At 36.9% G+C, this 57,671-nt stretch carries 56 protein-coding genes and 1 riboswitch (2 of these 57 running past the window's edge); of the genes, 46 read left to right on the top strand and 10 right to left on the bottom strand.

What is annotated here, in order from left to right:
• From C2I06_RS18155 to C2I06_RS18110, 10 genes are all read left to right on the top strand, one after another.
• Positions 1–696, top strand: partial view of a sensor histidine kinase gene (locus C2I06_RS18155; RefSeq protein WP_123258590.1) — the final stretch only. 1,047 nt of this gene lie to the left of the window's left edge; 696 of the gene's 1,743 nt are visible here — the last part of the coding sequence; its start codon lies beyond the left edge, outside the window; it ends in the stop codon at positions 694–696.
• Positions 697–772: 76 nt separating this feature from the next.
• Positions 773–1,444, top strand: a complete 672-nt coding sequence (locus tag C2I06_RS18150) for a response regulator transcription factor (protein WP_095329333.1) — start codon at positions 773–775, stop codon at positions 1,442–1,444.
• A 17-nt stretch (positions 1,445–1,461) separates the two neighbouring features.
• A complete protein-coding gene (locus C2I06_RS18145; RefSeq protein ID WP_095329334.1) occupies positions 1,462–1,608 on the top strand; it encodes a teichoic acid D-Ala incorporation-associated protein DltX in 147 nt (48 codons plus the stop codon).
• A gap of 17 nt (positions 1,609–1,625) precedes the next feature.
• Entirely contained in the window at positions 1,626–3,128 is a 1,503-nt protein-coding gene (dltA, locus tag C2I06_RS18140) for a D-alanine--poly(phosphoribitol) ligase subunit DltA (RefSeq protein WP_123258589.1), read from the top strand.
• Complete coding sequence (gene dltB, locus C2I06_RS18135) at positions 3,125–4,282, top strand: D-alanyl-lipoteichoic acid biosynthesis protein DltB (protein WP_095329336.1); 1,158 nt, start codon at positions 3,125–3,127, stop codon at positions 4,280–4,282. Before dltA ends, dltB begins: the two co-directional genes overlap by 4 nt.
• Positions 4,283–4,297: 15 nt before the next feature.
• Positions 4,298–4,534, top strand: a complete 237-nt coding sequence (gene dltC / locus C2I06_RS18130) for a D-alanine--poly(phosphoribitol) ligase subunit DltC (RefSeq protein WP_095329337.1) — start codon at positions 4,298–4,300, stop codon at positions 4,532–4,534.
• Positions 4,534–5,694, top strand: a complete 1,161-nt coding sequence (gene dltD, locus C2I06_RS18125) for a D-alanyl-lipoteichoic acid biosynthesis protein DltD (RefSeq protein WP_123258588.1) — start codon at positions 4,534–4,536, stop codon at positions 5,692–5,694. The genes dltC and dltD overlap by 1 nt, the downstream gene beginning before the upstream one ends.
• A 204-nt stretch (positions 5,695–5,898) precedes the next feature.
• Entirely contained in the window at positions 5,899–7,347 is a 1,449-nt protein-coding gene (locus C2I06_RS18120) for a DEAD/DEAH box helicase (RefSeq protein ID WP_095329339.1), read from the top strand.
• Positions 7,348–7,660: 313 nt separating this feature from the next.
• Positions 7,661–9,166 (top strand): sodium-dependent transporter, encoded by a 1,506-nt coding sequence (locus C2I06_RS18115; protein WP_095329340.1) that lies wholly within the window; start codon positions 7,661–7,663, stop codon positions 9,164–9,166.
• Between the two features lies 1 nt (position 9,167).
• Entirely contained in the window at positions 9,168–9,275 is a 108-nt protein-coding gene (locus C2I06_RS18110; RefSeq protein ID WP_123258587.1) for a methionine/alanine import family NSS transporter small subunit, read from the top strand.
• A gap of 76 nt (positions 9,276–9,351) precedes the next feature.
• Here the strand turns inward: C2I06_RS18110 and C2I06_RS18105 are convergent, their stop codons facing one another.
• The gene (locus C2I06_RS18105) at positions 9,352–10,524 is read right to left on the bottom strand and encodes an MFS transporter (RefSeq protein WP_123258586.1); all 1,173 of its coding nucleotides are present in this window, start codon (positions 10,522–10,524) and stop codon (positions 9,352–9,354) included.
• An 83-nt stretch (positions 10,525–10,607) separates the two neighbouring features.
• Here C2I06_RS18105 and yeiL point away from each other — a divergent pair, with 83 nt between their 5' ends.
• The 15 genes from yeiL to C2I06_RS18030 all read left to right on the top strand — a co-directional run bounded on the left by yeiL (position 10,608) and on the right by C2I06_RS18030 (position 23,250).
• On the top strand, positions 10,608–11,279 hold the full coding sequence (gene yeiL / locus C2I06_RS18100) for a transcriptional regulator YeiL (protein ID WP_123258585.1): 672 nt from the start codon (positions 10,608–10,610) through the stop codon (positions 11,277–11,279).
• A gap of 133 nt (positions 11,280–11,412) precedes the next feature.
• Positions 11,413–11,594: riboswitch (Lysine riboswitch) on the top strand.
• A 107-nt stretch (positions 11,595–11,701) separates the two neighbouring features.
• On the top strand, positions 11,702–12,538 hold the full coding sequence (locus C2I06_RS18095) for a transporter substrate-binding domain-containing protein (protein ID WP_123258584.1): 837 nt from the start codon (positions 11,702–11,704) through the stop codon (positions 12,536–12,538).
• A gap of 64 nt (positions 12,539–12,602) precedes the next feature.
• Positions 12,603–13,349 (top strand): amino acid ABC transporter permease, encoded by a 747-nt coding sequence (locus C2I06_RS18090; RefSeq protein ID WP_123258583.1) that lies wholly within the window; start codon positions 12,603–12,605, stop codon positions 13,347–13,349.
• 18 nt (positions 13,350–13,367) lie between these two features.
• Entirely contained in the window at positions 13,368–14,123 is a 756-nt protein-coding gene (locus tag C2I06_RS18085) for an amino acid ABC transporter ATP-binding protein (RefSeq protein ID WP_095329345.1), read from the top strand.
• A 534-nt stretch (positions 14,124–14,657) separates the two neighbouring features.
• Positions 14,658–15,155 (top strand): LURP-one-related/scramblase family protein, encoded by a 498-nt coding sequence (locus tag C2I06_RS18080; protein ID WP_095329346.1) that lies wholly within the window; start codon positions 14,658–14,660, stop codon positions 15,153–15,155.
• Between the two features lie 84 nt (positions 15,156–15,239).
• Positions 15,240–15,581, top strand: coding sequence for a zinc ribbon domain-containing protein YjdM (locus C2I06_RS18075; protein ID WP_095329347.1), 342 nt, complete (start codon positions 15,240–15,242; stop codon positions 15,579–15,581).
• A gap of 239 nt (positions 15,582–15,820) precedes the next feature.
• Positions 15,821–16,831, top strand: a complete 1,011-nt coding sequence (locus C2I06_RS18070) for an ATP-binding cassette domain-containing protein (protein ID WP_095329348.1) — start codon at positions 15,821–15,823, stop codon at positions 16,829–16,831.
• Positions 16,828–17,643 carry an ABC transporter permease gene (locus tag C2I06_RS18065; protein WP_095329349.1) on the top strand — a complete coding sequence of 272 codons (816 nt, stop codon included), beginning with the start codon at positions 16,828–16,830 and terminating at the stop codon, positions 17,641–17,643. Before C2I06_RS18070 ends, C2I06_RS18065 begins: the two co-directional genes overlap by 4 nt.
• 98 nt (positions 17,644–17,741) lie before the next feature.
• Entirely contained in the window at positions 17,742–18,419 is a 678-nt protein-coding gene (locus C2I06_RS18060) for a response regulator transcription factor (protein WP_095329350.1), read from the top strand.
• Positions 18,419–19,516 (top strand): sensor histidine kinase, encoded by a 1,098-nt coding sequence (locus C2I06_RS18055; protein WP_095329351.1) that lies wholly within the window; start codon positions 18,419–18,421, stop codon positions 19,514–19,516. The genes C2I06_RS18060 and C2I06_RS18055 overlap by 1 nt, the downstream gene beginning before the upstream one ends.
• A gap of 56 nt (positions 19,517–19,572) precedes the next feature.
• The gene (locus C2I06_RS18050) at positions 19,573–19,875 is read left to right on the top strand and encodes a DUF3219 family protein (protein ID WP_123258582.1); all 303 of its coding nucleotides are present in this window, start codon (positions 19,573–19,575) and stop codon (positions 19,873–19,875) included.
• Between the two features lie 91 nt (positions 19,876–19,966).
• Entirely contained in the window at positions 19,967–20,962 is a 996-nt protein-coding gene (locus C2I06_RS18045; protein ID WP_095329353.1) for an LLM class flavin-dependent oxidoreductase, read from the top strand.
• A gap of 20 nt (positions 20,963–20,982) precedes the next feature.
• Positions 20,983–21,963, top strand: coding sequence for an LLM class flavin-dependent oxidoreductase (locus C2I06_RS18040; protein WP_095329354.1), 981 nt, complete (start codon positions 20,983–20,985; stop codon positions 21,961–21,963).
• Positions 21,964–22,189: 226 nt separating this feature from the next.
• The gene (locus tag C2I06_RS18035; RefSeq protein ID WP_095329355.1) at positions 22,190–22,465 is read left to right on the top strand and encodes a CD3324 family protein; all 276 of its coding nucleotides are present in this window, start codon (positions 22,190–22,192) and stop codon (positions 22,463–22,465) included.
• 128 nt (positions 22,466–22,593) lie between these two features.
• Positions 22,594–23,250 carry a FusB/FusC family EF-G-binding protein gene (locus C2I06_RS18030; protein ID WP_123258581.1) on the top strand — a complete coding sequence of 219 codons (657 nt, stop codon included), beginning with the start codon at positions 22,594–22,596 and terminating at the stop codon, positions 23,248–23,250.
• Positions 23,251–23,266: 16 nt separating this feature from the next.
• Here the strand turns inward: C2I06_RS18030 and C2I06_RS18025 are convergent, their stop codons facing one another.
• Entirely contained in the window at positions 23,267–24,721 is a 1,455-nt protein-coding gene (locus tag C2I06_RS18025; RefSeq protein ID WP_123258580.1) for an aminotransferase-like domain-containing protein, read from the bottom strand.
• Between the two features lie 125 nt (positions 24,722–24,846).
• Here C2I06_RS18025 and C2I06_RS18020 point away from each other — a divergent pair, with 125 nt between their 5' ends.
• The 11 genes from C2I06_RS18020 to C2I06_RS17970 all read left to right on the top strand — a co-directional run bounded on the left by C2I06_RS18020 (position 24,847) and on the right by C2I06_RS17970 (position 37,356).
• Positions 24,847–25,464, top strand: coding sequence for a LysE/ArgO family amino acid transporter (locus C2I06_RS18020; RefSeq protein ID WP_095329358.1), 618 nt, complete (start codon positions 24,847–24,849; stop codon positions 25,462–25,464).
• Positions 25,465–25,560: 96 nt separating this feature from the next.
• Positions 25,561–26,310 (top strand): methionine ABC transporter ATP-binding protein, encoded by a 750-nt coding sequence (locus C2I06_RS18015; protein ID WP_123258579.1) that lies wholly within the window; start codon positions 25,561–25,563, stop codon positions 26,308–26,310.
• Positions 26,303–26,965, top strand: a complete 663-nt coding sequence (locus C2I06_RS18010) for a methionine ABC transporter permease (RefSeq protein WP_095329360.1) — start codon at positions 26,303–26,305, stop codon at positions 26,963–26,965. Before C2I06_RS18015 ends, C2I06_RS18010 begins: the two co-directional genes overlap by 8 nt.
• A gap of 18 nt (positions 26,966–26,983) precedes the next feature.
• Positions 26,984–27,811: a MetQ/NlpA family ABC transporter substrate-binding protein gene (locus C2I06_RS18005; RefSeq protein ID WP_123258578.1), complete on the top strand. Its 828-nt coding sequence runs from the start codon at positions 26,984–26,986 to the stop codon at positions 27,809–27,811.
• 237 nt (positions 27,812–28,048) lie between these two features.
• Positions 28,049–29,611, top strand: coding sequence for a malate:quinone oxidoreductase (locus C2I06_RS18000; protein ID WP_095329362.1), 1,563 nt, complete (start codon positions 28,049–28,051; stop codon positions 29,609–29,611).
• Between the two features lie 367 nt (positions 29,612–29,978).
• Positions 29,979–31,583 (top strand): xylan 1,4-beta-xylosidase, encoded by a 1,605-nt coding sequence (gene xynB, locus C2I06_RS17995; RefSeq protein WP_095329363.1) that lies wholly within the window; start codon positions 29,979–29,981, stop codon positions 31,581–31,583.
• Positions 31,584–31,808: 225 nt separating this feature from the next.
• A complete protein-coding gene (locus tag C2I06_RS17990; protein WP_095329364.1) occupies positions 31,809–32,123 on the top strand; it encodes a PTS sugar transporter subunit IIB in 315 nt (104 codons plus the stop codon).
• Positions 32,124–32,178: 55 nt separating this feature from the next.
• A complete protein-coding gene (celB, locus tag C2I06_RS17985) occupies positions 32,179–33,456 on the top strand; it encodes a PTS cellobiose transporter subunit IIC (protein WP_047940956.1) in 1,278 nt (425 codons plus the stop codon).
• Positions 33,457–33,560: 104 nt separating this feature from the next.
• Positions 33,561–33,875: a PTS sugar transporter subunit IIA gene (locus C2I06_RS17980; protein WP_206427978.1), complete on the top strand. Its 315-nt coding sequence runs from the start codon at positions 33,561–33,563 to the stop codon at positions 33,873–33,875.
• Between the two features lie 18 nt (positions 33,876–33,893).
• Complete coding sequence (locus C2I06_RS17975; RefSeq protein ID WP_123258577.1) at positions 33,894–35,285, top strand: glycoside hydrolase family 1 protein; 1,392 nt, start codon at positions 33,894–33,896, stop codon at positions 35,283–35,285.
• Positions 35,286–35,421: 136 nt separating this feature from the next.
• Positions 35,422–37,356 carry a BglG family transcription antiterminator gene (locus C2I06_RS17970; RefSeq protein WP_123258576.1) on the top strand — a complete coding sequence of 645 codons (1,935 nt, stop codon included), beginning with the start codon at positions 35,422–35,424 and terminating at the stop codon, positions 37,354–37,356.
• A 63-nt stretch (positions 37,357–37,419) separates the two neighbouring features.
• On the opposite strand, the gene C2I06_RS17965 is transcribed toward C2I06_RS17970, so the two are convergent.
• Entirely contained in the window at positions 37,420–39,081 is a 1,662-nt protein-coding gene (locus C2I06_RS17965; protein WP_123258575.1) for a peptide ABC transporter substrate-binding protein, read from the bottom strand.
• A gap of 279 nt (positions 39,082–39,360) precedes the next feature.
• Between C2I06_RS17965 and C2I06_RS17960 the strand changes: the two genes are divergently transcribed.
• The 3 genes from C2I06_RS17960 (at position 39,361) to C2I06_RS17950 (ending at position 41,313) form a co-directional block, all read left to right on the top strand.
• Complete coding sequence (locus C2I06_RS17960; RefSeq protein ID WP_095329368.1) at positions 39,361–40,170, top strand: DUF368 domain-containing protein; 810 nt, start codon at positions 39,361–39,363, stop codon at positions 40,168–40,170.
• Positions 40,171–40,214: 44 nt separating this feature from the next.
• Positions 40,215–40,664 carry a GNAT family N-acetyltransferase gene (locus C2I06_RS17955; protein ID WP_095329369.1) on the top strand — a complete coding sequence of 150 codons (450 nt, stop codon included), beginning with the start codon at positions 40,215–40,217 and terminating at the stop codon, positions 40,662–40,664.
• Between the two features lie 130 nt (positions 40,665–40,794).
• Complete coding sequence (locus tag C2I06_RS17950) at positions 40,795–41,313, top strand: hypothetical protein (RefSeq protein WP_123258574.1); 519 nt, start codon at positions 40,795–40,797, stop codon at positions 41,311–41,313.
• On the opposite strand, the gene ahpF is transcribed toward C2I06_RS17950, so the two are convergent.
• Positions 41,310–42,839: an alkyl hydroperoxide reductase subunit F gene (ahpF, locus tag C2I06_RS17945; protein WP_095329374.1), complete on the bottom strand. Its 1,530-nt coding sequence runs from the start codon at positions 42,837–42,839 to the stop codon at positions 41,310–41,312. The genes C2I06_RS17950 and ahpF overlap by 4 nt on opposite strands.
• Positions 42,840–42,853: 14 nt before the next feature.
• Entirely contained in the window at positions 42,854–43,417 is a 564-nt protein-coding gene (gene ahpC / locus C2I06_RS17940) for an alkyl hydroperoxide reductase subunit C (RefSeq protein WP_095329375.1), read from the bottom strand.
• Between the two features lie 446 nt (positions 43,418–43,863).
• On the opposite strand from ahpC, the gene C2I06_RS17935 reads away from it, so the two are divergent.
• Positions 43,864–45,294, top strand: coding sequence for a phospholipase D-like domain-containing protein (locus C2I06_RS17935; RefSeq protein ID WP_123258573.1), 1,431 nt, complete (start codon positions 43,864–43,866; stop codon positions 45,292–45,294).
• Positions 45,295–45,358: 64 nt separating this feature from the next.
• Here the strand turns inward: C2I06_RS17935 and C2I06_RS17930 are convergent, their stop codons facing one another.
• The 5 genes from C2I06_RS17930 to C2I06_RS17905 form a co-directional block, all read right to left on the bottom strand.
• Complete coding sequence (locus C2I06_RS17930; protein WP_095329377.1) at positions 45,359–46,171, bottom strand: ABC transporter permease; 813 nt, start codon at positions 46,169–46,171, stop codon at positions 45,359–45,361.
• The gene (locus C2I06_RS17925) at positions 46,168–47,151 is read right to left on the bottom strand and encodes an ABC transporter ATP-binding protein (protein ID WP_249928238.1); all 984 of its coding nucleotides are present in this window, start codon (positions 47,149–47,151) and stop codon (positions 46,168–46,170) included. The genes C2I06_RS17930 and C2I06_RS17925 overlap by 4 nt, the downstream gene beginning before the upstream one ends.
• 6 nt (positions 47,152–47,157) lie before the next feature.
• Complete coding sequence (locus C2I06_RS17920) at positions 47,158–47,967, bottom strand: ABC transporter permease (RefSeq protein WP_095329379.1); 810 nt, start codon at positions 47,965–47,967, stop codon at positions 47,158–47,160.
• Positions 47,968–48,993 (bottom strand): ArsR/SmtB family transcription factor, encoded by a 1,026-nt coding sequence (locus C2I06_RS17915; protein WP_123258572.1) that lies wholly within the window; start codon positions 48,991–48,993, stop codon positions 47,968–47,970.
• Between the two features lie 931 nt (positions 48,994–49,924).
• Positions 49,925–50,752: an ADP-ribosylglycohydrolase family protein gene (locus C2I06_RS17905; protein ID WP_095329384.1), complete on the bottom strand. Its 828-nt coding sequence runs from the start codon at positions 50,750–50,752 to the stop codon at positions 49,925–49,927.
• Positions 50,753–51,197: 445 nt separating this feature from the next.
• Between C2I06_RS17905 and C2I06_RS17900 the strand changes: the two genes are divergently transcribed.
• The 6 genes from C2I06_RS17900 to bglX all read left to right on the top strand — a co-directional run.
• Positions 51,198–51,659 (top strand): hypothetical protein, encoded by a 462-nt coding sequence (locus C2I06_RS17900; RefSeq protein WP_123258570.1) that lies wholly within the window; start codon positions 51,198–51,200, stop codon positions 51,657–51,659.
• A 96-nt stretch (positions 51,660–51,755) separates the two neighbouring features.
• Entirely contained in the window at positions 51,756–52,790 is a 1,035-nt protein-coding gene (locus C2I06_RS17895; RefSeq protein ID WP_123258569.1) for a polysaccharide pyruvyl transferase family protein, read from the top strand.
• Between the two features lie 242 nt (positions 52,791–53,032).
• Positions 53,033–54,280, top strand: a complete 1,248-nt coding sequence (locus C2I06_RS17890; RefSeq protein WP_095329387.1) for a sugar ABC transporter substrate-binding protein — start codon at positions 53,033–53,035, stop codon at positions 54,278–54,280.
• Positions 54,281–54,496: 216 nt separating this feature from the next.
• Entirely contained in the window at positions 54,497–55,327 is an 831-nt protein-coding gene (locus tag C2I06_RS17885; RefSeq protein WP_369988880.1) for a carbohydrate ABC transporter permease, read from the top strand.
• Between the two features lie 12 nt (positions 55,328–55,339).
• On the top strand, positions 55,340–56,170 hold the full coding sequence (locus tag C2I06_RS17880) for a carbohydrate ABC transporter permease (protein ID WP_061797067.1): 831 nt from the start codon (positions 55,340–55,342) through the stop codon (positions 56,168–56,170).
• A gap of 11 nt (positions 56,171–56,181) precedes the next feature.
• Positions 56,182–57,671, top strand: the 5' portion of a protein-coding gene (bglX, locus tag C2I06_RS17875) for a beta-glucosidase BglX (protein ID WP_123258568.1). The gene runs 670 nt beyond the window's last position; only the first 1,490 of its 2,160 coding nucleotides appear in the window; the start codon lies at positions 56,182–56,184; its stop codon lies beyond the right edge, outside the window.

The following is a 57,671-nucleotide window of genomic DNA, read 5'->3' as shown; positions in this document are numbered from 1 at the left end:
GATATGGAAAAGCGTCTGCAAATGGAGAAGGAGCAGCGTGAATTTTTCGAACATGCTTCCCATGAACTGAAGACCCCTTTGAGTATTGTCAAAAGCTTTGCAGAAGGGCTGCAAGATGGAGTCAGTCCAGATAAACAGGATCACTATATAGAAGTAATTATTGAGGAATCAGAAAAGATGGAAGTGCTGATTAAGAATATGCTGGATTTGGCTAAGTTGGAGAACGGTGTAATCAAACTACGAAAAACATCTTTCTTACTTAGTGAAATGATTGAGGATTTGGCAAATAAACTATTTTGTATAGCTAGAGAGAAAAATGTGGAAATTGAAATCATGCCGAAGAATGAACAGCATATTTTGGCAGATTATGAGTGGATGGAACGAGTAATGAAGAATCTTCTTATTAATGCGATCCGCCACAGCGAACCTGACTCTGTCATTAGAATTTGTATCGAATTGGATCAAGATAATGGTAACAGTGTGTTTCAAATCGAGAATACAGGTCCACAGATACCAGAAGAGCAGCTGGATAAAATCTGGAAACGTTTCTATCGAGCTGAATCTTCTCGCAGCCGAATGACTGGTGGTACAGGATTAGGATTGGCCATTGTTCAGCAAATACTCAGCCTGCATGGCTTTCATTATGGAGCAGAAAACATACCAGGCGGTGTACGTTTCTATATTCACTTTCGTTAATGGTAATAATTTCTTATAGGACACATGAAAGACATATAACCTTGTTAATATCTTTAAATTGGAAGGAAGATTCACGATGGGGAAGAAAGTATTGCTTGTCGAGGATGAAGTGAGAATTCGAGAAGTCGTAGCTGATTATTTTAAAAAGGACGGCTGGGAAGTGTATGAAACGGATAATGGCAGCAGTGCAATAGATTGGTTTGATGCCATATATCCTGATTTAGTTATTCTTGATATTATGATGCCACAAATGGATGGATTTGCTGTTACCAAGCAGGTTCGCATGAGCTCTGGCGTACCCATTATTTTGCTGACAGCGAAATCCAGTGATGATGATAAAATCCATGGCTTTGAACTTGGAGCTGATGATTATGTTACCAAGCCGTTCAGTCCAAAAGTGTTAGTAGCACGTGCTAATTCCTTAATGAAACGGGCAAAAGAGCATTATCTGCCGACTGGTCATATGATAAGCTTCGGTGAGGCAATTGTTAATACTAAGTCTCATCAACTTCAGCTTGCAGGTCAACAAGTCGAATTAACGCCAAAAGAATATGAATTATTAGTTTTCTTACTTCAGCATAAAAATAATGTCCTTTCACGTGAAACAATTTTGAATCATGTATGGGGATTCGACTTCGATGGTGATAGTCGAGTTGTGGATACACATATTAAAAAGCTTAGGGCTAAATTAAGCTTTGAATCCCATCATATCCGGACTGTTATTGGAACAGGCTATAAGTTTGAATAAAAGAAAGGAGAGAGAAGATGAATAAGCTTAAACAGTTGTATAGGCATACTGGCGTCCGGTTTGCTTTACAGACTTGTTTTTATTTGGCTATCCTCATTACCTTATTCTTGCTGTATGGCTTCCATACGGCCAATACAGGCAACTATATTTATAATGATTTCTAAATGGAGAAGATAATAAAATGAAACTTTTAACTCGTATTGCGCAGCATGCGGTAAAAAAATCAGAACAGATAGCATATCGTACAGAAGACCAGATGCTGACTTATGGATTGCTCTGGGATAAATCAAGAAGGCTGGCAAGCTTATTACATGCCATTAAGCTTAAGCGGCAGACGCCAATTGTAGTGTATGGACATATGGGAATAGATATGCCGGTATCGTTTCTCGCTTGTGTTCAAGCCGGCCATCCTTATATACCGGTAGATACATCGATTCCAATCGAACGGGTGCGTCTTATTGTCGAAAAATCTGGCGCTGGGGTGGTAATTAATACGACAACTAGCAAGCTGGATTTTGAAGGTGTTATAGTTTTACAGATGCTAGAAATGAATTTGGAACAAGTAGAACATATTGGAGAAGAGTACTGGGTCCAAAGTGATGAGGTTTTTTATATCATTTATACGTCTGGCAGTACTGGAAATCCCAAAGGAGTTCAAATAACTGCAGCGAATCTACAATCCTTTACCGATTGGATGACAGGGGACTTTCCGCTAGGGGAAGGAAAGGTATTCTTGAACCAGGCTCCCTTTTCATTCGATTTGTCTGTAATGGATTTTTATCCAGCCTTACAGAGTGGGGGGACCATTCATACGCTGGAGAAAGAAGTAAGCAATAAACCGAAGCTTTTGTTTGAGAACTTAAGTCATTCGTCTATACAAATATGGACATCGACACCATCTTTTGTGCAAATGTGTTTTCCTAACCCAGATTTTAATCAAAAGATGCTTCCAGAGCTTGAACTATTCCTTTTCTGTGGGGAAGTACTGCCACTTGCTGTAGCCACGGAGCTGAAGGAGCGCTTCCCGAAAGCGAGAATTTTTAATACCTATGGACCTACAGAGGCAACAGTAGCGGTGACATCTATTGAAATTACGGAAGAATTGCTTGCAGAAGAGAAGGCTCTGCCAGTAGGCTATCCAAAATCGGATATGCGTGTTTTCGTTTTGGATGAATTAGATAATCCGCTCCCAGAAGGAGAAAAAGGTGAACTTATTCTTGCAGGGCCAAGTGTATCAAAAGGATATCTCGGTGAGCCGCAACTGGCAGAAAAGGCATTTGGCATGATAAACGGAATGAATGCATATCGTACCGGAGACGCAGGGTTCATTCAAGACGGAGTGGTGTACTGCCAAGGAAGAATGGATTATCAGATTAAGCTGCATGGCTATCGGATGGAACTGGAAGAAATTGAATTCCACCTGAATCAGTCTGAATATATTAAGACTGCCATTATTATTCCTTATGCACCAAATGAAGAAATTGAATACTTGATTGCGGCAGTTGTTCCAGAGAATCATGACTTTGATAAGGAATTCAAACTGACTGCTGCTATTCGTAAGGATCTTGCCTTGCGCTTACCAGCATATATGATTCCTCGTAAATTTACGTATCATTCTTCTATTCCAATGACGATAAATGGAAAAGTAGACCGTAAGAAGATGAAGGAAGAGGTACTAGCATGACCCCGTATAGTTCTTTCCTTTTCTTTATTATTTTAGGTATCTTGCTACTGCCGACGATAATCCTCGGTATAAAGGGCAAGAACCTGCGTTTTTACAATGTATTTGTTTCTATTGTTGTACTGGCCATTATCTTTTCTAGTGGGAATGCAGGCTTTTTCTCATTAGTAGTTTTCACTATCCTTCAAGTAATATTGGTAAAAGGCTATATTCATTATCGCCAGGAAAAGAATAGTAGTCTCATATTTTATGTAATAAGCTTTCTATCCATTCTGCCTTTAATTTTATCTAAAGTCTTGCCTATTTTGGCAGTGGATAATTGGGCGAGTTTTCTAGGTATCTCTTATCTGACATTCCGAGCTGTCCAAATTATTATTGAAACAAGAGATGGATTGATTAAAAATCAGCTTTCGATTTTTCAGCTTGTTAATTTTATGTTATTTTACCCGACCATTTCATCTGGGCCGATTGACCGTTTCCGTCGATTTGAGAAGGATGAGAATAAGCGTTGGACACCAGAGGAATATAGAGAGCTGCTTTATAAAGGGATTAACAAAATCTTCCTTGGATTTTTGTATAAATTTATAATCGGCTATTGCATTAATGCATATTTCATCATGAATTTAACTTATATTTCAGATGGTAAGCTTTCTTATCACCTGCTATACATGTACAGCTATAGCCTATACCTATTTTTCGACTTTGCCGGCTATACGGCATTTGCAGTCGGAGTCAGTTATATAATGGGTATCCGGTCACCGGAGAACTTTAATAAGCCATTTATGAGCCGTAATATAAAGGATTTCTGGAATCGATGGCATATGTCTTTGTCATTTTGGTTCCGTGATTATGTGTTTATGCGCTTTGTTTTCTTAATAAAGAAGAAAAAATGGATAAAGAACAATATGCTCGTTTCAAATTTAGGGTATATTCTCCTGTTCCTTTTGATGGGCGTATGGCATGGATTAGAGATTCAATACATCATTTATGGAGCATATCATGCCCTGATGATGAGCGGTTTTAATTTCTTCGAGACTTGGAATAAAAAACATAAACGCTGGCCAACAGGAAAAGCGATGACAGTGGTTTCTATCATTATTACTTTCCATGTTGTTTGTTTCGGTTTTTATCTGTTTTCCGGCAAACCATTTCAATAAAAAGGGGATCTATATATGAATTTTAAAGAAAAAGTACTACAAGTTATTGCAGAAGTTTGTCAAGATGATGTGGTGAAAGAAGAGCTTGATTTAGATTTATTCGATTCAGGATTGATCGATTCGTTTGGGACTGTAGAATTACTTGTTAAATTTGAGGAACAACTTGAAATCAATGTACCAATTACAGAGTTCGACCGAGATACATGGAATACACCAAATGCTATCGTTGAACGTCTGAATGAGCTGAAATAATGAAGAAGAAATATTTATTTGGACCAATCATTCTTGCATTGGTCCTGTTTGCCGGGGTTGTATTTATACCCACATCATGGCTGGCTAAGCTAGTTCCTGCTGATCGGTTAGAGGAATCTGCAATCAGTTTAGAGCCAAATATGTTCCAAGGAACATATTTGCAAAATGAGATGCTCAAGCGTTCGACCTATGTTCCGATCTATGGCTCTTCGGAGTTGTCACGCTGGGATCCATTTCATCCATCCAATTATTTCGAAGTGAATTCCGCCCCATTCACACCTTATTTAATAGGAAAAGGCGGAATGACGTCAATTATTCATGATTTAAACTTTGCAACACATGCTGCTCAATTGAAGAACAAGCAAATGGTCATTATTGTATCGCCACAATGGTTTGTAAAGCATGGTACAGATGAACAGCATTTTGCACCAAATTATTCTGCCCTGCAAGCGTACCAGCTTCCATTTAATAAGGATGTGGATGAGCAGGTGAAACGAAAATTGATGGAGCGTCTGATGACATATAGTGCGGTCAAGAACGATACGATACTCTATCAACTTTATGATGCTTATCTAAAAGACAAAAAGACAATGTTTAATATGTTATCTGTTCCTGCAAAGGGGTATATATCCATCCTTAAGAAAAAGGATTTATATTTTACGCTTTTGAAAGATAAACCAACCAATCGACATCAGTCAGCTAAAGTGAAGGATAAGACGTGGGAAGAATTACGTGCACAAGCTGATGCCTATGGCAAAAAACGGACACAGCATTCTCAATTTTACATTGATGATAAAGTATATAAGCATAAGAATGATTATATGAAGAGTATGAAAGGAAAGAACAAAGGTCATTCCTATGCTGAATCGCTGGAGTACGATGATTTTCAGCTGATGCTTGATATTCTAAAAAAGGCAGAAGCTGAACCGCTTTTTGTTATTATCCCAGTTAATGGTGCTTATTATGATTACACAGGCTTTCCTAAAAAAGGGCGGCAAGATTATTATAATCGTATAAAGAAACAGATAAGCGATAACGGCTTTACTTATGCTGATTATTCCGGTCATGAGCACGATCCCTATTTTATGAGGGATACGATTCATATTGGCTGGAAGGGCTGGGTTTATTTAAATGAGGATATGCAAAAATTCCTTGAATAGCATTAGGACGATTCACGTATGAAGTGGATCGTCTTCTTCTATTATTTCGGCAAGCGTATTTAGCAAATTTAGATGAGTGAATGAGAAAAATATTCATTTAAAATTGTCATTCTAAATATTCAAGGAGAATCAAGTGAAAAATAGCGTATAATAGGAGCTTACGGAAATAATAAAAGAATAATCCAAAATAAAAGAGGCTTTGTTATGAGTGAAAAAGGTTTTCATGCATTTAATTTAAGTAATCAAATAGTAAAAGCTCTAGATAGTTTAGAATATAAAAATCCAACAGAGGTTCAAAATAAAGTTATCCCCCTTGTGTTAGAGAAGATTGATCTCGTCGTAAAATCTCAAACCGGAAGTGGTAAGACAGCTTCCTATGGAATTCCTATTTGTGAATTAGTGGAATGGGAAGAGAATAAACCACAAGCGTTAATATTAACGCCAACAAGGGAACTTGCTGTTCAAGTCAAAGATGACTTTATTGATATAGGAAGACTGAAGAGGATTAAAGCAACAGCTGTATATGGAAAGCAGCCGTTTGCCATCCAAAAAACAGAATTAAAACAAAAAACACATGTAGTAGTTGGTACACCAGGTCGCGTATTAGATCATATCGAGAGAGGAACATTGACCTTAGAAAAAGTGAACTATCTTGTGATCGATGAAGCGGACGAGATGCTAAACATGGGATTTATTGAACAGGTAGAGGCAATAATCAAGGCTTTACCAAAAAAACGAGTAACTATGTTGTTTTCAGCAACGTTGCCGGAGGCAGTTAAAGAGCTATCGCAACGGTATATGAAAACACCTATTGACATTGAAATCAAGGCAAATGGACTGACTACCGATAAAATTGACCATACGCTTATAAAAGTAGACGAAAAAGAAAAATTCTCTCTTCTTCAAGCCGTAACGATTGTACAAAATCCTGATAGTTGTATTATCTTTTGTCGGACAAAAGATAGGGTGGACATGCTGAGTGACCAATTAACGGACTTAGGATATAACTGTGATCAAATTCATGGCGGGATGGTACAGGAAGATAGGCTAGATGTTATGAATGATTTTAAAAGAGGAGAATTCCGCTATCTAATTGCGACAGACGTAGCAGCAAGGGGCATTGACATTGATAATATCACCCATGTGATCAACTATGATATTCCTTTAGAAAAGGAAAGCTATGTTCATCGTACTGGAAGGACTGGACGGGCAGGTAAAAAAGGCAGAGCCATTACCTTCATGACTCCGTTTGAAGAGAAGTTTTTACAGGAGATAGAAGAATATATTGGCTTTAAAATTCCTATAATGGCTGTTCCTACAGAGGAGGAAATTGCCGATAAGCGGTCTGACTTTGAGGTAAAAAAGAATATCGAGCCGGCGATTAAAAAGGCAAAAAATGAAAAATTAAATAAGCATATTATGAAATTATACTTTAATGGCGGCAAAAAAAAGAAGCTTCGAGCAGTCGACTTTGTTGGAACAATTGCAAAAATAGATGGGGTATCAGCAGAGGATATTGGGATTATTACGATCATGGATACTTTTTCTTATGTAGAGATTTTGAATGATAAAGGACGAATCGTGCTCGAAAAGATGAAGAATACGCCGATAAAAGGGAAATCCTTGAAGGTATATGAAGCAAAGAAGGACTGACAAAGACTTTAGAACAGTTCGCAGTCAAGATTGTTAAAAAAAAACGGAGCAGATTGAATACACATAGATTCTTATGGGAGCTGCGAGATAGTTCGAGATTCCCTTCAAACGAGGGCTCGCCCCATGGAAGGCAAAGTTTATTCAGTCTGCGGATGATTACTATATAAAAGGGTGGGAAAAATAACCACCTAAATTTCGACAAAAACTTTAAAAAGTAGTTTGACATTCATGCAAATAACACCTATATTAATAGAATGCAAAAAACTAAACTATCTGAATCTTTTCAAAAAATAGTTTAATCGGAGGTCATCTTATGGAACAACGTCAGCAATGGGGGTCACGCTATGGCTTTATCATGGCGGCTGTAGGCTCAGCAGTTGGTTTAGGAAATATTTGGAGGTTTCCAGCAGTTGCTTATGAGAATGGGGGAGGAGCATTTTTCTTACCTTATTTATTTGCGATCTTAACAGCAGGTATCCCAATATTAATATTAGAATTCACTATCGGACAAAAATTTCGTGGTTCCGCACCACTTTCTCTATTCCGTTTAAATAAAAAGGCAGAGTGGCTTGGCTGGTGGCAGTTGTTAATTGCCTTTGTCATCTGTACTTATTATTCTGTCATTGTCGCATGGGCTATTAAGTTCACTATTTATTCATTTGGGACCCAATGGGGTTCAAATCCGGAAAGTTTCTTTTTCAATGATGTTTTAAAGAGAGCAGATACAGCTGGAACGATTGGCGGGTTAGTTCCTGGTATTGTCATTCCAGTACTTTTTGTATGGGTTGTAGCGTTATTTGTATTGTATCGTGGAGTTTCTAAAGGAATTGAAAAATTAAATAGGATATTCCTTCCTGTTCTTATTGTGATGTTTTTGATAATCGTTATTCGTGCCTTAACATTAGATGGAGCTGCCCAAGGCTTGAATGCTTTCTTTAAGCCAAACTGGGATATGATTTTGGACGGAAAAGTTTGGATTGCCGCATATGGGCAAATTTTCTTTTCTTTATCGATTGGTTTTGCCATCATGATTACTTATTCTAGCTATCTACCAAAAAAATCAGATATCAATAATAATGCGTTTATTACAGCATTTGCAAATTCTGGATTCGAATTATTAGCGGGGATCGGTGTTTTTGCAGCCCTTGGATTTATGGCTAACCAACAAGGTGTGGCGGTCCAAGATGTAGTCAGCAGTGGAATTGGACTGGCATTTGTGGTTTTCCCAAGCATCATCAATGAATTTCCTAGTATGAACGGATTATTTGGGGTATTATTTTTCCTTTCTCTTGTTTTTGCCGGTTTGACATCCATGATTTCAATCGTTGAAACCTTTATAGCAGGTGTGCAAGAGAAATTTAATGTATCAAGAACAAAAGCAGTATTAACAAGCGGAATTGCTGCAACAGTTATCTCCCTGCTTTTCGCAACAAATGGCGGTTTATATTTACTGGATGTAGTGGACTACTTTATTAATAACTTTGGAATTGTTACGGCAGGATTTGTAGAAGTAATCTTAATTGCATGGTTCTTTAGAGGATTAAACGGATTACAGTCACATACGAATGCTATTTCTGACTTGCGTATTGGTGCATGGTGGAAATTTTGTTTAAGTGTTATAACACCTATTGTTCTAGGCTATATGATGTTTGATAATATTCGCCAAAACTTAAGAGAAAATTATGGAGGATATCCAACAGAATTGATTCTGTCTGCCGGTGTGCTTGTGGTTGCGCTAAGCATCATTATTGGAGTTCTTCTATCCAGAAAAAAATGGAATGCGAAAATAGCTCTAGACAAAAATAAGGAGGTTGCTTAATATGTCAGCTAGTGCAATCACTATGATGATAGTGGGAATGATCATCCTCTGGGGTGGTTTAGCAGCCAGCATCTTTAACGTTGTAAGAGTATCTAAAAAGGCAAAATAATGACTAAAGGATTGGTCCATCATAGCGGCCAATCCTTTTTAAGTGAAGGAACAGTGAAGCTGTTTTGAAGGGTATATCAATTAGAAATCCGAACTTGTTTTCGCTGCTCTAGCCTTTGATAAATCAGTGCAACGATCATTGCGGGCAGACTGCAAGCGAGCATACCAAGAAAGGCATACCTTGGTTCTATTTCGTATAAAAAGCCTCCAAGTATGGTGAATACGGCAGTGCTCCAGCTTAGAGCCAGAGCTGAATATATCCCTTGTGCTTTGGGAATTTGTGCCTGTGAAATGTTGCTAATTAAGTATTTCATAAAGGCATAATGTCCCATTGCAAACGAAAAGGCATGTAAAGTTTGCGCCAGGCAGAAAACAATGACATTAGGAAACGCAAAAATGAATATCCATCGCAGAGAAGAACCCGCTGCTGCTACCGCCAATAACGTACCGACAGAGAACTTACTAAAGTGTTTATCTGCTATGGAAAAAAAGACGATTTCGGCAATGACGGCTATGTTAATGATTACTCCAATGAGATAAATAGGTGCGTGTATATCCTGAAGAAAAATATAGCCATAATTGTAATATGTAGCATGAGCTGCTTGAAGCAAAATGACAATAACAAGTACTAAAATGAAATGCTTGATGCGAAATAGTTGAGACAAACCTATTTTTTCTGTTGGCTTAATTTGTGGCTTTTTCGCTAAAATAGCAGGTGCATTCATAAAACTAAGACCTACGAACCCAATAATCCCTAGTAAGAGCGCCCAAAAAATGATCTCATCCCCAAACTTTCCGGTGAAAATAGTTAATATGACTCCTACTGAAACAAACCCAATAGATCCCCATTGGCGGCTTCTCCCATAGTGTTTTAATTGTTTATTCTGCACAAGGACACTTGCTGCGCTATCTAAAGCTGGCATTAAAGTTGGATAAAACAGATGTAAAATAACCGTTACGAGTAATAGACCGGAAAAAGAGTCTGTTAGCATATAACCACAAATAGAGACAAATGTGCCGACTCCCATGATATTTAATAACAATTTACTACTAAATTTCTCCGACAAATAAGGAAAGGCAAATAATGTTGACAGCCCTCTAGCGATTAAGCCAAGACTCATAATGAAGCTGGCTTGTGAGACGGAGATTCCTTTTGTATAAATTAACCAGCCAGACCAATAAGGCAGGAATATTCCCCAAGTCATAAAAAAACTAAAAAAACGTGTACTCATCCATCGTTGTGTATTCATTCTTATCCTCCTCATTCATTAGCATGGTATCATAGAAGTAAAGATAAATAATAGGAGATATCTCTTATTTATGGAGGCAGAAGATGCAAATTTACAAAGAAGATAAAAAGCAGCAATTTTTAACAAGGACTTCAATTGCTGATCTATTTTCTTTCCAAGTAGAAGAATATATAGAAATTCATGAATATCAGCGGGATGAATGGATTATAAAAGAAGGAATGAGACCGGATTATTTATTTTTTGTAATGGAAGGAAAAGCGAAAATATATGTAACACATCAAAATGGAAAGGTATCTTTAATAAATTTCATTAATGCAAATGACTATATTGGCGAAATGGAATTACTGCATGATGTGTATTATACAAAGGGCATACAAGCATCAACTAAAGTTATTTGTTTTGCTCTTCCATTTTATTATTACCGAACAAAATTATTGGAGGATGCTAAGTTTTTGCGTGAGCTTACAAGGTTTTTAAGTGAAAAGGCAACAGTAATGGCAGCTAAGTATTCGCAAACTCTCGCTTTTCCCCTTGAAAATAGACTTGCAGATTTTATCTTGCAAACGGCAGACAATGGAATTTATAAGGAGAAACATGTAATTGTTTGTGATTATTTAGGGGTATCCTATCGCCATTTGTTATACATGCTTACAAAATTTTGTGAAAAACAATATTTACAAAAGGACGGAAGGAATTATCAAATAAAGGAATATCAGTCTTTAAGGAAACTTGCAGAGGCGTTAAAGAATAAATAATTCACAGGAAAAATTTTTTTAACAAGACAGGGTGAAATTAAATAAGGAAAAAACTAGAAAGGAAAAACGTGTTGACGAATCTTGCCAAAATACGGTACTATTAAAATTAATTGAATAAGACCTCACTTTTTTACAGTGAGGTAGAGGCGCGATATTTAACAGTCTTTAGTGGAGTTTGAGAAGCTATGATGCTAAGGAGAAGGAAATGTCGCCGAAGTTTGTAATATTTCTCCGTATTACATGCTGGGTCTGTAGTTAAGAGCTGCAGGACTGTCTCAATAAACGCCTAGTTTATTGAGTTGTGCTATCTCATTTGGGATAAAGAGAGGACTTTAGGGCTATTGCATATACTACGACCTGAGTTGATCTCAGGTCGTTTTTTTGTTTTAGTAGATTGAAAGAAAAATAGGAGGAGAGACAACATGAGAAACAAATTATTAATGATGATGGTTTTAATGGTCTCAGCCATGCTTTTATTGGCAGGCTGTGGAACAAGCGATAAGTCAGCTTCTGGATCATCAGATGACAATACATTTAGAGTAGGACTGGAAGCGGGATATGCTCCTTTTAACTGGACACAAAACAATGATTCTAATGGAGCTGTTAAAATCAAAGGGTCTTCAGAATATGCTAGTGGATATGATGTGGAAATTGCTAAAAAAGTGGCTGAAGGTCTTGGAAAAGAATTAGTCATTGTGAAAACAGAATGGGACGGGCTAGTACCAGCGTTAGTTTCAGGGAAAATAGATGCTATTATAGCAGGGATGTCACCAACTGCAGAACGTAAAGAAACAGTTGACTTTTCAGATAGCTATTATAAATCAAATTTAGTAATGGTAGTGAAAAAAGGCAGCAAGTATGAAAAGGCTACTTCTATCCAGGATTTTAAAGGCGCTAAAGTTACGGCACAGCTAAATACCTTTCACTATTCTGTCATTGACCAAATTGAAGGGGTAGAAAAAAAGACAGCAATGGATAACTTCCCAGCTATGAGGGTTGCTTTAGAATCTGGTGTTATAGATGGCTACGTATCAGAACGTCCTGAAGCAGTTAGTGCATCAACTGCAAATGATAAATTTGCAATGGTTGAATTTAAGGAAGGATTTAAAACATCAGAAGAAGACACATCCATTGCTGTAGGGCTGCAAAAGGATAGTGATTTAACAGAGAAGATTAATAAAATCTTAGCAGATATCCCAGAGGTAGAACGTACAAGCTTGATGGATAATGCAATCAAAAATCAACCAGCAGCAGAATAAAAAAGAAAAAAACCGGCTGTATATCTTTATACAGGCGGTTTTATATAGTAAGTGAGGAGAAAAAATGAGTCTTGAGTGGATCGTTAAAATAATATCAGAAAACTGGCCGATGTTTCTTCGTGGTGCTGGGTTAACGCTTATCATTGCCTTGATAGGGACCATTATTGGAGCTGCTATAGGATTTATTGCGGGAGTTATCCGCACTATTCCAACACCGGAACGCGGCATAAAAAAGTTTATTTTAAAAGTAATTAATATCATCCTGTCTATCTATATTGAATTCTTCCGTGGAACACCAATGATTGTTCAAGCAATGGTGATTTATTATGGTTCTGCGCTAGCATTTGGTATAGACATGAATGTTTTTGCTGCAGCAATCATTGTAGTCTCCATTAATACAGGTGCCTATATGGCAGAAATCGTTCGAGGGGGAATTATTTCTGTTGATAAAGGGCAGTTTGAAGCAGCACATGCGATTGGAATGAATCATGTGCAGACAATGTGGAACGTTGTATTGCCACAGGTCATCCGTAATATTTTACCTGCAACTGGTAACCAATTTGTTATTAATATTAAGGATACATCTGTATTAAATGTTATCTCTGTTACCGAATTATATTTTGTAACAAAATCAATTTCTGGAAATAACTTTAAGTATTTTGAATCATTCTTTGTAGCTTGTCTAATTTACTTTGTAATGACCTTTATTGTTACGAGAATATTGTTATATATGGAGAGAAAGTTAGAAGGGTCCGATAGCTACACTGTTATCGGAACAGATGCACAACCATTAAGGGCTAAACTAAAATAAGGAAGAAGGTGAATAAGGTTGGACAACAAAATTATTGATATCAAGCATTTGAATAAATCCTATGGGAAACATGAAGTATTAAGAGATATTGATTTTTCTGTTAATAAAGGAGAAGTAGTTTCGATCATCGGTTCCTCTGGTTCTGGTAAATCAACGCTTCTTCGGTGTATAAATCTATTAGAAAAGCCAAGTGGCGGGGAGATACTCTACCATGGCGAAAATATACTGGATGAGAAACATGATGTTGCGGTCTACCGAAAAAATTTAGGAATGGTATTTCAGCAATTTAACTTATTTAACAATCATAACGTACTGAACAATTGTGTAGTAGGACAAATAAAAGTTTTAAAACGCTCCAAGGAAGAGGCCGAAAAGGTAGCAATGCATTACTTAAATGTTGTGGGAATGGACAAGTATATTAATGCAAAGCCAAAACAATTATCAGGCGGTCAAAAGCAGCGTGTGGCAATCGCAAGAGCCTTATCCATGAATCCTGATGTGATGCTATTTGATGAACCTACATCAGCTCTTGATCCAGAAATGGTAGGAGAAGTATTAAAGGTTATGAAAGAGCTCGCACATTCTGGCCTAACGATGATAGTGGTAACACATGAAATGGAGTTTGCGAAGGAAGTGTCAGACAGGGTTATCTTTATGGACAAGGGCGTTATTGCGGAAGAGGGAAGTCCGGAACAAATCTTCCACCATCCTTCACAAGAACGTACGAAGGAATTCCTAAAGCGCACCATTGTACAACCACAAGTTAGCTTATAATACTTGCATGGAAAGACTTGTTAAAGTGGGGTCCCTTTTGTAAGTCATCTGTAAAAGAATCGGATGCAATCAGTATAATTTTCTAATGTCTTCTATGATGAGAAATAGGTTCCGATGATTTAAAGAGAAAAATGGTGATTTCTAGCATGACAGCAGCAGTGACAAGGTGGAGTAGATAGCATAACTAGATAAAGAGAAGTCTATACAAAGGGCTTCTCTTTTTTAGGTCCATTTATAGATGAAATTATAGTTTTGAAGCAACAAATGAAATAACTCATTCAGCTGAAATGTAGCTAACTGAACAAATAAATGAATTGAATTAGGGAATTTTATCGAGAAATCAAAATAAATAATAGAAAAAGATAAACAACAATTTAACTGGCTGTATGTCACTGCTTTAATGAGTGAATGAGAAAGGTATTATGTCATAAAGTGTTGAATATAAGGATAACATCTCTTTTATACGAAAGTAGCTTTAGCAGATGGCAGCTATTCGTAGAGAAAAGGATACTATTTTAATTATGGAGGCACTGAATGAAACAACTCTATATGAAGCAAAAGATTTTTAGCCTTAATGAAAAATTTACAGTCAAGGATCAAGAGGAAAAAGATGTTTATTATGTGGAAGGAAGTTTTTTTAAAATCCCTAAAACCTTCTCCATAAAGGATACAAATAATAATGAAATTGCCCTAATTACCAAAAAGGTCTTTAGCCTTTTACCGAAATTTTATATCGAAATCAATGGGGAAAATGTTTTAACGATTAACAAAGAGCTTTCTTTCTTTAAAGCACGTTACACCATTGATGCTGCTGGCATTGAAGTAAGTGGGAATTGGTGGGATATGGATTTCCGTGTTTTTCAGAATGAGGAAGAAGTCGGCAGGGTGAGCAAAGAGTGGTTTACCTGGGGCGATAGCTATAAAGTGCAGATACTGAAGGAAGAAACGGAAGCAATACTCATTGCATTGGTTGTTGCAATTGATTGTGTAAAGGCGGACCAAGCAGCTGCATCTTCTGCCTCTGTAGATTAATGAAAAGGGAAGCATAGGGGTGCTTCCTTCTTTTTGTTATAATAATATTTTTAAAGACAAATTAACCAGTGGAGGAATAAAATAATGAGCACCTTGCCTAATTGCCCAAAATGCGAATCTGAATATACATATGAAGATGGAACTTTTTTAGTTTGTCCGGAATGTGCACATGAGTGGACATTCAATAGTAATATAGAGGCAAATGATGATAGCAAAGTTATCAAAGATGCAAATGGAAATGTTTTGAATGATGGAGATACCGTTACGGTTATCAAGGATCTTAAAGTAAAAGGGAGTTCATCAGTTTTAAAACAAGGAACAAAGGTAAAAAGTATTCGCTTAGTAGACGGCGATCATGATATTGATTGTAAAATTGCAGGGTTTGGAGCAATGAAATTAAAATCGGAATTTGTGAAGAAAATATAGACTTTTAAGGCCAAGGCAGTCAAAAGACGGTTCTACTGAGAGCAATTAATATAATTGTCATCGGTAGAACCGTCTTTGTGCGCTTATTTCAAAAAAGATAGGAATATTGATAATAAAGGTCTATTTCATTCCAAAAAGACTTCTGGCATTGCTTCGATCCGTCTCTTTATTCCAGTTCATATTTAGTTCATATTTGTAATTTATTATCACTACATAAGATGAAAGAGGGAGGATTTACTTTGAATCAAGTGACTAATAATAAAAAGATTATAGATAGTAGAGAACTGGCTGTGGAAGCGGAAGGGCTGGTAAAAGTATTTGGCGATAATCGCGCTGTAGATGGTGTGGATTTACAGGTTCGCACAGGTTCTATTTATGGGGTACTTGGTCCTAATGGAGCAGGGAAAACAACTACGATTAGAATGCTCGCAACTTTGTTGAAGGCAGATGCAGGTTCTGCAAAGATTTTCGGCTACGATATAGGAAAGGAGCCACAGCAAGTTCGCCAATTAATTGGTGTAACAGGTCAGTATGCGTCTGTTGATGAATCCCTAAGCGCAACAGAGAACTTAATCATTTTTTCTCGGTTATTAGGTTTAGGGCGTATTGAATCAAAACGTAAAGCAATGGAATTATTAGAAGAGTTTGGCTTAACAGAAGCAGCAAAACGTCCATTGAAAAATTTTTCAGGAGGAATGCGGAGACGACTGGATTTAGCTGCAAGCCTTATTGCACAGCCGCCACTTATTTTTTTAGACGAACCAACTACTGGACTTGATCCACGAACGCGTAATCAAATGTGGGAGACAATCAGGAAATTAGTAAAAGGGGGATCAACAGTCCTGCTGACAACACAGTACTTGCAAGAGGCAGATGAACTTGCAGATCGAGTTGCGGTCATCGATCATGGAAAAGTGGTCGCAGAAGGTACAGTGAATGAGTTGAAGGGGTCTATCGGGACTTCCTCCTTACACTTAAGTATTCAAAATGAACAAAATATGCAGGAAGCTCGCCTGATTGTGGAACGTGTGCTTAACGTTCAATCAGCTGTATCAGCAGAAGGTGGAAAAATTACAGCGCCAATGGCTGATGCGGATAAAGTAACCGATTTGCTTATGACATTAAAGACAGCTGGCATTCCATTGGCTGAATTAAGTGTGCAAAAGCCAACATTAGATGAAGTATTTCTAGCTATTACTGGTTCTAATGCAAATGTAGATAAATCTAGTAAAGGGGAGGGATTAGTATGAGCAGTACTACATTAAAACCAACCAGAGAACAAAAAGTTTACAGAAACTCCACTTTTCGTCAAGCAGTGCGAAATTCATTAACAATGGCCTATAGAGGTTTGCTTAAGATAAAGCGTACACCTGAACAATTATCAGATGTTACCTTACAGCCGATTCTTTTTACTCTTATGTTTACGTATATTTTTGGCGGAGCTATTTCTGGCAATGTGCAAAACTATTTACCGGTTATTATTCCGGGAATTCTCGTTCAAACTGTTATTACAACATCAGTGGTAACAGGTGTCCAGCTCAGGGAGGACATGGATAAAGGAGTGTTTGACCGCTTTAAGTCTTTGCCGATTGCCAGAATTGCTCCTTTAGCAGGAGCATTGCTTGCTGATACTATTCGCTATACCATTGCCACAACTCTTACGTTTACGATGGGATATATTATGGGTTATCGACCAGATGGTGGTATAGGTTTTGTGATCTTGGCAGGAATTCTTGTTATTGTTTGTTCTTGGGCAATCAGTTGGATCTTTGCTTTCTTGGGTGTTATTTCACGAACTGCTTCTAGTGTACAAGGAATTTCTATGATTGTCTTGTTTCCATTAACATTTCTGTCCAATGCCTTTGTTCCAGCAGACACAATGCCTAATTTCCTTCAGTGGTTTGTAAAAATTAATCCTATCTCTCACTTAGTTACAGCAGTTAGGGATCTAACAAACGCAGGAACAATTGGCTTAGATTTCACAATCTCTCTTATTGGAGCAGCCGTAATAGTAGCTATTTTTGCACCGATTACCGTACGTGCTTATATGAGACGCGCATAATTTTTTGAAGGATTAAATGGTAGAATAAAGAATAATCTATGAAGAAGAACGGCTATGAAATTAGCGGTTCTCCTTATTTTTTTAAAAGGAATGATAATATGGCAAAAATACTAGTCGTAGATGATGATCCACATATTAGAGAATTAATCCGTGTCATTCTAACAAAGGAAGGCTTCTCTATTGTGGAGGCAGAAGATGGAGAAGCAGCGATGTCTATACTCGAGCAAGAAAAAATGGATTTAATTATCCTTGATATTATGATGCCGAATATGGATGGTTGGACACTTTGCCGTGAAGTGCGAACCTATTATACAGAGATAATGCCAATCTTGATGTTGACAGCAAAAGGAGAAACATCACAAAAAGTGAAAGGATTTGAACTTGGAGCAGACGATTACTTAGTGAAGCCCTTTGCTCCTGCTGAGCTAGTTGCTAGGGTGAAGGTACTTCTCAAGCGCTACCAAATTAATGTTTCCAATCAGATTAAGATAGGAAATGTCGTGATTAATCGAGACACCTATAAAATTTCTATTGGAGATGATGAAAGTACATTACCTTTAAAGGAATTTGAATTATTATTTAAGCTTGCAACCCATCAAAAGAAAACTTTTTCGCGAGAACAATTAATTGAAGATATATGGGGCTATGATTATGAGGGGGATGAGCGCACCGTTGATGTTCATATAAAACGTCTAAGGCAGCGATTTGCCCAAGAGGACTGTCCCTTTAAAATAACGACAGTTCGCGGTCTTGGTTATCGATTGGAGGTTAAATAGTGAAGTTCTCACAATGGATGAAAAGAATAGCAGGCTTTCTTGCAATTATTATTTTTCTAATGGTATGCTGTTCCTTCTCCTATTGGTTAACAGCATGGTTTTATGAAGCAATCCAAGTAACACCAAGCGAATTCATCAGACAATTAATTAATTGCATTGCCGGATTCTTTCTCTTTGGATGCATAATAGCAGTTATCTCAAAAATCCCGTGGATTAGATCCAAACAGGATAAACACTTATACCCAATCATTCAAGCAATCAAAATGATAGCAGAAGGAAATTTTAATATTGACCTTTCCTATTATAAAAATCAGTTTAGAGAAGGTGACAATGATCATCCTTATTATCAAATAGTAACAAACATTAGTCATATGGCAGAAAAATTAGGAGAAATGGAGGAAATGCGTCAGGAATTTATCTCCAATGTGTCTCATGAAATTCAGTCTCCCTTAACCTCTATTAGTGGGTTTGCTCATGCTTTGAAAAATGATGATTTGAGTCCACAAGAGCGCAATCACTATTTGGACATCATTGAAATGGAAAGCATCCGTTTGTCCAAATTAAGTGAAAATCTATTAAAACTTACCTCTTTAGAATCGGAACATTTACCTTTGGAGCAAAAAGAGTACCGATTAGATCGACAGCTTCGTCGAATTATTCTTGCCAATGAACCACAATGGACAGAAAAAGAAATAGATATGGATATCTCCCTTGCGAACGTAACAATTATGGCAGATGAAGAAATGCTAGATCAAGTGTGGATTAATTTACTACATAATAGTATAAAATTCACGCCAAAAGGAGGTACTATAACAGTCAAGGCATTTAAATCGGAGAATAAGATTATTACTGTTAAAATAAAAGATACAGGAATTGGCATGGAGCAGGATTCGCTCATGCATATATTTGAACGCTTTTATAAAGCAGATAAATCAAGAAGTCGAAATACAGGAGGAAACGGCCTCGGTCTTTCTATTGTCAAAAAAATCATAGACTTGCATAAAGGCGAAATCCAAGTCAAAAGCCAAATAGGAAAAGGAACAGAGATAACAGTAAAAATAGGAAAGCAGAAGGACGGCTCTATTGAGATCAATTAGCCCGACCTCAGTAAGTAGAAACCCGTTCCTCACTTTCTAAACAAGGAGCGATTAGAATGGCTAAGAAGGTTTTCTTAAATGATTTTGCATTAACGGTTTCAAATTTTAAAGAGGCAAAAGTGAAAAGTAAAAAATCAGAGAAGCTGTTAACGGTAGTAAGCTTTGATTTTAAAGTAAGAGGTGGGGAAGAATACCACGTAGTTACGAAGTTTTTATATGAGAATGTATTCGATGTCAGCATTCCTGATACATCATTGAAATTTAGAGGGGAAATTAATCAGTATTCCACCTCCTATACTAATTTCTCTGATGAATACAGTACGAGTGATTTCTTTTTAGAATTAATGGAAGTGGAATAAATTTAGAAGGGGTTTAGCAAAACAGATCACCGTTAAGTGGATAGAGCGATCTGTTTTTTTGCTTCTATAAACGGAAAGGGCGGTTATCTCTATGAAATTAAGTATTTTAGACCAAGCACCTGTACTATCTGGGAAGAGTGCGCAGGAGGCACTTAAGGAATCGATGAAGCTTGCTCAATTGGGCGAAAAATTGGGATACACAAGATATTGGATTGCAGAACACCATGATTTCCCTGGTCTTGCTAGTTCTGCCCCAGAAGTGATGCTTGGGTATATCGGAGCCAATACAGAAAAGATCAAAATTGGGGCAGGAGCCATACTATTGCCACACTATAAACCATATAAAGTAGCAGAAACATTTAATATGCTTGCAACGTTATTTCCCGATCGGATTGATCTAGGAATAGGACGGGCACCTGGTGGATCTGCCGAAGCTTCGATAGCTCTTTCTGGGAATTTCTTAGAAAATGTCCGAAATATGCCTAACTCAATTAAAGATCTTCTCCATTTTTTATATAATAATTATCCAACAGATCAGATGTTTTCAAAAATAACAGCCCATCCTTTTCCGGATACTCCTCCTGTTCCGTGGATTCTCGGAACAAGTGAAAAAAGTGCTATTCAAGCAGCAAGTTATGGGACTGCCTATGCATTTGGCCATTTTATGAGTGACAAAGATGGAATCGAGATTGTCAACACTTACAGAAATGCTTTTCGACAGAGCAGCGGTCTCCAAAAACCACAAGCTATCATAACTGTATCGGTTATCTGCGCAGAAACCTCCGAACTAGCAGAAGAGCTTGCTTTAAGCTGGTTCCTATCGAAAATCCAAACAGATAAAGGCGAAAAAAATAACGGGATTCCCACTCTTGAAGAAGCAAGAAATTATTCTTTTACAAGCGATGAGAAAGAAAGAATACAAGAAATGCGCAAAAAGATGATGATTGGAAACCCAAAAGAAGTGAAACAACAATTAGCTGAGTTGCAGTCTGCCTACAGTGTTGATGAAATCATGATTGTAACCATTACTAATAGCTATGATAGACGAATAAAGTCATATGAGCTAATTGCCAAGGAAGTTTGGTGAAAAAGAAAGGAGGTATTTAAGTGAAATTAAGTGTACTTGATCAATCTGTAATAAGTAAGAATGGGAATGCGAGCATGACTCTTGCAAATACCATTAAATTGGCAAAACGAACAGAGGAGCTTGGCTACACTCGTTTTTGGGTTGCGGAGCATCATAACTCAAATGGCATCGCTGGTACCTCCCCGGAGATACTTATATCGAGTATTGCTGCTCAGACAAACAGAATTCGTGTGGGCTCAGGGGGCGTTTTACTGCCCCAATATAGTCCTTTTAAAATTGCAGAAGATTTTAAAGTGTTAGAAGCACTTTATCCGAATCGAATCGATTTAGGAATTGGCCGTTCTCCAGGTGGGTCTACCCCAACTCGTTTGGCTCTTACAGATGGGATTAGAAAAAGCCTAAATGAATTTCCTCGCCAAGTAACGGCACTTCAAGAATTTCTTATAGGTTCTTCGCCTGATTATGAGGTTCAAGCTTATCCTTCTGTTGAAACGCAGCCAGAAATGTGGATGCTCGGTGTCTCACAACGGGGAGCTAGATTAGCCGCTGAAAAGGGAACTGCTTTTACTTATGGCCACTTTATAAACCCGATTAGCGGAAGTATTGCCATGCAACATTATAGAGAGAACTTCCAGCCGTCTAGTTTTCTTGCAAATCCGCAGGCAAATGTATGTGTATTTGTTGTTTGTGCACCTACCCAAGAAGAAGCCGAAGAAATGGCATTAAGCCAAGATTTATGGCTGTTAGCAATCGAAAAAGGACAAGATACTTTCCTTCTTTCCAAGGAAGAGGCAAAAAATATAGTGCTTTCGGAAGAAGATAAAGCAATCATAAGAAAAAATCGCAAACGGGCCATCATTGGAACCCCTGGAAAAGTTAAAGAAGAGCTGCTCCGATTAAGTAAAGTCTACCAAACCGAAGAAATGATGATTATTACGAACATTTATGATTTTGAAGAAAAAATGCAATCCTATACACTGCTGGCAGAAGCGCTTCTTTGAAATTTTCATGTAAACACTTGATAAAATTAGCTATAATAATGAAAAAGGGGGTGCTTACAGTTGGAGAATCACATACGATTGTCTGATACTACTTCCACTCATGCAAAGCCTATTATTAGAAAGGCGATACTTTGCATGGGGCGAAACAACTAATTTTATCGCTGACTAATATTTTGGCTTTGCACCTTATTTTAGACAAAAATAAAAAATAAGGGAGCGGGCAAAATTGAAGTATACGAACGCAATGAATGTTTTACCTGAAAAGCTTATTTTGGAAATTCAAAAATATATCCAGGGCGAGACCTTGTATATTCCAAAGCAAGAAAATGCCCATAAGAAGTGGGGTACTTCAAGTGGGGGAAGGCTAATGCTGGATCGCAGAAATAATGCGATAAAAGCTGCCTTTGCAAATGGAAGCAGCATTCAAGCATTAGCGAAGGAATACCATCTCTCCACAGAAACAATTAAGAAAATCGTCTATTCACATAAAAATAAAGAATAGCACTGGTGAGCTTTCATCAGTGTTTTTTTTATGTAAAAATCGTTTCTTAGTCATCTTTTCCATTTTAGAAAAAGAGTGTCTTTACTAAAATAGGAAGAGAGAACATCCCATTAATAGGAGAGAATGAAATGACAGAACCATTTATAAAAAATGAACAATTGAATTTTATCAAAAAGCAAATTTCCAACATTAAAGATAGTATGAATAAAAGTTTACCTAAACCAGTGTTAGCTGCAGTAATCGACTTAGCTCAGGCGAAAATATTTGAGCTTTTTCCACAAGCAACAAGCTCTCAGCAAGAGTTATTGAATATTTCCAAATGGAAAACAAAGGATGAATATGAACAATATATAGAGCGACTTGCAACGTATGTATTGCCATTTCCAAAAATTACAGAACAACAGTTAAAAAAATTATTCCCAAAGCAAAAGAAATTAAGATTACCTGATTTCGCAACAATGGACCTTCATAAATTAACCTATTTAAGCTGGATAGATGGAAAATCTAATAGAAAATATATCATTTATGAAATAGATGGAAAATTAGTAGGGATGGAAGGGAAAATGACCCCGACTAATAAAAAAAATATTTGTTCCTTTTGCAATAGCTTTGGAGAGGTTGCCTATTTTTCAACGATTACCAAAGACAAGAAACCTAAAAATGCGGATTATTACAAGGCTATCGGAAACCTGATTTGTATAGATAGTAGCGAATGCAATAAGAACATAGCCAATACCGCTTATTTGCAAGAATTTTTATTGACCGCAGAGGGTCGACTCTACTGAGGGCTCCTCGGTAGAATCATCCCTTTGCTACCCTGCTGATAAGCTGTGCTAAGGTTATTAATCCTTTTTCTAATTCTTCTAATGAAGCATAGGAGTAGGATATTCGCAGATGCCGGTCATCTGCTTTATCGTATACGATCCCTGGATTGATAAGAATTCCCTCTTTAAGAGAAATCTCAAATAGCTTACGTGAAGATATCATTGGTTTTAATTTCAGCCAGATGTAGAATCCACCATTAGGTACTGTCCACTCAGCAATATCAGAGAAATATTTCTTTAATAGATTATTTGTAAAATCTCTTCGCAGTCTTAGCTCTGCTCTTACTTCTGTTAAGAAATCCTCATACCATCCGTTTTGCAACCATCTTTCTACAGCAAATTGAGATAAACTGCTTGAACCATAGTCTGTCTGCATCTTAATATCGGCTAAATGCTCGATAACTGGTTCAGGTCCTACAATCCAACCAATTCGCAGTCCTGGACTTAATGTTTTGGACATACTTCCGATATAGAGAACGTTTCCTTGTGTATCAAGTGCTTTTAAGGGCTTGGGCGGGAGAGTTTCTAACCATAAATCTCCATATACATCATCCTCAATAATAGGTATTGCTTCTTTTTGACTAATTGCTATTAACTCCTTTCGTCTCCTTTCAGACATGACAATGCCAGTAGGGTTATGATAATTAGGAATTGTATACAACAGCCCGGCTTGATGCTGTCTTTTTAGTCGTCCAATGCTATGACAGGTGATTCCTTCTTCATCAAGCGGCAGGCCTAATAAGTGCATTCCTGCTGATTGGAAGACATGGATGGAATTTAAATAGGATGGTGTTTCATGAAAAATGGCTGATCCTCGCTTTAAGAGACCAAGGGATAGTAATTGAAGTGCCTGGAGCCCGCCTGAAACAATCAAGATCGACTCAGAGGTAGCGATAATTCCCTTCTTTTTTAAATAAGAACTAACCGCTTGTCGCAAAGCTAAACTTCCTTTAGGCTCGGTATATCCAAGTGACAAGCTTAGGTTGCCCTTCTGGTGAAACATTTCTTCCATCCGTGCCTTAGGTAATAGCTTTGGAGAAAGCTCGCCAGTACCAAGTCTGATAATATTCGGATTTGCTTCGGCTTTATTAATTTTTTGAATAATGGAGATGTTCGGTCGATGAATGCTCGATTTAACATAACTAATCCAATCAGGAGGCGGAGTGGAGGCGAGTAAACTCCATGTGTTATTTATTACCTTTGTTCCACTTCCCATTTTTGTTTCAATTAACCCATCCGCAGCCAATTCTTCGAGTGCTGTAACAATGGTGCTCCGGTTGACTGCAAATTGCTCTGCTAAGCTTCTTTGAGAAGGGAGTTTCATCCCAATCGTCCATTCTCCATGAATTATTTTCTTTTTCAGATAGGTAGTAATTTGTTGGTGTAAGGAAACGGTTGAATCCTTTTGTGGCTTCCATTCCATTTCTGCCATGAATTGTTGGCTCCCCCTTCTTTTTTCTTTTATTTTAACAAAATGGTTGGGTTTGTAACCATCCAATTGGATGGAGACAGATAGCCTATTCTTCGCTATGCTCAATAAAGCAAGGGGGAATAAGGATGGAACCATTATTACATGGAATGGTATTAGCGTTTGGGTTAATACTACCATTAGGCGTTCAAAATATATTTATATTTAATCAAGGAGCAACGCATAAAAAATTTAGTTATGTATTACCGGCCATAATTACGGCTAGTATTTGTGATAGTTTGCTTATTTATTTAGCAGTTGCAGGTGTTTCAGTAGTGGTTTTTACCTTTGAATGGGTGAGAACAATGCTTTTTACTGTTGGCTTCTTTTTCTTAGCTTATATGGGATGGTCTATGTGGAAAACAGCAGCCGTGGTGGGGAACAAGCAAGAACAAAAACTCTTTTCTCCACGCCGCCAAATAGCATTTGCTGCGTCTGTTTCTCTATTAAATCCACATGCTATTCTCGATACTATTGGCGTCATCGGTACAAGTTCCTTAGCCTATACAGGAGAGGAGAAAATCATGTTTACTGCAGCTTGTATAGGTGTTTCATGGATTTGGTTTTGTTTGTTGGCAATAGGAGGGAGAAAGATCGGACAAATCACCGGGCGTGGAAAGCTGATTCAACACATTAACCAAGTATCAGCAGTTATTATTTGGGCGATGGCTCTTTATTTAGGCTTAAATCTAATAATTTTAAAATGACATCCCGCTTTGGGCATTCAGAATGACATCTCCTTTATATTTCGCTATAATGAGAAGGCTGTAAGTGCCCTGCAAATGAAAAAGGGGGGTTATGTAATGATTCAATTGCGTAATGTTAGTAAACGTTTTGCGGATGATGAAGTCATTAAGTCTATTTCTTTAGCGATACATAAAGGAGAAATTTTCGGTATTATTGGGGCGAGTGGTGCTGGTAAATCCACGTTGCTGCGGCTAATGAATTTATTAGAAGTTCCCGAAACAGGAAAAGTGCTAGTGGACGGCCGTGAGCTGACCAGTCTTAACTATAAAGAACTTCGACAAGCCCGCCAATCAATTGGGATGATATTTCAACACTTTAATCTTGTTGCAAATAAGACCGTTTATGATAATGTGCTAGTGTCTTTAGAATTGGCTAACTATTCAAGAAAAGATAGACGAAATCGAGTAATAGAGTGTCTCCGATTTGTTGGATTGGAAAGCTTTATGGGTAAATATCCTGCACAATTAAGCGGAGGTCAGAAGCAGCGTGTAGCGATAGCACGCGCAATTGCTAATAATCCGCAAGTATTATTATGTGATGAACCAACCTCATCCCTTGATCCAAAAACGACAGGGGAAATCTTGCATGTTCTAGAGGATGTTAATAAGCGTCTAGGTGTAACGATTGTAATCGTCAGTCATGAGATGGAAGTAATAAAAAGTATCTGTAGTCGAGTGACGGTTTTGGAAGATGGAGAAATTTATGATACTGTTGCAATTGAGCCAAAAGGAATTCAGCAAATAAATAACACCTCCAAAAGGTTAGTAGAACAGCTGAAAAAGGATGGTGAAATAGATTATGCCTGAGATATTAATTCAATATCGATTGGAAATTTGGCAATCTATTGGGGAGACATTTGTAATGGTAGGAATGTCTATTCTAGCAGCGATTATCATCGGACTGCCAGTCGGGACATTGCTTTTCTTGAGTAGAAAAGGAAAGATGCTCGAAAATCAAATTATTTTTTCTACACTGAACTTAATAGTAAATATTATTCGTTCTTTTCCATTTTTATTATTAGTAGTCTTTCTTATTCCATTTACGAGAATCATCATTGGAACGGCTATGGGTACAGCAGCTGCAACAGTCCCATTATCGATTATTGCCATCGCTCATTATGCTCGTTTAGTGGAGCAATCATTACTAGAAGTGCCAAAAGGCGTAATCGAAGCAGCCATTTCAATGGGGGCATCTGTCAGAGAAGTTATCTTCAAATTTCTTTACGTAGAAGCTCGTTCTGGACTTGTTTTAGGACTAACAACCTCGATTATCAGCTTTATTTCTTATTCAACCATTATGGGAGTTGTTGGCGGCGGCGGTATTGGAGATTTTGCGATTCGTTATGGATATCAACAATTTAAAACTGATTTAATGATTTATATGATTATTATTATGGTCATATTAGTACAGGCTATACAATTTACTGGTACAGCAATAGCAAAAGTAATTGATAAAAGGTAAATGATAGGAGATAAGAAAATGAAAAAAATATTATTTATAATGATAATTGGCCTATTTCTGTTAGCAGCTTGCGGGAAAGAAAAGGCAGAAACAGAAAAAAAGCAAACAAATACTAAGGAAAAAGAAGAAGTAACACTAAAGGTTGCGTCTTTAATACCGCCAATGACGGAAATTCTTGATCTAGTAAAACCAACACTAGCAGAGGAAGGTATTAACCTTGATGTTAAAGTATTAAGTGATAATGTACAGCCGAATACGGCACTTGCGGCAGGGGAAGTGGATGCAAACTTCTTCCAGCATGTTCCTTATATGGAAGAGTTCAACCGAAGTAATAACGCTGAATTAGTGCCAGTAAAAGCTATCTATTTTGCAAATTATGGTGTTTATTCAAAACAATATGATTCTATGGATGATGTGCCAGAAGGTGCTGTAATCGCCATTGCTAATGATGTATCCAATATAGACCGTTCTTTGGCATTATTGGCTCAACATGATGTCATTAAGTTAAAAGAGAAAACAGGCCCTTATTACACCAAAGCGGATATTATCGAAAATCCGAAAAACTATAAGTTTGAGGAAGTTGACTTATTAATGCTGGCAAGAATGTATGATGATGCTGATCTAGTCGTGATGACACCTGCTTATGCATCTCCACTTGGCTTAACACCAAAAAGTGATGCCTTGTTAGTAGAAGGGGTAGAAAATGATTTTGCGATTACATTAGTTGCTCGTAAAGATAATGCAGATTGGGAACCTATTCAAAAGCTTGCAGAAGCAATGACTAGCCCAGAGGTCCGTAAATTTTTAGAAGAAAAATATGACGAAACAGCAATTCCTGCATTTTAAATAAGAGGTTTTTCTCAGACAGTCATATTTCACTGATAAATAGCATATCAATGCCTTATCCTAATTTCTAACAAGGATAAGGCTTTCTTTTTGGGAAAATTCTGGCTTTAAAAAAATGAATAATTAGCGTATAATTATAGGTAACTATTTAAAATTTTTTGAAAATAAGTTGGGCTGTAACAAGGTGATGCTTGATCCAGAAAAGATGATAGCTTTAATAATTCCTTGTTTACTTTAATGCATCAAAAAGGGAACGCTTACATTCTTTCTGAAAATAAAAGTATAAGGAAGGTTAAAATGAGCAGACGAGAGACGAAAACAGACGTTATTTTAATTGGTGCCGGGATTATGAGTGCAACTCTAGGAACGCTTTTAAAAGAATTAGACCCAAATTTGAAAATTACAGTGTTTGAAAAATTAGCTAGTGCAGGTGAGGAAAGCTCGAATGAATGGAATAACGCAGGAACAGGTCATGCGGCACTATGCGAATTGAACTACACGGTAGAAAAACCAGATGGCTCTGTAGACATAAGTAAAGCGATAGAAATTAACGAACAGTTTCAAGTTTCCTTGCAATTTTGGTCTCATCTTGTAAATAATCAAGTATTACATAATCCACAAGACTTTATTAGACCATTGCCACATATGAGTTTAGTTCTTGGGGAAAAAAATGTAGCTTTTTTACAGAAACGTTTTGAGGCAATGGTAAGTAATCCGCTATTTAACGGAATGGAATTCTCAAAGGATCCCGAAAAACTAAATGAATGGATACCCCTCATTATGCAAAATCGTGAATTAAAAGAACCGATAGCCGCGACAAAGATTGATTCTGGAACAGATGTGAATTTCGGTGCCTTAACCCGTTTGCTGTTTGCTGATTTATTGAAAAAAGGTGTAGAAATTAACTACAAGCACAGTGTAAATGATTTAAAACGAACGAATGATGGCTTATGGGAAGCAAAGGTACAAAATCTAAATAGTGGTACAGTCGAAAGACATGCTGCTAAATTCGTCTTTATTGGCGGTGGCGGCGGCAGTTTACATTTATTGCAGAAATCTGGTATCCCCGAAGGAAAACATATGGGTGGATTCCCAGTTAGTGGTATATTTTTAGTCTGCAAAAATCAAGAAATAGTTGAAAAACATCATGCAAAGGTTTATGGGAAAGCAAAGGTTGGAGCGCCACCCATGTCTGTTCCCCATTTAGATACACGATTCATTGATAATCAGAAATCATTGCTTTTTGGCCCGTTTGCTGGTTTTTCGCCTAAGTTCTTGAAGACAGGCTCCATGTTTGACTTAATTACATCTGTTAAGCCAGATAATTTGTTAACAATGCTGGCAGCTGGTGCAAAAAATATGTCCTTAACAAGTTATTTAATCCAGCAGCTTATGCTTTCAAAAGAAAAGCGAATAGAAGAATTACGTGAATTTATCCCGAATGCCAAAGCGGAAGATTGGGATCTTGTGGTAGCTGGGCAGCGTGTGCAAGTGATAAAGGATACAGAAGCTGGCGGGAAAGGGACCCTTCAATTTGGAACAGAGGTTGTAAGTGCGGCAGATGGTTCTATAGCAGCATTACTTGGTGCTTCACCTGGTGCTTCTACTGCTGTTCACGTTATGCTGAAAGTAATCCAGAAATGTTTTACAGAAAAAATGCCAGAATGGCAGCCAAAATTAAAGGAAATGATCCCGTCGTATGGATTATCCCTAAAAGAAAATCCTCAGCTATTGCATGACGTTCATACATTAACAGCAGAAACATTGCAATTGTCTGAAAAAAGACCTATTCATCATTAATCGAAAATAGATTGTTAAGCCATTCAACTTATAAGAGAAAAAATTTTTTTCGAGCGATTAATATAAAATCAGATACATTTATTTTTAAGAAACTTTCATCATGAGATGGAAGTTTTTCTTTTGGAGGAAATGCATAGAAGCGTCGCTATTCTTATGTTTTTTCTAAATGTATAGAAAAATGATATAAATTTTGCGAAATGATTGACAAGCGCTTTCAAAACGTGGTTAACTTAGTTTATATAACAAACTAACTAACATTTGAAGTTGCTTTTTCAATTATTAGCTTCAGGAAATTTTATAGATAGCAATCTATTATTAGAAAAATATTAGTCTATTTAAATCGTTATTCATAAGGAGGATTTTTTAAATGAAAATTATCAACCCTGTACTGAAAGGATTTAATCCAGACCCAAGCATTTGCAGAGTCGATGAAGACTACTATATCGCAGTATCTACCTTTGAGTGGTTTCCAGGAGTACAAATACATCATTCAAAGGATTTGGTCAACTGGGAATTAGTTGCACATCCATTACAAAGAGTTTCCCAACTAGATATGAAAGGAAATCCTAACTCTGGCGGTGTTTGGGCTCCTTGCTTAAGTTATAGCGACGGGAAGTTTTGGCTTATTTACACGGATGTAAAAGTAGTGGATGGAGCTTGGAAAGATTGTCACAACTATTTGGTTACTTCCGAAACGGTAGATGGGGATTGGGGAGAGCCGATTAAATTAAATAGTTCTGGTTTTGATGCTTCCTTGTTTCATGACGTGGATGGCAAGAAATATTTATTAAATATGCTGTGGGACCAGCGCATTGACCGTCATTCCTTCGGCGGAATTGTTATGCAGGAATACTCTACAAAACAGAAAAAATTAATTAACAAGCCGCAAATAATTTTCAAGGGCACAGATATCAAATTAACAGAAGCACCTCATCTTTATCATATTGGCGATTACTATTATTTATTAACAGCAGAAGGCGGAACGAAATATGAGCATGCTGCAACAATTGCACGTTCCAAAAATATAGAAGGGCCTTATGAGGTACATCCGCATAACCCACTTTTAACTTCCTGGCATAATCCTAGAAATCCATTGCAAAAATGTGGGCATGCTTCTATTGTCCACACCCATACAGATGAATGGTATTTAGCTCATTTAACTGGACGTCCTATTCATCCAGATGATGATTCTATTATTCAACAAAGGGGATATTGTCCTTTAGGAAGGGAAACAGCGATTCAGAAGCTGGAGTGGAGAGATGGCTGGCCATATGTAGTTGGCGGAAAAGAGGGGAGCTTGGAAGTAGAAGCTCCAAAGATTCCGGAAACAAAATTCCCTCCAACTTATCCAGTTGTCGATGAATTTGAGCAAGATAATCTTAATATCAATTTCCAAACATTGCGTATTCCTTTTACAGAACAATTAGGTTCTTTATCAGAAAGACCTCATCATTTACGCTTATTTGGCCAAGAATCATTAACATCAACCTTTACACAATCTTTTGTTGCTAGACGCTGGCAAAGCCTTCAATTTGAAGCGGAAACAGCCGTAGCCTTTACGCCCGAGAATATTCAGCAGGCTGCAGGTTTAGTAAATTACTACAACACTGAAAATTGGACAGCATTGCAAGTGACCTATGATGAAAATCTTGGACGCATCCTTGATTTAACGGTTAATGACAACTTTTCTTTCTCTCAACCATTGAAGGAGAAAATAATTGTTCCAACCGAAACAGAATATATTTACTTAAGAGTCACAGTCGAAAATGAATATTACTACTACTCTTACTCATTTGATAAAGAAGAGTGGAATAAACTAGATATAGTATTTGAATCAAAAAAACTATCTGATGATTATATTCGCGGCGGCGGCTTCTTTACCGGAGCATTTGTTGGAATGCAATGTCAAGATACAAGTGGTCAAAATATACCAGCAGACTTTAAATATTTCCGCTATCAGGAAAACGAATAATGGTAAAAACCCAGGAAAATTTTAGCTCCTGGGTTTTTCTATTTCACTTCTAGCACATAATATGCTCTTATATATGCGGAAGTAAAAATGAAAGTGCTAACATTTCATTTCCCCCTTTAGACGGAAAAACAATATGTTAAGTTGTAAGAGTTTTCATTGTAAGATAAAAGCGTAGTAATCATTATAAATAATTTACTTAAAATAAATTACTCGGAGGTCATTAAAATGAAAAGAATTTTATTAGCTTGTTCTTCAGGAATGTCTACTAGTCTATTAGTTTCTAAAATGAAAGATGCTGCAAAGGAAAAAGGCATTGAAGCAGAAATTTGGGCTGTTGCGCAAGATAAAGCACAGACAGATATGGAACGTGCAGATGTTCTTTTAATTGGTCCGCAAATGCGCTTCTTAAAAAAGAAACTAGCTACTCAAGCAGAAGCGGTTGGAATTCCGTTAGATGTTATTGATCCAGTTGCTTATGGACGAATTGATGGATTAGCTGTTTTAAACAAAGCGTTAGAATTAATCGAGAATAACAAGTAATCGTTTATTTCCAAATGAAAGCATTTACTAAAAGAAGGAAGAGAGGATAAACCTTATGAATAAGTTTATGGAGGTTTTGGAAAATATTCTGTTGCCAATTGCTGAGAAATTGAACAACAATCGTTATTTAGCAGCATTACGTGATGGATTTATGGTTGCCTTGCCGCTAATCATTTTTGGATCAATTTTTGTTGTAATTGCAAACTTTCCTTTCCTAGATAAGATGATAAGCGAAGATGCTTATGCAGCTTATCAAAATGCATTAGGTCCAGCATCCGCAGCAACGCTAAGTATTATGGGACTCTTTGTCATAATGGGAATTGGATATAAGCTGACACAGCATTATGGTCTTGAAGCCATTTATGGAGCTGTTGTAGGGGTTGCATCATTCCTTATTTTAAACCCACAAGAATTAGGGGAAGTGACTGGGGTTATCCCAACAGTTATTCTTGGCGCACAAGGTATGTTCTTGGGGATTTTCACAGCATTTATTTCCGCAGAGCTATATCGCTTCTTTGTGAAGAAAAATTGGACGATTAAAATGCCGCCAGGTGTACCAGACTCTGTATCTAGATCCTTTAGTGCATTGATTCCTATTACATTAACATTAACATTCTTTTTAATCATTCGTATTCTTTTCAGCTTTACACCATTTGAAACAGTACAAAACTTTATTTATACGATTATCCAAGAGCCATTAACTGCTCTAGGTAGTAGTCTTCCAGCAACAATCGTGGTGGTATTATTAATTCAATTATTCTGGTTCTTCGGTTTACACGGACAAATTATTATGAACTCTGTCCTTGACCCAATCTGGTATGCATTGAATGACCAAAACTTTACTGCTTTCCAAGCAGGAACAGAGCTTCCAAACGTTATCACAAAACAATTTATGGATACGTTCCTAGTAGGTATGGGTGGTACTGGGATGACATTGGGGGTTGTTATTCTTATCTTCTTAATCGGTAAGAGCAGACAAACAAAAGAACTTGGAAAACTAGGTGGACCAGCTGGAATTTTCAACGTAAATGAACCAATTATCTTTGGTTTACCAATCATTATGAACCCATTAGTTCTTATTCCGTGGTTATTAGCGCCAGTAGTAGTAACAATCATTACGTATCTGACAATGTCAGCAGGGATCGTTCCGAAACCAGCAGGAATCATTGTTCCGTGGACAACACCGATTGGTATTAGTGGGTTCTTAGCAACCGGTAATGATTGGAGAGGGGCAGCACTGCAAATCTTTAACTTACTTGTTGTGATGGTGATTTGGTGGCCATTCCTAAAAGTTCTAGACAAAAATTATTATGAAACAGAGAAAAAAGGATAAGCAGTCAGCAAGATAGAAATAAGTTTTACATTAAGAGGAAGGGGATTTACCTTAGTTAACCTTAAGTGTAAACCCCCTTTAGTTTTAGAAATGGAGTGACAGGGATGGAAACAGATAACAAAATGACAGAAATAGCTTTTCAAATAATTCTTTTTGCTGGAAATGGCCGTTCATGTGCAATGGAAGCAATACAAGAAGCAAAAGAAGGAAACTTTGAAGAAGCGGATCGATTACTAGAAGAATCAAGTACTGAACTTGGTAAAGCGCATGGTTTTCAAACGAAACTACTCCAAGAGGAAGCGAGCGGAAATGGTGCGAGCGTGAATGTGATTTTAGTTCATTCTCAAGATCATTTGATGACAGCTATTACTGTTCGTGATTTGGCTACTGAAATAATTGAGATTTATCGTAATAAATAATTTTGGAGGTTTCTTAAAATGACTGTTCAATACAAATTTCCTAAAGGTTTTTGGTGGGGAAGCGCCACATCTGCAACACAGATAGAAGGAGCAGCGAATGAAGCAGGAAAAGGAAAAAACATTTGGGACCATTGGTATGAGGCAGAACCAAATCGCTTTTTTGACAATGTAGGGCCAGAAACTACTTCTAATTTCTATTATCAATATAAAGAAGATATTCAATTGATGAAGGAAATTGGGCATAATTCTTTCCGCTTATCTATTTCTTGGTCTAGATTAATTCCAAACGGACGGGGAGAAGTGAACCCAGAAGCTGTAACTTTTTACAATAATGTAATTGATGAGCTATTAGCTAATGGAATCGAACCATTCGTTACCCTGTATCATTTTGATATGCCGCTAGAAATGCAGAAAATCGGTGGTTGGGAAAATCGCGAAGTTGTGGATGCATACCAAGCCTATGCTTTACAATCCTTCCAGCTATTCGGTGATCGTGTGAAAAAATGGTTTACGTTCAATGAACCGATTGTTCCGGTCGAAGGTGGATATTTATATGATTTCCATTATCCGAATATCGTAGATTTTAAGAAGGCTGCACAAGTAGCCTATCATACAGTTTTAGCACATGCGAAAGCTGTTCAAGCTTTTCGAGGATGGAATCAAGACAAAGATACAAAAATAGGGATTGTGTTAAATTTAACGCCATCCTACCCAAGAAGCCAGAATCCGTATGATATGAAAGCAGCGAATATTTGTGATTTATTCTTTAATAGAAGTTTCTTAGATCCTGCTGTACTTGGTGAATATCCAGAGGAATTAGTAGAAATATTACGTGAACATGGACAACTACCAAATAGTGAGCAAGGAGATTTAGAACTAATTAAAGAAAATACAGTCGATGTTCTTGGAGTCAACTACTATCAACCCCGCCGAGTGAAGGCGAAAGAGCATTTACCAAATCCGTATAGCCCTTTTATGCCAGAATGGTTCTTTGACTCCTATGAGATGCCAGGCAGAAAAATGAATCCTTATCGCGGCTGGGAAATTTACGAAAAAGGTATTTACGATATCATGATGAATTTAAAGGAAAACTATGGGAATGTGGAATCCTTTATTTCTGAAAATGGCATGGGAGTTCAAGATGAAGAGCGTTTCTTGAAAGATGGTCAAATTCAAGATGATTATCGTATTAAGTTTATTGAAGGACATTTACAATGGCTGTATAGGTCTATTGAAGAGGGCTGTAATGTTAAGGGATATCATCTATGGACATTCATGGATAATTGGTCTTGGTCCAATGCCTATAAAAATCGCTACGGTTTTATTTCAGTAGATTTAAAAACACAAACCAGAACACCAAAGAAAAGTGCTTACTGGTTTAAAAATGTAGCAGCCAATAATGGATTTTAGGAACAACAGTGAATGTTTCTGATATAATCTTTCTAGATATCAAGATAGGTTCTGATCAAGAGTTAAGATCAGAACCTTTTTGAGTAAAAATGCATATGGGTAAAATTGTAAAAAACGAATGGAAGGAGACTTTATTTTGTTAAGCTCCCGAATGAAACAAGTATTAAGTGAATTATTGGTAGCGGATACACCGGTAACAGGTGAATATTTAGCTACTGTTAATCATGTGACTGCGCGAACAACGCGAGAAGATATTAAAAATCTAGATGCTATATTAAATAATCATGGAGCAAAAATAATTTCCGTTATCTCAAAAGGTTATACGTTAGAGATTTGGGATAAAGCAGTATTTCAGCAGTATTTACATTCTATATTTGTAGAAAACTCACTTTCTCATACTGGTATTCCTAAAACGCCAGAGGACAGAGTAACTTATATTATTATCCGGTTTTTATTAAATGATCAATACTTTAAATTAGATGATCTCGCAGATGAACTGTTTGTCAGTAAGTCTACTATTCAACAAGACATTAAGCATGTGAAAGAAATCCTTCAAAAGTATGACATTATATTAGAAGCACGACCGAATTATGGACTTAAAGCAGTTGGGGATGAAATTAAAGTGCGATTTTGTTTATCAGAGTATGTACTTGATCGTAAAAAACAAACAATCAGTACAATAGATAGTCCTCATCCTTCTATTTTTAATGAAGAGAAAATGGATAATATCCAAGAAATTATTTTAAGACAAATAAAAAAGTATCAAATTACTTTATCGGATATCGCTATTAATAATTTATTGATTCATATTGTAATCGCCCAAAAGCGGATTGTTAGTGGTCATTATGTGGCAATATTTCACGCCGATATGGATGAAATTGAACAACAAAGGGAATATCATGTAGCAAATGAAATTGTGAAGGAAGTAGAAGATCTATACCAAATTAAGTTTCCGCAGGCGGAGATTGCCTATATTGCTATGCATTTACTTGGAACAAAGCTAGTTACTCAGAAAAAGGGCCATATTGATCATGTAATTGAGGATGATATTCTTCAGCTGGTTCATTTTGTTTTGTCCAAAATAGAAGAAAAATTAGATTTAGGCATTGAAAAGGATGAAGAACTTATCTTTGGAATGAGTATGCATTTAAAGCCTGCAGTTAACCGCATTAAATACGGCATGAATATAAGAAACCCTATGTTGCAAGAAATTAAAAATAACTATCCACTTGCCTATGAAGCGGGAATTATTGCAGGAATGGCCATTAAAGAATACACAGGAATCGAAATGGATGAAAATGAAGTTGGTTATTTGGCGCTTCATATTGGAGCAGCAATGGAAAGAACCAAATTACGTTCAGGTCCAAAACGCTGCTTAGTTGTATGTGCTTCTGGGCTTGGAACCGCTCAGTTAATTTATTATCGTCTCAAATCTTATTTTGGCAGTAATTTAGATGTGGTTGGGACAACAGAATATTATATGCTCGATCAATATAATTTAAATGAAGTGGACTTTATCGTTAGCTCTATCCCCTTTAAGGAGAGCTTTGACATTCCAGTCATTGAGGTAAATGCAATATTGAAGGAAAGTGATTTAAAGGCCATTGAAAAATTTATTCTAACTCAAAGTAGTCATCAGCCAATCGAGTCCTTTTTTCGCCAAGATCTCATTTTTTTAAAGAAAATATTCCATTCCCAAGAGGAAGTTTTAACCTTTTTACATACACAGCTAATGGAGAAAGGGTTAGTGGGAAAACCATTTTTAGATGCGGTATATGAAAGAGAAAAGGTAGCACCAACCGCTTATGGGAATTTGGTTGCTATCCCGCATCCGATTACCCCGCAAACAGAAAAAACATTTGTCTGTGTATGCACCCTAGAAAAGCCGATTGATTGGAATAATAACTCAGTTCAGATTATCTTTTTATTATGTGTAAAAAAGAACAGTCAAGAGGATTTGCAGGAAATGTATGATGTCCTCGGTAAATTTATTGAGGACCACACAAGTGTTCATAAAATATTAAAGGCAAGTATGTATGAAGAATTTATCCGCATAATGAAGGAAGCTTAATGGGTAGAAACTAAAAGGCGGGAGTTACCAAAATAGGTATACTCCCGCTTTTTAAGTTAATTCTTATTCTCCTACATCTGCCCACTTATATTCATAAGTTGCTCCGAATGGGTTTACAAACACATTCTTTACTTTTGGTGAAATTAATTGTGCTCTTGATGCTTGATAAACAGGTGCAATTGGAGCATCTTCGAATAATAGCTTTTCAGCTTTTAAGAAGTTATCATAACGAGCAACATTATCAGTTGCAAGTTTAGTTGCTGTATCGCCAACTAATTGATCATATTCTTTATTAGAATAGCCTGTTTTATTGTTTCCTCCATCGGTAATCCACAGGTTCAAGTATGTGAATGGGTCAAGGAAGTCAGGGCCCCATCTAGAAAGTTGCAGCTCATAATCCATGCTAGTATCTAAATCAAGTCGTTGCTTTTTTGGAACTTGTTTAATTTTAATATTCAAGCCTTCTAAGTTTGTAGATAACTGATTAGCCACATATTCAACTAAAGTTTTGGTTGTTGCATCATCATCTGCTAAAAACTCTAGAGAAACTTTATCTGTACCTAATTCTTTTAAGCCTTTTGCCCAGTAGTCTTTAGCTGCTTGTAAATCATAAGTAACAAGATCTCCACTAACTTTACGGAAGTCCTCACCAGTTTCTGGCATTGGAGTAAAGTCAGCTGGGACAAGTCCGTTCGCTACGATAGAACCGTTATTTAAGATTTCATTAACTAAAGCATCTTTGTCAAAGGCGCGGCTAAGCGCTAAACGAATGTTTTTGTTAGCCAAGGCTTCTGATTTTGTTTGGTTAAATTTAAGGAAATATAAAAACGTGTCTGCTGAAACAACATAATTCTCATCAGTTGAATATTGGTCAACTAAATCAGATGTAAGATCCATTCGATCAACTGTTCCTTTTTCATATAAGCTTAGAGCTGTTTGTGGGTCTTTTACTACTTCAAATGTCAATTTATCCATTTTAACAGTGCTTGCATCCCAATAACTATTATTTTTTGCAAGTACCCATGAATTACCTGTACTATCCCAGTCAGTAATGCTATAAGGCCCGTTTGCTAATAAGTTTTCTGAACTTGTTGCAAATTTATCTCCTTTTTCTTCCACAAACTTTTGGTTTAATGGTAAGAAGGTGCCAAAAGTAGTTAATGTCTCAAAATAAGGTGTTGGGTTTTCTAATTCTACAACAAGTGTATAATCACCGTCCGCCTTCACCCCTAATTGATCAACAGCTAGTTCCCCAGAACTGATAGCAGCAGCATTTTTAATGACACCATTCATCATATAAGGACCATATTCCGATTTAGTGTCTGGATTAACAGCGCGTTGCCATGCATACACAAAGTCATTTGCTGTAACTGGGTCACCATTTGACCATTTTGCATCTTGTCTTAATGTAAACGTCCAAGTTAACCCATCATCACTAACTTTGTGATCAGTTGCAATACCTGGTGATGGCTGTGTATCTTTATCTAAACGGTAAAGCCCTTCCATTGTTGCACCAAGATAAACAAATGAAGATTCATCTGTAGCTAAAGCTGGATCCATTGACGGAATTGCCTCTGGATTTATAAAGTTAAGGACTTTTTCGTCTGATTTACCGTCCTTATCTTTTGAGTCGGTAGAAACGTCGGTTTTATCGCCAGAGCATGCAGCTAATACACTTAGCACAAATGCAAACATAAGAAGTAATAACCAATTTTTTCGTTTCATGAAGTATTCCCCCTGTTTATAATCATTAATTCTGAATATTATCTATCTATTGAACATTCAAAACTATAAAAATTATTATACCTACTAAAAGATATATTTGTAAAGTTATTGTTGGATAATTATTGAAAGGTTTAGTATATTTAGACTGGTTTTAAATTGAAGATCTTTTATTTTGAAAAAGGAAGGAAGATTCAGAATTATGGTATGATAGAGTTAGGAAAATACTATCAATCTTTAAAAAATATGTAATTAGAAGAATAGAAAGGAAATGAAAAATTAGTGGAATGGAAAAACTTATATAGAGGATTTATTATGGGGATAAGTGATTTAATACCGGGAGTGAGCGGGGGAACAATTGCCGTCATTTTGGGCATCTATGACCGTTTGCTCGATGCAATTAGCGGTTTCTTTAGTAGGAACTGGAAGAAACAACTCGGCTTTTTAATACCATTAGCAGTTGGGATGGGTGCTGCCCTTTTATTACTAAGTAGATTAATAGAATTTTTACTGGAAAATTATCATGAGCCAACACAATTTTTCTTTATTGGTTTAATTATCGGTGTAATTCCACTTATGTTAAAAGAGGCTCGGCCGAAAAAGAATTTTGGTTCTGGACATTATATTATTTTAACAATTGCTGCTATTATTATCGCATCCATGGCATTCATGCATCCTGTTAAATCAATAGAGCCGATTACTTCCTTAACTGTATGGTCGGTTCTGGGATTGTTTTTATCTGGTTGGTTAGCCAGCATGGCTATGCTGCTTCCCGGGATTAGTGGATCGTTTATTTTACTGTTACTTGGAGTTTATTCAACAGCAATTAATGCCTTGTCAACATGGAATATCCCAGTGATTATCGTACTTGGACTTGGAGCAATAATTGGATTTATCGGGAGTAGCAAAGGGATTAAATATGCTCTTTCACATTTCCCGCATATCACATATGCAATCATTATTGGATTAATTATCGGTTCTCTTTTTGTTGTTTTTCCTGGTATGGTTTCGGGAGCCACTAGTATAATCTTATGTATTATTACATTTGGGTTAGGGCTTAGTGTAACTACGCTATTTGGCTTGAAAAAATAAGTTATCAGAGAAAATAACAATAATATTTAGGAAGAGGGAATAGGATGGATTATCGTAAAGCAACTATTAAGGATATTAATATGCTAATAGAGCTAAGAAAAAATCAGTTAATAGATGAGGGAGTTTCAGCAGATAAAGATATTAATGACGAGCTGGAAGATTTCTTTCAAAGGAAATTAGCAGAGGGTTCCCTTATCCAATGGCTAGTAATGGAGAAGAATGAAATAATTGCAACAGGAGCTATCGTAATATATGAATTTCCCCCTACCTATACCAATAAGAGTGGAAAAAAAGCATATGTAACCAATATGTATACAAAGAATGCTCATCGCGGAAAAGGAATAGCTACCACTCTACTAACAAAATTAGTGGAGGAAGCTAAAAACTTAGGTATTAAGAAAATGTGGTTAGGTGCTTCAAAGCTTGGCAGACCTGTTTATAAGAAGTTCGGCTTTAAGGAAACGGATGAGTGGATGGAGTTGGAGTTAAAATAATGTGGAGTGGTGGTTGAGGTCTGTCCTTTTTGTGGACAGACCTCTTTTTTATTGGTAAAAGCGATAGGGAGCTTATTTGGCCTATGAGGTATAGTGGAATGGCAGCAGATGAGGGAGATATAGTCCGTAATTGTGGTATATCAGCCAAAGTAGAGGAGGAATCAGCCAGAGCGGAGAGGAAATCAGCCAAAGCGGAGAGGAATCAGCCAAAGCGGAGAGGAAATCAGCCAAAGCGGAGGAAGAATCAGCCAAAGCGGAGAGGAAATCAGCCAAAGCGGAGGAAGAATCAGCCAAAGCGGAGAGGAAATCAGCCAAAGTGGGGGAGAAATCAGCCAAAGCGGAGGAGGAATCAGCCAAAGCGGAGAGGAAATCAGCCAAAGCGGAGGGGAAATCAGCCAAAGCGGAGGGGAAATCAGCCAAAGCGGAGGAGGAATCAGCCAAAGCGGAGAGGAATCAGCCAAAGCGGAGGAGGAATCAGCCAAAGCGGAGGGGAAATCAGCCAAAGCGGAGGAAGAATCAGCCAAAGCGGAGAGGAAATCAGCCAAAGTCCAAAATATCTACCAAACAGCATCACTTCACCTCTGCATACCCTCAACATAACAAAAAAAGAGCCTCCGCAAAAGGGAAGCTCTTTCTCAAAATCTATTAATTACGGATCAGATAATCAAATGCACCTAATGAAGCAGTTGCACCAGAACCCATGGAAATAATGATTTGCTTATAAGCGCTGTCTGTACAATCTCCAGCTGCAAATACACCTGGCAGACTTGTAGCGCCATGCTTATCAACAAGAATTTCACCCATTCTGTTACGCTCCACTGTACCTTCTAACCAGTCTGTATTAGGAACTAGACCAATTTGGACAAACACACCTGCAAGCTCGATATGTTTTTCTTCGCCAGTTTCGCGTTCAACATAAGTAATACCGTTAACTTTATCAGTACCAGTTATTTCTTTTGTTTGAACATTTTTCAGAACTGTAACATTTGGTAGGCTGTTTAAGCGCTCTTGTAAAACAGAGTCTGCTTTTAATTCCGACATAAATTCAAGAACTGTTACGTGTTTCACAATTCCTGCTAAGTCGATAGCAGCTTCAATTCCTGAGTTACCGCCGCCGATTACAGCAACGTCTTTTCCAGTAAATAATGGACCATCACAGTGAGGACAATATGCTACACCTTTGTTCTTAAATTCTGCTTCTCCCGGTACGCCAACATTGCGCCAGCGAGCACCAGTTGATAGAATAACAGACTTACTTTTCAGAACAGCACCATTTTCTAACTCGATTTCTATTAAGTCTTTTTTCTCTAAACGTTTAGCACGTTGAAGGTTCATAACGTCAATGTTATATTCTTTTACATGCTCTTCCAGACTTGCTGCAAGCTTTGGACCTTCTGTTTGCTTCACACTAATGAAGTTTTCAATAGCTAACGTATCCATGATTTGGCCACCGAAGCGTTCTGCAACGATACCAGTGCGGATTCCTTTACGTGCAGCGTAGATTGCAGCACTTGCACCAGCCGGACCACCGCCAACTACTAATACATCAAATGGATCTTTATCAGCAAATTCAGAAGCATCAGCAGCGCTGCCCATTTTTGCTAAAATTTCTTCTAATGACATACGACCGCTGCCAAATGATTCCCCATTAAGGAAAACAGTAGGAACTGCCATGATATCTTTGCTTTCTACTTCTTCCTTAAAAGCTGCCCCATCAATCATTGTATGTGTGATACCAGGGTTTATAAGACTCATCACATTCAACGCTTGTACTACATCCGGACAGTTATGGCAAGTTAAGCTAATGTAAGATTCAAAGTGGAATTCACCTTTGATTGCTTTAATTTGATCGATTACTTTTTGATCGACTTTAGGAGCTCTACCACTTACTTGAAGTAAAGCTAATACTAAAGAAGTGAATTCGTGTCCTAGAGGGATACCAGCAAAAGTAATTCCAGTATCTTCGCCAACACGATTTACACTAAAACTTGGTGTTCTTTCTAATTCAGCAGTTTCTACTTTGATATGAGATGACATAGTAGCTAGTTCATCAACTAGGGCTAGCATGTCACGGGATACTTCATCCGATCCCGTGCTAACCTTAAGAACAACATCGCCTTCCATCATTTGCAGATATTGATTCAGTTGCCCTTTAATTTCATTATCTAGTAACATACAGAGCCACTCCCTTAAATTTTGCCAACAAGGTCTAGGCTTGGCTTAAGTGTAGTGCTGCCTTCTTGCCATTTAGCTGGGCAAACTTCACCTGGATTGTTGCGAACATATTGTGCAGCTTTGATTTTGTTTACTAGTGTGCTTGCATCACGGCCGATACCGTCTGCGTTGATTTCAACCGCTTGAATTTTACCATCTGGATCGATAAGGAAAGTTCCACGATCTGCAAGACCAGCTTCCTCGTTAAGAATGTCAAAATCACGAGAAATTCTTTGTGTTGGGTCACCAATCATGATGTACTCGATTTTGCCGATTGCATCTGAATGATCATGCCATGCTTTGTGAGTGAAATGCGTGTCTGTTGAAACAGAGTAAACTTCTACTCCAAGATCTTTCAATGTAGCATATTCATTTTGTAAATCTTCTAATTCAGTTGGGCATACGAAAGTAAAATCAGCTGGATAGAAGCAGAAAATACTCCATTTACCTTTTAAGTTTTCTTCTGTTACTTCAATAAATTCACCGTTATGAAATGCTTGAGCTGTAAATGGTGAAACTTCTTTTCCGATAATTGACATAATAAAATTCCTCCTAATATGAATAATTTATTACTAGTTTGGACAAATAATCCAAACTTATGCAAATAATAATTATTACAATTCAACATTTATTATTATATAAATTTAATTATTTTGTCAAGGATAATCTAAAACTAATTAATACTTATTTTAATTTTTATCTATAAGAATCCTTGCTTGAATTTGTGAAAAGTTGACAACCTAAGCACTGTATTTGCGGTGTTTTTGATATCTATCTAGTAATTTTCATTTATTAAGGCCTATTCTCAATTAAGAGGGGGTTCATTCATCTATAGATAGTATGATTAAGCCTTCTATAAAAATAGTAATTTTTGCTCTCGGAAAATTAAGGATCGAAACTGAGTAAAAAAAGAAATAGCTTTTTTCATAATTAAACGTCGATAGGAGAAACTACTTAGTATCTAACAAAATGGGTGGGAAACAATATGATACATAAAAGCATGAAAACTATTTTGGTTTTAGTTGGATGCTATCTCCTATATATTGTCGTATTCTGCGTCATTGTGCCTTATTTTTACAAGCCTAAGGAAAACTCTTCTTGGAATCCAGCTGTGAACCTTTCACAGAACGAAGAGAGAGTAGTGTCTTCTGATAAAGTTGTATTACTTCAAGACAGGGAAGATTCTGGTTTAGCGAGATTGCAGTTAATAAAGAATGCAAAGAAATCTATTGATTTATCTACTTATGCCATTCAAAAAGGTACATATTCTGATTTGTTTTTTGCTTCTCTATTTGAAGCAGCAGATCGCGGGGTAAAAGTACGTATTTTGCTGGATGGAATGGTCAACCGATTTAATAAGGATTTGCGTTTGTATAGCTATGCTATTTATCAGCACCCGAATATGGAATTAAAGTATTATGAACCCCTACATTTAGGCAAGCCTTGGACTTGGAATAATCGATTTCATGATAAGTTATTTATCATAGATGAAGAACTTGCATTAGTTGGCGGTAGAAATATAGGAGATAAATATTTTAGTTCACAAGGAGCTAAAGGAGCTTCCAATGATCGGGATGTGCTTGTGTTTACTGAAAAACCAAAAACTAGTGTGCTAAAGCAAATGGATGGTTATTATCAATATGTTTGGAAACATCCTTTTACAAAAATTTCTGTAAAGAAACTTTCACCAAGGAAGGAAAAGCTAGGGGAGCAAAAACGGAAGAAAGCCCTTCACTTATTAAAACATGCTAAAGATGTTTATCCATTGTCGATAGATAAAATGATTAACTGGAAAAAAGATGCGAATCCAACGAAAAAGGTCCATTTTCTTTTTAATCCCCATCAGCGCTTTAATAAAGATCCTCTTATTTGGAAAGAAATTGTATCACTAAGTGAACAAGCAAAATCTATTTATTTAGAAAGTCCTTATATTGTGCCAACGAGGAAAATGCTGGCTTATGTAGATAAAAAGAAAATAGCGGTTGACCATTGGAAGGTCCTAACAAACGCCGTTGCCTCTACTCCGAACTTAGTTGCGTTTTCTGGATATTGGGCAAGCAGGAAGGACATTATTCAATTCGCTGATGAGTTATATGAATACCAGCCGAAAACGGAATCACTTCACGGAAAGACATATATCTTTGATGGGAGAATTAGTTTAATTGGCTCCTATAATCTGGACGCAAGAAGTACTTTTTTAAATACCGAAACAATGGTATTAATTGATAGTGAAGAATTCGCACACTTTCTTCAAGAGGAACTAAATAAAACGGTAAATAATCAAAGTCTACAAGTTTTAGAAGATGGGACTTATAAATCAGACGAGAAAGTAAAGGAAACAGAAGCGGGTTTTTGGAAGAAACTAACGATAAGGGCATTATCTCTTGTCGTAAAGCTGGTGGACTTTTTAGTGTAGGATTAATATTTTCTAGGAAATAGCCTCTTGTTTCACGTGAAACGAAGAGGCACGATTATTACCCTTAATAAAGAACCATATTTCCTGTATTCTTAGCATGGGTTTCTGCCTTTTTTAAAAGAAAGACGGAGGTCACGGCAAGCATTAGAATGATGGAAACTAAAAGTAAATATTGTCCGATCATTTGCGTAAAATCTTTTCCATTTAGCACAAGATCTCGAAAGATACCTAGTACATAAGTAAGCGGAAAAAGGTAGGCAATTGCTTTTCCCCAGATTGGGAAGGCAAGGATTGGAATACGTACACCAGAGAAGAACTGCATTGGTTCCTCGAAAATGGTAAAAAGAATTCCTGCATCTCGCGAAAAGAGAAAAACAATATTTAAAAATCCACCCCAAACAATCGCAGATATACAAAGGAGAAATAAGGCGAGTGGAACATTTGCCCAATAAATTTCAGCCGCTTGTCCTGTAACAATAAGCACCAATAGGATGAAGGTAGTGAATAACCATACAGCTTCAAGCAAATTTCCTGCTGCACGTGCAAACATGATAGTTAAACGATTTGCAGGTGTAAGAAAGATGAGCTCAAGTGTACCAGCCTGACGCTCATAGCTCATATTCCAAGCGGATTGAACAAGGCTCCAAAAGAAAATATATCCTAAATAACCGGTTAGTAAAAACATAGTGATTTGGTCAACATCCATATAGGCAGATAGCGGACTAGATTCCGTTAGGTTAAAGGGCTTAAAGGAATAATAAGACGTAATAAACAATAAGGCTGGCCATAAGAGTAAGGAAAAATAGATTAACTTGTTATGAAAGTTATGTTTATGACTTTTAGCCATTTCTGCTTGTAAAATAGAAAACAACTTCATGCAGATTTCTCCTTTGCTAAGGTTAGAATCGCGTCTTCTAATCGTGGCCGTTTAAGCTCAAGTTTTAGAATTGAAACAGATTCATTCATACAAATATTAATAAGAAAAGAAGTGGGATCATAGGGTGCATCGACAAGAATCACTGTGCTATCTGTCAGCCAATTAAACTGAATGCTGCAATCGACTAATGCCTGTTTGAGTTTATTTTGCGCACTTGCCGATAGGGAACTTGTTTCCATCCTTAAATGATAGCTTTTTACTACAGATGAAATAATTTTTTCTGGTGTGCCATCTAAAATAATCGATCCCTTTTCAATAATATAGATGCGATCACAAAGCTCCTCCACTTCTTCGAGGTAATGACTTGTTAATAAGATTCCTTTGTTTTCTTGTTTTGCTAAGTTTTTCACTAATCCTCTCAATTGCTTAGCTACTGGCGCATCCAGGCCAAGCGTTGGTTCATCAAGGAATAAATATTTAGGATTATTTATAAGTCCTCTCGCAATTTGGAGTCTTTGCTTCATCCCTTTTGAATATAGTTCTACTGGAATGTCCTTTGCCTCTTTTAATCCAACTTGATCGAGAAGATAGGCTATGCGTTTTTCAAGCTCTAGACCTGATAGTTGATAGAGCTTTCCGAAATAGCGGAGGTTTTCGGATCCAGTCAGCCGCCAATATAGCATTCTTTCTCCACCAGCAATCATATTAATATGCTTTTTTACCTTCATTGCCTCTTTTACAGCATCAAAACCATCAATTGTTATTTGTCCATCTGTTGGATTTAGTAAGGTACTGAGCATTTTAATGGTAGTAGTTTTTCCAGCCCCATTTAAACCGAGCAAGCCAACGATTTCTCCTTCTTTAATAGAGATGTTTAAATCTTTAACAGCACATACAACTTGCTTTTCTGAACGGAAAAAATTCTTTCTTTTTTTCACTGTGTAATACTTACTAATTCCTTTTGCTTCGATCACTTTCATCACTCCTTATCCAAAATGCTTTTCTAATACGTATTTCTCCATTTTTTTCATCAAATATGAGCCTGTTGGCAAATAAATCAAACCAAGCGTTGCCATTTTTAGTAATGGAGCCAAAAGCTCATTAAGTGGGGTTCCCTCTATCCAGACCATTCGTAAAGCATCAATTCCATAGGTAAGTGGCATGACTTGGCTGATCCACCTTACTGCCGCTGGTAAAAAGTCACTTGGAAAAGTGATGCTGCAAACAAGTCCCATAAGGACAAATAAGGTGTTCTGCGTGATATATGTATCTCGAAAGTAGAGCATAAACGATCCTAATACTAATGCCATCGAAAAGGTGGAAAGAATCAAAACGACAAGAACAATTAAGACATGAAGCCAGTTTATTCCTTGTAAATGCAAGCCAAATAGAGAGCCAGCGGCAATAATCACAAGGAATTCCAACATAATTCTAATCAACCCTTGCGCTACATAGCCGAGAAAATATCCCTTTCTTGTCGATGGTGTTAGAAGAAGGGATTCTAGGGTCCCTTCTCGCAATTCTGTGATAAGTGTTCGACTTGTAATCATTAAAAGAGACACTGAAAAAGAGTAAAGTAATCCACCTAAAATGCAGTAGGAAAGATAGTCATCTGTCCCCGCATAGGCAGAGAAACTGGATGATAATTCTCCTTTAAAAACAAAAAAATAGGTAAGGTAGGCAAAGATGATAATATAAATAGCGCTTAATATATGTCCTAGAAAAAAAGACCAAGGAAAAGCTCTTTTCATCACGAGATAATTTCGCCAAAAAGTAGCAGAAATGCTCAACCACATTTATGTATCCTCCTTTTGACCAAGGGAAGGCTGATCAAAAAACTGATTTAAGTCGACCTTCAGTTGGTCTAATTTTTGTAAATCTGTCTCATAAAACACAAAGTGTCCATGTCTTTCCCCTTTTATTAAGCACGCCTTTTCTAAGATTTTTAGATGCTTAGAAATTGTGGCCTTTGCAAGCCCGGTAGATTCCGATAATTGCAGTGTACAAATGGGATGCCGAGACATTTGTCTTAATAATTGTAATCTCGTTTTGTCCCCTAATGCAGCGAGAGTAGAAAGCAAGTCTATTGGGACTATATCTTGACTAGTTCCCAGCTGATTAGGAAAGGAGACATGCAAATAAACAATGATGGCAGGAACTTCTAAGCCAACTAAGAGATGTGGCGCGATAAAGCTGGATGGGTATATCGTCAATGTTTCTATCTCTTCATAAGCAAAAATCCAGGTGTTTGCTTTATAAAATCGTATCGATTTTGGATCAAGTCTGAAGCGTGGATGAATAGCGTTGATCGCTTCATATGGATTTGCTGCTATTGCTTTTTTTAATTCATGAACAGATTTAATTAACCACGGCTCCATTCGATATAATTCGCGCGCAAAATAATTTTGCTGGTAATCATAGAGCAAATCGCAAAGGAGATTCCGATAATAATTAGGTTTTTTTAAAACCTTTTGTTGGTTTGTATTTGCATCTGTAAAGTCGCTTTTACCTAGCAGGAAGGCAAGAAATTGCTGCTCTGGCAATAAACGTAATCGTTCAATGGCTTCCTCAACATGCTTCTCTTCCAATAAAAGATAATCATCCAAATCGAGAAAATTAAGCCATTCATTACTAATTTCCCCAAAGAATTGAATCATTTTCCAATGCGGTTTCGATATTGCTTCTTTTGTTTTCTCTGCCCACTCTAGCCTCGTCAGGTGATGAGCTGGATTGTGTAAAACATGTAAACTAGTTAACAATTCACGAAAGGGGGAGTAAATGACACGTACATGTTTTTTAATCCAAATGTTTACTTTGTCCATGGATCTCTTCCTTTTATTTTGATTCGCTATTTAGCGAATCAAATTGATAATTTTGCAAAATTATTCAGTATTTTATAGAGAGAGGCAGGATTTGTCAATGGGGAATTTTTTTTATTTTGAAAGGTGGCATTTAGGAAGGGATGAAAAGCACATAGCAGATTAGGGCTATGTGCTTTATGTTTTATATACTGTACGTATTTTCGAATCCCTCCATTCTGTCTTTAATGGCAGGAATGGTTCCCTTTTTATATTTAGCAACCATTTGATCATATTCATATGGCCCCCCACATGTTTCTTGCTGTGGGAGTACTTCAAGGAGAAGGTACGCCTAAACAGACTCTCCCTCTCTGGAAAATTGCTTTATAAACTTAGAAAAGAATGTCCAATTGTATAGAAACGTGTAAAACAAATAAAGAAAAAGATTCGTATCAGAATATCTGTATTGAATATTCGAAACAGCTGCAGGCATTAGAAGAATCGATTGAAGAAACATATGGTATTCATTTGTGTTGTTGTCCAACCTCCAAAAATAGTTACAAAAATAATTTTTTATTATATTTTTTTTAGAATTATACAAGATCGAGAAGCGTAAAATCTACCTCAGATAATGACCATTTCACCCGATTTTTTTGTTCCTTTTTGACGTAAAATGTCCCTGCTTTGTACCTGCTTTTTCACGTCATTAGGAACAGAAGATTATTGCTATATCAACGTTCCCGTATCGTTGTTCCTTTGTTCCTTCTTTTTATATAGAAAGAGTATATATAAATAAATATAGTGTACAGGCATAGATACGTATCACATATAAAAAGGTTTCCGTCTGAAATCAGGAACAAAGGGACATATCTCAAATCAGAGACATTTTTGTGTGACTTCTTTGCTGCCAAAAAAGAAGGTATTTATCTTTTTATAAGGGACTGTAAAGCAAAGGTTATTCTAGTTTTTGCTTTAACAGTATGGCCGTGATAAGTTCTTTGTTATGTAATGTGTCAATCCATTCCTTCGGTATAGCGTCATAACCATAAATAATACCCGCTAGTCCACCAGCAATTGCTGCGATAGTGTCTGTATCGCCTCCGAGATTGATTGCTTTTAGCACAGTTTCTTTGTACGAATGAGATTGTAAGACACACCACAGAGCTGCTTCAAGGGTATCGACAACATAACCTGTCGATTTGATTTCGGATTCTGCAAGTTCATGCAATGAATTTAAGCGTGTGAATGGTTCCTCGTGTGTCTGATTATTTAGAATATCTTTTAGGTTTTCATTTTTTATTAACCTTCTTACAATGTCCACATAAATAAGACAAGCTTTCTTGGATATGTCATGTGCGTGTGTTATGGATGATACTTCTTTGACCTTTTTATCATCACAATCAATAAATGCAAGAGGCAGAATACGCATAAGCGAACCATTACCGTTTGATCTAACATCACTTTTACCAATACCGTCCATTAGTGCTTGCTGTGTAGTTAATCCTATATCAAAAGTTTCATTTCTTGCTGTATACTTCGCATGATGCATCCAATCGAGAAAACGATTTCTCATATCTTTGATGTTTATACCATTTTCATGATTAATGGAATCTAATGTAGCGAGCAACATGGATGTATCGTCTGACCATGTGCCAACAGGTTGATTCCATACTCCACCATTTGTCATAGTCTCACATGCGTATGTTCCCCTTATTTTAAATTCATGGGGGACACCTAGTGCATCACCAATAATAAATCCATAAACAGCACTTTTTAATAGCATATAAATCAACTCCTTCTTGTCGTTGTCTTTATTGTATCATTTTAAGTGTTTAGGCTTTTTAATTTCCTCTCCGTTATATATATTTCTTTTTTATGTATACCATCCCGTTTATAGATAACTGGATACCACAAAATAATATAGGTTTCTATATTTGCATAGCATACAGATCATTCAAACAATCAGAGCAGGTTCCAGCAGTACAATGACTACACCCCATCGCAGTCATTCGAGCAGCTGTTCGAGAAAGGGGTAATTATCCAGAGACTCTCCCTTCGAAATCAACTATCTACCAAAATAATTGTATATAAATATTACCAATATCTATCAAATCTCGAATAAGGGATTGGTTCCAATGCGAAAGAGGTATCTTACATATATCCAAATTCTATAAGAAAACTAGTAACTGAAACTGCCCATCTTAAAAGGTGAGAGAAGGAGGATGAAGATGTTTACTCTAAGTGATCTCGACAAATTTGCATGGGCCTTTTTCGTCGTTTTGCCTATTGTTAATTTAATTCATGCTGCTGGGCATCAACTCTTTGTATGGATATTTGGGTTGAAGGGCGATTTAACGATTGGCAGGGGAAAAAGACTGTTTTCTATAGGGTGTATGCATATTCATGTCCTTTATTTTGTAGATGCGGCCTGTCATTATAAAGGGATAGAGAAGAAAAAAAGATGGCAGCAGACATTGATTCATGGGGGAGGCATATTATTTAACTTATTGTCGATTCTAGTCGTTAATTCTTTAATCATTCAGGAAGTTCTACCAAAAAGCTCATTTCTCTATCAATTTGTTTATTTTTCCTTTTATTTTATTTTTTTTGCCGTGCTTCCTTTTGATTATGGAGAAGATTCTCCGAATGATGGCAAATCAATTTTAATGATATGGAAGCAAAGAAAGTAAGGGAGAAAGTTACCGTTTTTGGAATACTTATAGCTTGTTTTGGGTACATGACAATTAACCACAAGTTCTATCGAAGTAAGAAGGAGGAATACAGTCATGTTAAATCAAGCAAGAAAAGAAGAATTGAATATGGTAAAAGGGATTGCTCCTAATGTAGATAAGGAAGCATTGTTTAATAACAAGAGAAAAGTATTCCTATTTGGATCGCCAAGTTATACGAATATTGGAGATCAAGCCATTGCCTATGCAGAGGAAAAGTTTATTAAAAATTGTTTTCCTTACTATGAATATATTGAAATTATGGACTATGCAACAGAAGAAGGAATAGAGCTAGTTAAGAAGATTATTAACAAAGATGATATTGTTTGTTTTACAGGCGGAGGAAATTTAGGAAGTTTATATGTAGATATTGAGGAAGATCGTAGAAAAGTAGTTTCATCCTTTAAAGACTACAAAACAATTGTTTTTCCACAATCTGCTTTTTTTGAGGATACAGAGCAAGGTAGAGAAGAGAAGCGGAAAAGCCAAGAAGCATACAATCAAAATCCTAATCTAACTTTAGTAGCAAGAGAGAATCAAACTTTAGATATTTTAAAAGAAACATTCCAGGCAAATGTTATTTACACTCCAGATATGGTATTATCTCTGTCTATTGAGCCAAGGGAGCTGGAACGTGATGGTGTTCTATTTGTTCTAAGAGCAGATAAGGAGAAGGTGACAGAAGAAAGCTTTGTTTCTGACTTAATGGACTTATTTGGAAAAACGGAGTCTGTAGAGCGGACAGATACGGTTTTATCAGAGGTTGATGTGATTGATTATGCGGACCGTGAAAAGTACTTCTTAAAAACGCTTGATAAAATTGGCTCCAAAAAATTAATTATTACAGATCGTTTGCATGCTATGATCTTTTCCATTATCACTAAAACACCTTGTCTAGTGTTCGGAAATAGCTATGGAAAAGCAAAGCATTCTTATAATGATTGGCTACATGAGTTATCCTTTATTGAATATACAGATAACAAAGAGTTAAATGACATACCAGCTATCGTGGAAAGATTGCAAAAGGCAGAGCCGAATAAGATTGATGTAAAAGAAGATTTCCAAGTACTAAAAGATTTTTTTAAAGGATAAATTTCTTTGAATTTGTGCTAACCCAACAAAGATAAGAGAGGAAAGTATATCTAGGAAAACCATTGATATTACGTAACTCTTTAAAACTTTGTTGGGTTTTTTCATTGTGTTTTGTGAAACGTTTCTACTAATAATACTAAATGAAATAGTTAGAAAACGCTTGCAAGTTGATATTCAGTGATATATACTAACTTATATCGAAACGTTTCTATAAAATTCATCTAAAAATGGAGGAAACAAGAATGAATTTCAAAAAGAAATTTGCATTGCTAGGAACCACAGCATTACTTGCAGTAGGATTAATGGCGGGATGTTCTGATAGTAAAAATGATGCTAGTGACTCAGAAGTACTAACTGTTTGGGGAATGGGCGATGAAGTGAAGCAGCTCCCTAAAATGGCAGAGGAATTTACGAAAGAAACAGGCATTGAAGTGAAAATCCAAGCAATCCCCTGGGCTAGTGCTCATGATAAATTACTGACAGCCGTAGCTTCGAAGGAAGGTCCTGATGTTCTTCAAATGGGTACTACTTGGATGCCGGAGTTTCAAGCTGCTGGTGCATTGGCAGATATGGGGCCATTTATTGATAAAAATGATCATTTAAAGCCAGAAAACTTTTTCGAAGGTTCAGTAGAAACAACCAAGTTTGATGATAAGTATTACGGGATACCGTGGGCAGCGGAAACGAGAGTTTTGTTCTATCGGACCGATATTTTAGAATCCGTTGGATATAAAGAGGCACCTAAAACATGGGAAGAGCTTGAAGACGCAGCGAAGAAGCTATCAGAACGAGGAGATAATATGTATGGCTTAAATGTCGATTCGAAGGAACAAACACTTGGTTTCATGTTTGCTCGACAAAACGGTTCTGAATTGCTGTCAGACAAGGAAGAAGCGCAATTTAACCAAGCGCCGTTTGTAGAAGCAGTGACGTTTTTAAATGATATGATTCAAAAAGGGTATGCTCCTAAACAAGACTTAGGAATGGATGTTTCGCAAACGTTCTCAGGAGATGCTATTGTACCAATGTTTATTAGTGGTCCGTGGATGGTGAAAACAGTTAATGATACAGTGCCTGATATCGAAGGCAAATGGGCAACCGCCGTTCTTCCTGCTGGAAAAGATAATAATGATTCAAGTCTTGGTGGATCGAATTTAACGATATTTGAACATTCAAAGAAAAAAGATCAAGCGGCACAATTTATTGATTTTATGGTGAGCAAGGAAAACCAATTAAAGTGGTTAGAATTAACGAATGCCATGCCAACAGTAAAAGAAGCGTGGAAGGATGAAAAGCTAGCCGGAGATCCATTATATGAAGTATTTGGAGAGCAAATGGAAAACTCTCATCCAATGCCATTAATTCCTGAATTTGAAGAAATCGCTCAAAACTACTTGAAGCATTTTGAGAAAATTTATTTGGGTGGAGCAGATGTACAGGCAGAGATGGATGCTTTTAATGCAGAAACAGAAAAGGTTTTAAGTAAATAAATGAGCAGAAAGGAGTATCTCAAACATTAGCGGAAGTTATCTGAATAAACGGGTTCGATTAGAAAAATCTGTTTCCTAATCTGAATGTGTTAAAAGAAATCTTTCTCTAAAGAGATGCTCCTTTCTATTTAAAGTAAAGGAAGTGCTTTAAAATTGAGAAACTTTACTAGTAAAAGAGCCCCATATTTATTCATTTCTCCTGCATTGCTCTTACTAATGTTGTTTTCCTTAATTCCCATTGTTGTAGCTTTTTTTATTAGTTTTACAGATATCAGCTTAGTTGGACTAGCTGATTGGTCACAGATCAATTTTGTGGGATTAAGTAATTACAAAGAAATTTTAACAGATCCTGTTTTCCTCAAATCAATTGGAAATACCTTGTTTTATGTAGTGATTGGTGTGCCTTTAGTTATCGCTTGTTCCTTAGGAATCGCGGTTATGATTAACTTCGGGGAAAATAAAATCTTTCAATTTTTTCGGTTGATTTTTTACACGCCATCGATCACAAATGTGGTTGCCGTAGCAGTTGTGTGGAGTTATCTTTATAATCCGAGTTTTGGATTTTTAAACTATTTACTGTCTCTTATCAATGTTTCTCCAGTACCGTGGCTGCAAGATCCGACAATGGCGAAAGTGTCATTAATTATTCTTGCTTTATGGCGAGCGATTGGTACGAATATGATTATTTTTTTAGCGGCTCTTCAAGGTATACCGAAAGAATATTATGAGGCTGCCTCATTAGATGGCGCTAATCGACGTCAACAATTATTTCAAATTACGATACCCATGCTTAAGTTTGCAACTTTCTTTGTAACGATTACGACGATGATTGGCTGGCTCCAGTTTTTCGAAGAACCGTTTATTATGACCAATGGCGGGCCTTTAGATAGTACTACTTCTGTTGCGTTATTTATTTACCGGAACGGGTTCCAATTTAGTAAGTTTGGTTATGCAGCGGCAGGGTCATTTATTTTATTTATTGCGATTATTATCGTTACCTTGATTCAATTCCGCATTCAGCGTAAGAGTGATGAAGAATCATTATAGGAGGAAATAGCTATGCATACATCTCAAAAGCAAATGAGAACTTCAAAATGGATTGTTGGAATTATTCTTACTGTTGGCGGATTCTTTATGGTCTTACCATTTATTTGGATGCTGCTTTCTTCCCTGAAAACGGATGCGGAAATTATGCAGTTTCCTCCAACTATTTGGCCGCAGGAGATCACCTTTGCTAATTTTAAAGAATTGTTTTTAGCGTTTAACTTTGCAGTGTATTTAAAAAATACATTAATTATCGTCCTATGCTCATTTGGCGGACTAATTTTGAACGCGATGGCAGGATATGGATTTGCAAAATATAACTTCAAGGGGAAAAATATACTCTTTTATTTAGTGCTTGCGACAATGATGATACCTGGGCAAGTCACGATGATTCCAGTTTATTTGATTTTAAACGCCATGGGCTTAACAAATACAATGGCAGGGATTGTTCTTCCGGGTCTAGTGGGGGCTTTCGCCATTTTCCTATTCCGTCAGTTTATGTCTACTATATCGAACGAATTATTAGAAGCGGCTCGATTAGATGGTGCGAGTGAATGGAAAATATTTTGGAAAATAATTATGCCTGTTTCACGCCCGGTTATAGCTGTTCAAGGAATATTGACCTTTATCGGTGCGTGGAATTCCTTCTTATGGCCGCTAATTATGGCAAATGATGAAAAGTATTATACATTATCTGTTGGTCTACAGCTTTTAAAAGGACAATATGCAAGCAATTATGCTCTGCAGATGGCTGGTTCTACCTTTATGATTATTCCAATCATTATTGTATTCATGATATTCCAAAAATACATCCTGCAAGGATTCAATGTATCAGGATTGAAGTAAGGAGCATGTAAATGAGACATGAAGATTTAGTTAAATTAGTGGATGAAATGACAGTAGAGGAAAAAGTAGATCAGCTTCTACAGCTTTCCGCCGATTTTTATACAAAAAAAAGTGAAGAAATGACAGGACCTTTAACTGATTTAGGGTTAACAGAAGAAAATATCAAACAAGCTGGCTCTACATTAGGTTTATCGGGAGCTGAAGAAGCTATTCGTATCCAAAAGGAATATATGAAAAAGCATCGTTTAGGAATTCCAACCTTAATGATGGCTGACATTATCCATGGATTTCGAACGATTTTCCCCATTCCTTTAGGTTTAGGGAGTTCCTGGAGTTTAGAAGCTGCTGAAAAAATGGCGCGAATTTCTGCATTAGAAGCTAGTGTATCTGGTTTACATGTAACCTTTTCACCGATGGTTGACTTAGTGCGCGACCCTAGATGGGGGAGAGTGATGGAATCAACAGGAGAAGATGCTCATTTAAATGGTGAATTTGCTAAAGCGTTAGTGCGTGGCTATCAAGGAGAAGACTTGAAAAGCGATACAGAACGACTGGCGGCCTGTGTAAAGCATTTTGCTGCATATGGTGCTCCGTTGGGAGGAAGAGACTATAATACGGTTGATATGTCTGAACGGCAACTAAGGGAAAGTTATTTGCCGAGTTACAAAGCTGCTATTGATGCAGGTGCTAAATTAGTAATGACCTCCTTTAATACAGTTGACGGGATTCCTGCAACTGGGAATGAGTGGCTTTTTAGAAAAATATTAAGGGACCAGTTTGGTTTTGATGGAGTAGTAATATCTGATTGGGGAGCAGTGAAGGAATTGATTGCTCATGGAGTAGCTGGAAATGAAAAAAAAGCTGCGGAGCTTGCCATAAAGGCAGGAGTAGATATTGAGATGATGACCACTTGTTATGCTCACTATTTAAAGGAGTTAGTAGAGGAAGAAGTAGTAGACGAAAAACTTTTAAACGAAGCCGTGCTAAGAATTTTAGAATTGAAAAATGATTTAGGGTTATTTGAAAATCCTCATCGTGGAGCAGATGCAGATCGGGAAAAAGAAGTAATACTGTCACAATCTCATCGAAATGCATCCAGAGAAATAGCAGCAAAATCAATTGTATTGCTAGAAAACAATGGTGTCTTGCCGTTATCTGCTGATCAAAAAGTAGCAGTTGTCGGACCAGGAGCAGATTCACAGGATATTTTAGGAGCTTGGTCATGGCAAGGGAAAATGGATGAAGCTGTGTCATTACTTGAAGGGATGCAGGAGAAATCTGCTAATATTCTCTCAGCAGAAGTACCTTGCGATTACTTTGAACTATCAGAAGACATGATTTCAAGTGCACTAAAAGCAGCGAGTCATGCAGAAGTCGTTGTATTAGCTTTAGGGGAACAAGAATGGATGAGTGGAGAGGCGGCCAGCCGAAGTGATATTTGCTTGCCAAAAGAACAGATAAAGCTTTTTAAGCAATTAAAGAATACAGGTAAACCGATAAT

This window comes from Niallia circulans (assembly GCF_003726095.1).
In the GTDB taxonomy this organism is placed as follows: domain Bacteria; phylum Bacillota; class Bacilli; order Bacillales; family Cytobacillaceae; genus Niallia; species Niallia circulans_A.
Note: the sequence above shows the minus strand (reverse complement) of the source record. Positions and strands in the feature narration are given on the sequence as shown.

Bases quoted from the DNA above. Each gene is read 5' to 3' on its own strand.
- dltA (WP_123258589.1), top strand. From the start codon at position 1,626: ATGAAACTTTTAACTCGTATTGCGCAGCATGCGGTAAAAAAATCAGAA.
- C2I06_RS18000 (WP_095329362.1), top strand. From the start codon at position 28,049: ATGCATCAAAAAGGGAACGCTTACATTCTTTCTGAAAATAAAAGTATA.
- C2I06_RS18080 (WP_095329346.1), top strand. From the start codon at position 14,658: ATGAAACAACTCTATATGAAGCAAAAGATTTTTAGCCTTAATGAAAAA.
- dltB (WP_095329336.1), top strand. From the start codon at position 3,125: ATGACCCCGTATAGTTCTTTCCTTTTCTTTATTATTTTAGGTATCTTG.
- C2I06_RS17930 (WP_095329377.1), bottom strand. From the start codon at position 46,171: ATGAAGTTGTTTTCTATTTTACAAGCAGAAATGGCTAAAAGTCATAAA.
- dltD (WP_123258588.1), top strand. From the start codon at position 4,534: ATGAAGAAGAAATATTTATTTGGACCAATCATTCTTGCATTGGTCCTG.
- C2I06_RS17925 (WP_249928238.1), bottom strand. From the start codon at position 47,151: ATGAAAGTGATCGAAGCAAAAGGAATTAGTAAGTATTACACAGTGAAA.
- ahpC (WP_095329375.1), bottom strand. From the start codon at position 43,417: ATGTCAATTATCGGAAAAGAAGTTTCACCATTTACAGCTCAAGCATTT.
- C2I06_RS18045 (WP_095329353.1), top strand. From the start codon at position 19,967: ATGAAATTAAGTATTTTAGACCAAGCACCTGTACTATCTGGGAAGAGT.
- C2I06_RS18115 (WP_095329340.1), top strand. From the start codon at position 7,661: ATGGAACAACGTCAGCAATGGGGGTCACGCTATGGCTTTATCATGGCG.
- C2I06_RS17975 (WP_123258577.1), top strand. From the start codon at position 33,894: ATGACTGTTCAATACAAATTTCCTAAAGGTTTTTGGTGGGGAAGCGCC.
- C2I06_RS17920 (WP_095329379.1), bottom strand. From the start codon at position 47,967: ATGTGGTTGAGCATTTCTGCTACTTTTTGGCGAAATTATCTCGTGATG.
- C2I06_RS18060 (WP_095329350.1), top strand. From the start codon at position 17,742: ATGGCAAAAATACTAGTCGTAGATGATGATCCACATATTAGAGAATTA.
- C2I06_RS18090 (WP_123258583.1), top strand. From the start codon at position 12,603: ATGAGTCTTGAGTGGATCGTTAAAATAATATCAGAAAACTGGCCGATG.
- C2I06_RS18010 (WP_095329360.1), top strand. From the start codon at position 26,303: ATGCCTGAGATATTAATTCAATATCGATTGGAAATTTGGCAATCTATT.
- C2I06_RS17885 (WP_369988880.1), top strand. From the start codon at position 54,497: ATGTTGTTTTCCTTAATTCCCATTGTTGTAGCTTTTTTTATTAGTTTT.
- C2I06_RS17890 (WP_095329387.1), top strand. From the start codon at position 53,033: ATGAATTTCAAAAAGAAATTTGCATTGCTAGGAACCACAGCATTACTT.
- C2I06_RS18105 (WP_123258586.1), bottom strand. From the start codon at position 10,524: ATGAATACACAACGATGGATGAGTACACGTTTTTTTAGTTTTTTTATG.
- C2I06_RS18020 (WP_095329358.1), top strand. From the start codon at position 24,847: ATGGAACCATTATTACATGGAATGGTATTAGCGTTTGGGTTAATACTA.
- C2I06_RS17915 (WP_123258572.1), bottom strand. From the start codon at position 48,993: ATGGACAAAGTAAACATTTGGATTAAAAAACATGTACGTGTCATTTAC.
- ahpF (WP_095329374.1), bottom strand. From the start codon at position 42,839: ATGTTACTAGATAATGAAATTAAAGGGCAACTGAATCAATATCTGCAA.
- C2I06_RS18030 (WP_123258581.1), top strand. From the start codon at position 22,594: ATGACAGAACCATTTATAAAAAATGAACAATTGAATTTTATCAAAAAG.
- C2I06_RS18095 (WP_123258584.1), top strand. From the start codon at position 11,702: ATGAGAAACAAATTATTAATGATGATGGTTTTAATGGTCTCAGCCATG.
- C2I06_RS17900 (WP_123258570.1), top strand. From the start codon at position 51,198: ATGTTTACTCTAAGTGATCTCGACAAATTTGCATGGGCCTTTTTCGTC.
- C2I06_RS17905 (WP_095329384.1), bottom strand. From the start codon at position 50,752: ATGCTATTAAAAAGTGCTGTTTATGGATTTATTATTGGTGATGCACTA.
- C2I06_RS17965 (WP_123258575.1), bottom strand. From the start codon at position 39,081: ATGAAACGAAAAAATTGGTTATTACTTCTTATGTTTGCATTTGTGCTA.
- C2I06_RS18150 (WP_095329333.1), top strand. From the start codon at position 773: ATGGGGAAGAAAGTATTGCTTGTCGAGGATGAAGTGAGAATTCGAGAA.
- C2I06_RS18050 (WP_123258582.1), top strand. From the start codon at position 19,573: ATGGCTAAGAAGGTTTTCTTAAATGATTTTGCATTAACGGTTTCAAAT.
- C2I06_RS17935 (WP_123258573.1), top strand. From the start codon at position 43,864: ATGATACATAAAAGCATGAAAACTATTTTGGTTTTAGTTGGATGCTAT.
- C2I06_RS18120 (WP_095329339.1), top strand. From the start codon at position 5,899: ATGAGTGAAAAAGGTTTTCATGCATTTAATTTAAGTAATCAAATAGTA.
- yeiL (WP_123258585.1), top strand. From the start codon at position 10,608: ATGCAAATTTACAAAGAAGATAAAAAGCAGCAATTTTTAACAAGGACT.
- celB (WP_047940956.1), top strand. From the start codon at position 32,179: ATGAATAAGTTTATGGAGGTTTTGGAAAATATTCTGTTGCCAATTGCT.
- C2I06_RS18025 (WP_123258580.1), bottom strand. From the start codon at position 24,721: ATGGCAGAAATGGAATGGAAGCCACAAAAGGATTCAACCGTTTCCTTA.
- C2I06_RS17895 (WP_123258569.1), top strand. From the start codon at position 51,756: ATGTTAAATCAAGCAAGAAAAGAAGAATTGAATATGGTAAAAGGGATT.
- C2I06_RS18005 (WP_123258578.1), top strand. From the start codon at position 26,984: ATGAAAAAAATATTATTTATAATGATAATTGGCCTATTTCTGTTAGCA.
- C2I06_RS17955 (WP_095329369.1), top strand. From the start codon at position 40,215: ATGGATTATCGTAAAGCAACTATTAAGGATATTAATATGCTAATAGAG.
- C2I06_RS18145 (WP_095329334.1), top strand. From the start codon at position 1,462: ATGAATAAGCTTAAACAGTTGTATAGGCATACTGGCGTCCGGTTTGCT.
- C2I06_RS17980 (WP_206427978.1), top strand. From the start codon at position 33,561: ATGGAAACAGATAACAAAATGACAGAAATAGCTTTTCAAATAATTCTT.
- dltC (WP_095329337.1), top strand. From the start codon at position 4,298: ATGAATTTTAAAGAAAAAGTACTACAAGTTATTGCAGAAGTTTGTCAA.
- C2I06_RS17990 (WP_095329364.1), top strand. From the start codon at position 31,809: ATGAAAAGAATTTTATTAGCTTGTTCTTCAGGAATGTCTACTAGTCTA.
- C2I06_RS18015 (WP_123258579.1), top strand. From the start codon at position 25,561: ATGATTCAATTGCGTAATGTTAGTAAACGTTTTGCGGATGATGAAGTC.
- xynB (WP_095329363.1), top strand. From the start codon at position 29,979: ATGAAAATTATCAACCCTGTACTGAAAGGATTTAATCCAGACCCAAGC.
- C2I06_RS17880 (WP_061797067.1), top strand. From the start codon at position 55,340: ATGCATACATCTCAAAAGCAAATGAGAACTTCAAAATGGATTGTTGGA.
- C2I06_RS18065 (WP_095329349.1), top strand. From the start codon at position 16,828: ATGAGCAGTACTACATTAAAACCAACCAGAGAACAAAAAGTTTACAGA.
- C2I06_RS18110 (WP_123258587.1), top strand. From the start codon at position 9,168: ATGTCAGCTAGTGCAATCACTATGATGATAGTGGGAATGATCATCCTC.
- C2I06_RS18075 (WP_095329347.1), top strand. From the start codon at position 15,240: ATGAGCACCTTGCCTAATTGCCCAAAATGCGAATCTGAATATACATAT.